The organism is Nitrospirota bacterium, assembly GCA_016214855.1.
GTDB lineage: Bacteria > Nitrospirota > Thermodesulfovibrionia > Thermodesulfovibrionales > UBA6898 > UBA6898.
In genome coordinates this window covers 1-57,671 of record JACRMT010000011.1, presented here as the reverse complement: position 1 = coordinate 57,671, position 57,671 = coordinate 1, and the positions used below count along the sequence as shown (strand labels likewise).

The 57,671-nt window shown below is 47.4% G+C and carries 54 protein-coding genes and 1 pseudogene (1 of these 55 running past the window's edge); 51 read left to right on the top strand and 4 right to left on the bottom strand.

What is annotated here, in order from left to right:
* Positions 1–403, bottom strand: the 5' end (the start) of a protein-coding gene (locus HZB62_10115; protein ID MBI5075501.1) for an aconitate hydratase. 1,541 nt of this gene lie to the left of the window's left edge; the window shows 403 of its 1,944 coding nt (coding positions 1–403); it begins with the start codon at positions 401–403; its stop codon lies beyond the left edge, outside the window.
* A 123-nt stretch (positions 404–526) separates the two neighbouring features.
* On the opposite strand from HZB62_10115, the gene lysA reads away from it, so the two are divergent.
* Genes lysA through HZB62_10100 form a run of 3 tightly spaced genes read left to right on the top strand, consistent with a single transcriptional unit; the run spans position 527 to position 3,504 of the window.
* Positions 527–1,783 carry a diaminopimelate decarboxylase gene (gene lysA, locus HZB62_10110; GenBank protein MBI5075500.1) on the top strand — a complete coding sequence of 419 codons (1,257 nt, stop codon included), beginning with the start codon at positions 527–529 and terminating at the stop codon, positions 1,781–1,783.
* The gene (locus HZB62_10105; protein MBI5075499.1) at positions 1,780–2,610 is read left to right on the top strand and encodes a diaminopimelate epimerase; all 831 of its coding nucleotides are present in this window, start codon (positions 1,780–1,782) and stop codon (positions 2,608–2,610) included. The genes lysA and HZB62_10105 overlap by 4 nt, the downstream gene beginning before the upstream one ends.
* Before the next feature lie 18 nt (positions 2,611–2,628).
* Positions 2,629–3,504 (top strand): 4-hydroxy-tetrahydrodipicolinate synthase, encoded by an 876-nt coding sequence (locus HZB62_10100; protein ID MBI5075498.1) that lies wholly within the window; start codon positions 2,629–2,631, stop codon positions 3,502–3,504.
* Positions 3,505–3,594: 90 nt separating this feature from the next.
* Here the strand turns inward: HZB62_10100 and HZB62_10095 are convergent, their stop codons facing one another.
* The 3 genes from HZB62_10095 to HZB62_10085 form a co-directional block, all read right to left on the bottom strand.
* Positions 3,595–4,023: a hypothetical protein gene (locus tag HZB62_10095; GenBank protein MBI5075497.1), complete on the bottom strand. Its 429-nt coding sequence runs from the start codon at positions 4,021–4,023 to the stop codon at positions 3,595–3,597.
* Between the two features lie 113 nt (positions 4,024–4,136).
* Positions 4,137–4,844 carry a dethiobiotin synthase gene (gene bioD / locus HZB62_10090; GenBank protein ID MBI5075496.1) on the bottom strand — a complete coding sequence of 236 codons (708 nt, stop codon included), beginning with the start codon at positions 4,842–4,844 and terminating at the stop codon, positions 4,137–4,139.
* A 43-nt stretch (positions 4,845–4,887) separates the two neighbouring features.
* Positions 4,888–5,610: an SDR family NAD(P)-dependent oxidoreductase gene (locus tag HZB62_10085; protein MBI5075495.1), complete on the bottom strand. Its 723-nt coding sequence runs from the start codon at positions 5,608–5,610 to the stop codon at positions 4,888–4,890.
* A 259-nt stretch (positions 5,611–5,869) separates the two neighbouring features.
* Between HZB62_10085 and HZB62_10080 the strand changes: the two genes are divergently transcribed.
* From HZB62_10080 to HZB62_09845, 48 genes and pseudogenes are all read left to right on the top strand, one after another.
* Complete coding sequence (locus HZB62_10080; protein ID MBI5075494.1) at positions 5,870–6,514, top strand: winged helix-turn-helix transcriptional regulator; 645 nt, start codon at positions 5,870–5,872, stop codon at positions 6,512–6,514.
* Positions 6,515–6,730: 216 nt separating this feature from the next.
* Positions 6,731–7,671, top strand: a pseudogene (locus HZB62_10075) (SDR family oxidoreductase).
* 12 nt (positions 7,672–7,683) lie between these two features.
* The gene (locus tag HZB62_10070; protein MBI5075493.1) at positions 7,684–8,550 is read left to right on the top strand and encodes an ABC transporter permease; all 867 of its coding nucleotides are present in this window, start codon (positions 7,684–7,686) and stop codon (positions 8,548–8,550) included.
* Positions 8,547–9,842, top strand: coding sequence for an ABC transporter ATP-binding protein (locus HZB62_10065; protein MBI5075492.1), 1,296 nt, complete (start codon positions 8,547–8,549; stop codon positions 9,840–9,842). The genes HZB62_10070 and HZB62_10065 overlap by 4 nt, the downstream gene beginning before the upstream one ends.
* A 17-nt stretch (positions 9,843–9,859) precedes the next feature.
* A complete protein-coding gene (locus tag HZB62_10060) occupies positions 9,860–10,945 on the top strand; it encodes an FkbM family methyltransferase (GenBank protein ID MBI5075491.1) in 1,086 nt (361 codons plus the stop codon).
* A gap of 66 nt (positions 10,946–11,011) precedes the next feature.
* Positions 11,012–12,115 carry a DegT/DnrJ/EryC1/StrS family aminotransferase gene (locus tag HZB62_10055; GenBank protein MBI5075490.1) on the top strand — a complete coding sequence of 368 codons (1,104 nt, stop codon included), beginning with the start codon at positions 11,012–11,014 and terminating at the stop codon, positions 12,113–12,115.
* A gap of 2 nt (positions 12,116–12,117) precedes the next feature.
* The gene (locus HZB62_10050; GenBank protein MBI5075489.1) at positions 12,118–12,816 is read left to right on the top strand and encodes a WbqC family protein; all 699 of its coding nucleotides are present in this window, start codon (positions 12,118–12,120) and stop codon (positions 12,814–12,816) included.
* Between the two features lie 46 nt (positions 12,817–12,862).
* A complete protein-coding gene (locus tag HZB62_10045; GenBank protein MBI5075488.1) occupies positions 12,863–13,591 on the top strand; it encodes a class I SAM-dependent methyltransferase in 729 nt (242 codons plus the stop codon).
* A gap of 5 nt (positions 13,592–13,596) precedes the next feature.
* On the top strand, positions 13,597–14,883 hold the full coding sequence (locus HZB62_10040) for an ATP-grasp domain-containing protein (protein ID MBI5075487.1): 1,287 nt from the start codon (positions 13,597–13,599) through the stop codon (positions 14,881–14,883).
* A gap of 16 nt (positions 14,884–14,899) precedes the next feature.
* A complete protein-coding gene (locus tag HZB62_10035; GenBank protein MBI5075486.1) occupies positions 14,900–15,883 on the top strand; it encodes a glycosylase in 984 nt (327 codons plus the stop codon).
* The gene (locus tag HZB62_10030) at positions 15,871–16,824 is read left to right on the top strand and encodes a hypothetical protein (GenBank protein ID MBI5075485.1); all 954 of its coding nucleotides are present in this window, start codon (positions 15,871–15,873) and stop codon (positions 16,822–16,824) included. Before HZB62_10035 ends, HZB62_10030 begins: the two co-directional genes overlap by 13 nt.
* Before the next feature lie 64 nt (positions 16,825–16,888).
* Positions 16,889–17,650, top strand: a complete 762-nt coding sequence (locus HZB62_10025) for a class I SAM-dependent methyltransferase (protein ID MBI5075484.1) — start codon at positions 16,889–16,891, stop codon at positions 17,648–17,650.
* Complete coding sequence (locus tag HZB62_10020) at positions 17,643–18,617, top strand: glycosyltransferase (GenBank protein ID MBI5075483.1); 975 nt, start codon at positions 17,643–17,645, stop codon at positions 18,615–18,617. The genes HZB62_10025 and HZB62_10020 overlap by 8 nt, the downstream gene beginning before the upstream one ends.
* 29 nt (positions 18,618–18,646) lie before the next feature.
* The gene (gene asnB, locus HZB62_10015) at positions 18,647–20,518 is read left to right on the top strand and encodes an asparagine synthase (glutamine-hydrolyzing) (GenBank protein MBI5075482.1); all 1,872 of its coding nucleotides are present in this window, start codon (positions 18,647–18,649) and stop codon (positions 20,516–20,518) included.
* Positions 20,519–20,533: 15 nt separating this feature from the next.
* Entirely contained in the window at positions 20,534–21,706 is a 1,173-nt protein-coding gene (locus HZB62_10010) for a glycosyltransferase (GenBank protein ID MBI5075481.1), read from the top strand.
* Entirely contained in the window at positions 21,703–22,968 is a 1,266-nt protein-coding gene (locus HZB62_10005; protein MBI5075480.1) for a glycosyltransferase family 4 protein, read from the top strand. The genes HZB62_10010 and HZB62_10005 overlap by 4 nt, the downstream gene beginning before the upstream one ends.
* A 1-nt stretch (position 22,969) precedes the next feature.
* The gene (locus tag HZB62_10000; protein MBI5075479.1) at positions 22,970–24,625 is read left to right on the top strand and encodes a glycosyltransferase; all 1,656 of its coding nucleotides are present in this window, start codon (positions 22,970–22,972) and stop codon (positions 24,623–24,625) included.
* Positions 24,626–24,627: 2 nt separating this feature from the next.
* Positions 24,628–25,575 carry a glycosyltransferase family 2 protein gene (locus HZB62_09995; protein ID MBI5075478.1) on the top strand — a complete coding sequence of 316 codons (948 nt, stop codon included), beginning with the start codon at positions 24,628–24,630 and terminating at the stop codon, positions 25,573–25,575.
* A 139-nt stretch (positions 25,576–25,714) separates the two neighbouring features.
* Positions 25,715–26,476, top strand: coding sequence for a class I SAM-dependent methyltransferase (locus tag HZB62_09990; protein MBI5075477.1), 762 nt, complete (start codon positions 25,715–25,717; stop codon positions 26,474–26,476).
* Between the two features lie 57 nt (positions 26,477–26,533).
* A complete protein-coding gene (locus HZB62_09985; protein ID MBI5075476.1) occupies positions 26,534–27,598 on the top strand; it encodes a radical SAM protein in 1,065 nt (354 codons plus the stop codon).
* A 16-nt stretch (positions 27,599–27,614) separates the two neighbouring features.
* Positions 27,615–28,610: a glycosyltransferase gene (locus HZB62_09980; protein MBI5075475.1), complete on the top strand. Its 996-nt coding sequence runs from the start codon at positions 27,615–27,617 to the stop codon at positions 28,608–28,610.
* Positions 28,611–28,704: 94 nt separating this feature from the next.
* A complete protein-coding gene (locus HZB62_09975) occupies positions 28,705–29,856 on the top strand; it encodes a glycosyltransferase (protein MBI5075474.1) in 1,152 nt (383 codons plus the stop codon).
* 189 nt (positions 29,857–30,045) lie between these two features.
* Positions 30,046–31,221 (top strand): glycosyltransferase family 4 protein, encoded by a 1,176-nt coding sequence (locus HZB62_09970; GenBank protein ID MBI5075473.1) that lies wholly within the window; start codon positions 30,046–30,048, stop codon positions 31,219–31,221.
* The gene (locus tag HZB62_09965; protein ID MBI5075472.1) at positions 31,211–31,768 is read left to right on the top strand and encodes a class I SAM-dependent methyltransferase; all 558 of its coding nucleotides are present in this window, start codon (positions 31,211–31,213) and stop codon (positions 31,766–31,768) included. The genes HZB62_09970 and HZB62_09965 overlap by 11 nt, the downstream gene beginning before the upstream one ends.
* A 127-nt stretch (positions 31,769–31,895) precedes the next feature.
* The gene (locus HZB62_09960) at positions 31,896–33,302 is read left to right on the top strand and encodes a radical SAM protein (GenBank protein ID MBI5075471.1); all 1,407 of its coding nucleotides are present in this window, start codon (positions 31,896–31,898) and stop codon (positions 33,300–33,302) included.
* Between the two features lie 2 nt (positions 33,303–33,304).
* The gene (locus tag HZB62_09955) at positions 33,305–34,345 is read left to right on the top strand and encodes a glycosyltransferase family 2 protein (GenBank protein MBI5075470.1); all 1,041 of its coding nucleotides are present in this window, start codon (positions 33,305–33,307) and stop codon (positions 34,343–34,345) included.
* Positions 34,346–34,398: 53 nt separating this feature from the next.
* Entirely contained in the window at positions 34,399–35,127 is a 729-nt protein-coding gene (locus tag HZB62_09950) for a glycosyltransferase family 2 protein (GenBank protein ID MBI5075469.1), read from the top strand.
* On the top strand, positions 35,124–35,465 hold the full coding sequence (locus HZB62_09945) for a DUF2304 domain-containing protein (protein MBI5075468.1): 342 nt from the start codon (positions 35,124–35,126) through the stop codon (positions 35,463–35,465). Before HZB62_09950 ends, HZB62_09945 begins: the two co-directional genes overlap by 4 nt.
* Positions 35,466–35,531: 66 nt before the next feature.
* Positions 35,532–36,665 (top strand): DegT/DnrJ/EryC1/StrS family aminotransferase, encoded by a 1,134-nt coding sequence (locus HZB62_09940; protein ID MBI5075467.1) that lies wholly within the window; start codon positions 35,532–35,534, stop codon positions 36,663–36,665.
* Positions 36,658–37,617, top strand: coding sequence for a glycosyltransferase family 2 protein (locus HZB62_09935; GenBank protein MBI5075466.1), 960 nt, complete (start codon positions 36,658–36,660; stop codon positions 37,615–37,617). Before HZB62_09940 ends, HZB62_09935 begins: the two co-directional genes overlap by 8 nt.
* Positions 37,604–38,557 (top strand): radical SAM protein, encoded by a 954-nt coding sequence (locus tag HZB62_09930; GenBank protein ID MBI5075465.1) that lies wholly within the window; start codon positions 37,604–37,606, stop codon positions 38,555–38,557. Before HZB62_09935 ends, HZB62_09930 begins: the two co-directional genes overlap by 14 nt.
* On the top strand, positions 38,536–39,366 hold the full coding sequence (locus HZB62_09925; protein MBI5075464.1) for a class I SAM-dependent methyltransferase: 831 nt from the start codon (positions 38,536–38,538) through the stop codon (positions 39,364–39,366). Before HZB62_09930 ends, HZB62_09925 begins: the two co-directional genes overlap by 22 nt.
* A 12-nt stretch (positions 39,367–39,378) precedes the next feature.
* Positions 39,379–39,918 (top strand): GNAT family N-acetyltransferase, encoded by a 540-nt coding sequence (locus tag HZB62_09920; GenBank protein ID MBI5075463.1) that lies wholly within the window; start codon positions 39,379–39,381, stop codon positions 39,916–39,918.
* A 16-nt stretch (positions 39,919–39,934) separates the two neighbouring features.
* Positions 39,935–40,711: a creatininase family protein gene (locus HZB62_09915; GenBank protein MBI5075462.1), complete on the top strand. Its 777-nt coding sequence runs from the start codon at positions 39,935–39,937 to the stop codon at positions 40,709–40,711.
* Entirely contained in the window at positions 40,671–41,486 is an 816-nt protein-coding gene (locus tag HZB62_09910) for a WbqC family protein (protein MBI5075461.1), read from the top strand. Before HZB62_09915 ends, HZB62_09910 begins: the two co-directional genes overlap by 41 nt.
* Positions 41,483–42,223: a class I SAM-dependent methyltransferase gene (locus tag HZB62_09905; protein MBI5075460.1), complete on the top strand. Its 741-nt coding sequence runs from the start codon at positions 41,483–41,485 to the stop codon at positions 42,221–42,223. The genes HZB62_09910 and HZB62_09905 overlap by 4 nt, the downstream gene beginning before the upstream one ends.
* Before the next feature lie 2 nt (positions 42,224–42,225).
* Entirely contained in the window at positions 42,226–43,251 is a 1,026-nt protein-coding gene (locus HZB62_09900; GenBank protein MBI5075459.1) for a GDP-mannose 4,6-dehydratase, read from the top strand.
* A 272-nt stretch (positions 43,252–43,523) separates the two neighbouring features.
* Positions 43,524–44,288: a hypothetical protein gene (locus HZB62_09895; protein MBI5075458.1), complete on the top strand. Its 765-nt coding sequence runs from the start codon at positions 43,524–43,526 to the stop codon at positions 44,286–44,288.
* Between the two features lie 106 nt (positions 44,289–44,394).
* Positions 44,395–45,459 carry a 6-bladed beta-propeller gene (locus tag HZB62_09890; protein ID MBI5075457.1) on the top strand — a complete coding sequence of 355 codons (1,065 nt, stop codon included), beginning with the start codon at positions 44,395–44,397 and terminating at the stop codon, positions 45,457–45,459.
* Between the two features lie 314 nt (positions 45,460–45,773).
* Complete coding sequence (locus HZB62_09885; GenBank protein MBI5075456.1) at positions 45,774–46,547, top strand: cytochrome c3 family protein; 774 nt, start codon at positions 45,774–45,776, stop codon at positions 46,545–46,547.
* A 135-nt stretch (positions 46,548–46,682) separates the two neighbouring features.
* Complete coding sequence (locus HZB62_09880; protein ID MBI5075455.1) at positions 46,683–47,744, top strand: peptidylprolyl isomerase; 1,062 nt, start codon at positions 46,683–46,685, stop codon at positions 47,742–47,744.
* Positions 47,745–47,770: 26 nt separating this feature from the next.
* A complete protein-coding gene (locus HZB62_09875; GenBank protein MBI5075454.1) occupies positions 47,771–49,642 on the top strand; it encodes a hypothetical protein in 1,872 nt (623 codons plus the stop codon).
* Positions 49,643–49,650: 8 nt separating this feature from the next.
* Positions 49,651–50,685 (top strand): SMP-30/gluconolactonase/LRE family protein, encoded by a 1,035-nt coding sequence (locus HZB62_09870; protein ID MBI5075453.1) that lies wholly within the window; start codon positions 49,651–49,653, stop codon positions 50,683–50,685.
* A 14-nt stretch (positions 50,686–50,699) separates the two neighbouring features.
* Positions 50,700–51,473 (top strand): ammonia-forming cytochrome c nitrite reductase subunit c552, encoded by a 774-nt coding sequence (locus HZB62_09865; protein ID MBI5075452.1) that lies wholly within the window; start codon positions 50,700–50,702, stop codon positions 51,471–51,473.
* 121 nt (positions 51,474–51,594) lie between these two features.
* On the top strand, positions 51,595–52,569 hold the full coding sequence (locus HZB62_09860) for a hypothetical protein (GenBank protein MBI5075451.1): 975 nt from the start codon (positions 51,595–51,597) through the stop codon (positions 52,567–52,569).
* 240 nt (positions 52,570–52,809) lie between these two features.
* Positions 52,810–53,742 (top strand): NHL repeat-containing protein, encoded by a 933-nt coding sequence (locus HZB62_09855; protein MBI5075450.1) that lies wholly within the window; start codon positions 52,810–52,812, stop codon positions 53,740–53,742.
* Complete coding sequence (locus HZB62_09850; protein ID MBI5075449.1) at positions 53,739–57,260, top strand: CxxxxCH/CxxCH domain-containing protein; 3,522 nt, start codon at positions 53,739–53,741, stop codon at positions 57,258–57,260. The genes HZB62_09855 and HZB62_09850 overlap by 4 nt, the downstream gene beginning before the upstream one ends.
* A gap of 58 nt (positions 57,261–57,318) precedes the next feature.
* The coding region (locus tag HZB62_09845; protein MBI5075448.1) for a hypothetical protein at positions 57,319–57,671 on the top strand (353 nt) is incomplete at its 3' end.

The window sequence follows — 57,671 nt, the reverse complement described above, 5'->3', positions numbered from 1 at the left end:
CACCGATCGCGATCATGCCCATACCGCCGCCGGTAGGCGTATGACTGTCTGTGCCGAGGGCGATCTTGCCGGGCGCAGCGAACTGCTCAAGGTGCACCTGGTGGCAGATGCCGTTCCCGGGCCGGGAAAAATATGCACCGTACTTTGCCGCAGCGGTCTGGAGGAAGAGATGGTCGTCAGGGTTCATGTAGTCCTGCTGGAGCATGTTGTGGTCAACGTACGAAACAGCAAGGGGGACCCTGACCCTGTCCAGTCCCATTGCTTCAAACTGGAGCCATGCCATAGTGCCTGTCGCATCCTGGGTATAGACCTGATCAACCTTCAGCCCGATCGGAGAGCCTTCCTTCAGCTCCCCTGATGCACGATGTGCTTCGAATATCTTTTCGACAATGTTCTTGCCCATGAATACCTCTTTTTTTGACGGGAATTTAGCGTGATGCGTCGAAGACGTATTTTGACTTTGCCTTTTTTATTATGTAAAAATACTAAGAAAAATCAAGCAGAAATATACGTTCGGAGAGAAAACATGCATTTTTTTCAGTACCGCGGCAATGAACTGTATGCAGAGGATGTGGCTGTCAAAGAGCTTGCGGAGAAGTATGGCACACCGCTCTATATATACAGTTACAACACACTGACCAAACATTTCAAAGCGTATGAAGACGCGTATCAGGCATTCCCTCATATTATCTGTTATGCGTTGAAGGCCAATACCAATGGCGCCATATTGAAGCTGCTGGCAAAGCAGGGCTGCGGTGCTGATATTGTTTCAGGCGGAGAGCTTTATCGGGCGCTGAAGGCAGGCATATCGCCGAATAAGATCGTGTATGCCGGAGTAGGGAAGACAGAAACAGAGATCCGTTCTGCGCTTAAGGCAAAGGTCCTGATGTTCAATGTTGAATCAGAGGATGAACTGCGGGAGATCGACCGGGTTGCGGGCCTCATGAGGACCAAGGCGCCTGTTGCTCTCAGGATCAACCCGGATATCGATGCCCGGACGCATCCCTACATATCGACCGGCATGAAGGAGCATAAGTTCGGCATATCCATTGACCATGCTGTTGAGCATTACCGCCTTGCAGCAAAGCTCAGGAATATAGAGGTCGTGGGCGTGCAGAAGCATATCGGTTCCCAGATAACGAAGATAACCCCGTTTGTTGATGCAATGAAGCGCATCCTGCTGCTGCTTGACGAACTTAAGCGGCTGAAGCTGCCGATCCGGTATCTTGATATCGGCGGAGGTCTCGGCATCACCTATCTGTGTGAAAAGCCGCCGATGCCTGATGATATCGCGAAGAGGCTCCTGCCGCTTCTGAAAGGACGGGACATTACGCTTGTAATGGAGCCGGGCAGGTCGATCGTCGGCAATGCAGGTATACTGGTGACCAAGACCCTGTACCTGAAAAAAGGCGACAACAAGACGTTTGTTATTGTCGATGCAGGCATGAATGACCTGATGAGGCCGTCTCTTTATGACGCGTACCATCATATCCTTCCGGTCAGGAAGAGCAGGCGGCCTGAGATCAAGGCAGATGTTGTCGGACCGATCTGCGAGTCAGGTGATTTTCTCGCAAAGGGCAGAAAGATCGGCAAGGTGAACAGGGGGGAATTCCTCGCTGTCATGAGTGCAGGTGCGTACGGCATGTCCATGAGCTCGAACTATAACAGCAGACCGAGGGTTGCAGAGGTGATGGTGAACGGCAAGGCGCATGCGCTTGTTGCAAGGCGCGGCACGTATGAGGACCTTGTTCGGCATGAAGTGATCCCGGGATTCATAAAATGAACTTACCGTTCGTAAAGATGCATGGCATCGGCAATGACTTTATTGTCATCGACTGCCGGGATGCAGCTATTAGCCATCAGCTATCAGCTATCAGCGAATTAAGCAGGCGGCTCTGTGACCGGCGGTTCGGCATTGGTGCTGACCAGATCCTGCTTCTGCATACTTCGGACAGGGCAGATTTTGCGATGCGCATTTTTAACGCTGACGGCAGCGAGGTCGAGATGTGCGGCAATGGCATCCGCTGTTTTGCAAAATATATCTGGGACAGAAACCTGTCGACAAAACCGGTGCTTGATATTGAGACGCCTGCAGGCATTATCAGGCCGGAGAAGGCAGGAGATATGGTCAGGGTGGACATGGGCCTGCCTGAGCTTGAGGCACGGAAGATCCCGGTCGATCTTGACGGTGTGGTCAAAGATCACCCTCTCACCATAGATGGCAGGACATTCAATATAACGTGTGTGTCAATGGGCAATCCCCATGCAGTGATCGTGGTTGATGATCTGGCAGGCTTTGATGTTCATAGATACGGGCCGCAGATCGAGACCCACAAGCTCTTTCCGAAGAAGACCAATGTCGAGTTCATTCAGGTGATTGATCGGCAGACGATCAAAATGCGTGTATGGGAACGCGGCTCTGGCGAGACCCTGGCCTGCGGCACCGGCGCATCAGCAGTTGCGGCTGCAGCCAATATGAAGGGAATTGCTGAGAAAAAGGTTACAATAAAGCTGCTCGGCGGAGACCTGTCCATTGATCTTCATGAGAACGGCCATGTGTACATGACCGGTCCTGCCGAGGAAGTATTTCAGGGAACTATTAATCTGTAGCATAACGAGGAGGGAATTATGTTTAGAGGATCAATTGTGGCGATCGTCACACCATTTCGGAACGGCAAGGTAGATGAAAAGGCCCTTGGCAATCTTATCGAATGGCATATAAAGGAAGGGACCGATGCCATCGTTCCGTGCGGTACAACGGGCGAGTCGGCCACCCTTGACTATAAGGAGCATTTCCGCGTCATCAAGTTCACGGTCGATGTTGTGAACAAGCGCGTTCCGGTCATTGCAGGCACAGGCGCAAATGCTACTGACGAGACGATTATGATCACCAAAGAGGCGAAGAAGTCAGGCGCTGACGGAGCGCTGCTTGTGAGCCCTTACTATAATAAGCCGACGCAGGAAGGCCTATACCGCCATTACAAGGCTGTGGCTGATGCGGTGAAGATCCCGATTGTGCTGTACAATGTCCCGGGCAGGACTGCTGTGAACATGCTGCCTACAACCGTAGCCCGACTGGCCGAGATAAAGAATATTGTTGCGATCAAGGAAGCGACCGGCGACATGAAGCAGGTGAGCGAGGTGATCAGGCTCTGCGGAGACAAGATAGCTGTCATCTCCGGCGATGATTTCACGACCATCCCGCTCATGGCTCTGGGCGGCAAGGGCGTTATCTCGGTCTCTGCCAATGTGGCGCCAAAACTGGTTGCGCAGATGTGCGCGCATTGGGAGCAGGGAAGATACGATGAGGCCAGAAAGATACACTTCCAGCTTGAACCGCTGAATAATGCGATGTTCATAGAGACGAACCCGATACCGGCAAAGACTGCGCTTGCGATGATGGGCAAGATCAAGGAAGAGTTCAGGCTTCCGCTCTGTGAGATGTCCAAGGCTAACCGTGACAAGCTGAAGGGCGTGTTAAAGGGAATGAAGCTGATCAAGTAAGACGAATATATAGTCAACGAAAACAAAGGCCGGAGAGCGATTCAATAAGAGTCGCCCTCCGGTTTCATTTGTCGATTCGATTGTTATCACTTACCATGTTTGCGGTTTCTCTAATGAAGGGTTAAAATCCTTAGATGCCAGTGTGTCAATTAGGCTGTCATCACTTACCAAGCACATGCCCTCATGTTCAATAGTGCACGCAATCCAATTCTTTTTGTCAGCGGGATATAATGCCAAGCTGTCACAGTTTACTTGAATGTCTCTTGAGGCTTCTCGAATATTGGTTAACAAGTCAGCGGTTAGTTTAGTTCTTCTCGTTTTGTTTGGCTTGAATCCATTTCCATAGGTGGTCACTTGTTCCCCCTCAATTAAATCTTTCGGGGCTAATCCGAGATTACAGATACTTCTACGTTTTGATTCTGGAGAAAACCATATAATCAGATCAAACTCTCCTTTAGCAAGGAAAGAACCCAATAAGTCTAATTGCCGATCAAATTGTTTCTCTTCAAGATAGATCATAATTATTCAATATTACAGAGTGCAATAAGCGCCAATCGATGGCTCCAACGGGCTAAAAATACTGGAAGGACGCCGCATTTCTCATCTGCATTTTTGAAGCTCAGCATATTCGCCTATAGGATATACTTCTTTAGCACCTCAAGGTCGAGGTTTCGCATGGCGGTCTTTTCGAGCACATCCTCACCCATGCCCTTCAGATACGGGAATGTGCCGATGACCGGCACCGGGCAGACCTCTTCCAGTATCTTTGGATTTGTTTTTTCTGCAAGGCTGTTTTCCGGCGGCCTGCTGTAATTGATGATCAGCCCGGCCACCTCAAGCCCTGCCTCAATCGCATAGTTCACGGTAAGCATGGTGTGGTTGATTGTGCCTAATCCCGGCTTGGCTACGATCAGCAGTGGAAGCGAAAACTCCTTGGCAAGGTCAAGGATGAAGTAGTCTTTTCTGATAGGCACCATGAGGCCGCCAACGCCTTCGACAACGATCGCTTCATATGACTTGTAGAGCTTGTAATATGACTTTTTGATCTCGTCAATGCTGATCTTCCGAGTTTCTATTTCTGCGGCTGCAAGGGGGGAGAGCGGACTTTCAAAACAGAAGGGTGTTACCTGTTTGATCGGTTCATCCATATGCGCTGCCTGTTTGAGGAACGTGCCGTCATAGGGGATAAGCATGTTGCCCTCTTTCCCGCATCCGCACTCAATAGGCTTCATGGCGCAGGCCTTAACCCCAAAGGACTGCATGACCTTTATCACGGCGCCGGCAATGACTGTTTTCCCAACGCCTGTGTCAGTGCCGGTTATAAAGAAGCCCTTGAACATTGTTCCTCCTGAAAAAGGCTGCAGCCTCAGTTGAAGTATTGCACTAAAGGATTCTGCTGTCAAGGCTGAGGATCTGACCTGTGATGTAGTCCATCCCGGCAATTGAGACAAGGGAGCGGGCGACCTCTGAAGGCTCTGAAAGCGTCTTGAGGATGCTCTCCTCTTTTGCCCGATCCATTGCCTCTTCTGCTGTTGCGCCCATCTCAGTACGCATATACCCAGGCACCACAGCATTTACCCTTATATTATGTTCGGCGAGCTCATGCGCTGCAGAAATGGTCAGGCCGATAAGCCCTGCCTTGGATGCGCTGTATGCTGCCTGGCCAGCCTTTCCTTTTATGCCTGAATAGGAAGAGATGTTGATGACATGACCGCCGCCTGACCTGATCATGAGCGGCGCTGCAGCACGGATAAGGTTGAAACATCCGGTAAGATTTGTCCTGATCACGGTATCCCAGTCTGCTTCGGTCTGTCTGATCAGGAGGCTGTCTTTTGTAATGCCTGCGTTATTGATCAGAAGATCGAGCCTGCCGAATCTCTGCTCAATGCGCTCTATCATCGACCTGGCCTGCACTGAGTCGCCTACATCTGCCTTTATTGCGATGGCACGGTCACCGGCCCGGGCGATGAGGTCCCATGCATTTTCTTCCGAGCTCAGATAGTTGATTGCAACTTTGTACCCCTGCTCAAGGAACGCCTGGCTGATATGTCTGCCGAGGCCGCTGGCTCCGCCTGTGATCAGGGCAACTTTTATTGAACTGTCCACAATCTAATATCCTTTCTGCATCTATCTCAAGTCAAGCATTTGTGTAACACTTCAGTGAAGAGTGGACAGATTCAAGATCCCCTCCTTACCAAGGAGGGGTATGGGGAGGTTTTTGTTCATTTCCCGATACCCCCCCCCGACCTCCCCTTGGAAAGGGGAGGAGGATTACCACTAACAACTGAAGCCTGACTAATTTACTGCATATTTTCTTGACATAAGGCCCTGCTCATGGTATGTTCAAAACATGAACGTTCAGAATATGAACGGAAAAAATGCAGATAATCAGGATAGTTACAAGTCCCTGCTCCTGCTTGACGAGATCTCAAAGGGCGAGTCGCTGTCCCAGAGAGATCTGAGCAAACGGCTCAATATTGCCCTGGGTCTCGTGAATTCTTACCTTAAGAATCTCGTTTCCAAAGGCTATGTCACGATAAGTCAGATCCCGGCAAAAAGGTATGCGTACTACCTGACGCCGACCGGCTTTGCTGAGAAGACCCGGCTCACCTATCATCTGCTTCAGGACTATACCAGCATCTATCGGAACGCCCGGCGCGACTTCAGAAAGCTTTTCGATACTCTGCAGAAGCAGGGAATCCGTGAGGTCTCCTTTGCCGGTGTGGATGAGGTGACCGAGATCGCCTATCTCTCTCTCCAGGAAGCAGATATCGAGCTCCGGAGGGTGTACGATGATGACAAAAAAGGAAAAGTTTTTTTTAAGACAGCTGTTTCCCCTTTCCACGACCTCGATCTTGCTGACACGAATGGCAATATTTTTATTCTAACAACATATTTGAAGAGAGCAACTGTTTATAAAAAGCTTCTCGATCAGGGGATCGCACAGGAGAGGATATTCTCTATCTATCCCCTTGAGACCATGATCAGGGAGAATGCGCAACGCTTTTGAATACTTGAAAGCCTGCAGTACCAACAGCAGGCTTTTTAGTTGCGGTAGGTGCTTTAGGCAAGTGAATTAAGTGCAGTGCGTAGTATCTTTCGGCTGGATATTTTGTGATCGGGATGAAGATGAATGAGCACGAAAAAGCGGGTTTTCCCAACCTGATCGGCGGTAGCCCGTCTAAATGCCGGTACGACAAGGCGATAGAGGAGGTTATGGATTGATATGAATGCATTGAGCAAAAGAATCCTCGTTTCCGGGGGAGCTGGTTTCATAGGCTCTTATCTTTGTGAAAGGCTGCTGAAGGATGGCCATGAAGTCCTTTGCGTAGACAATTTTATACTGGCCGAAGGGCTAACATCGCGCATCTGGTAAACAACCCCTATTTTGAGATATTGCGGCATGATGTCTGCTTTCCTCTGTATGTTGAGGTTGATGAAATTTATAATCTCGCCTGTCCTGCTTCTCCTGTGCATTATCAATTCGATCCCGTTCAGACTACAAAGACCTCGGTACACGGGGCCATAAACATGTTAGGACTTGCAAAGCGGATCAAGGCCAAAATTCTTCAGGCCTCTACAAGTGAGGTATATGGTGATCCAACGGTACATCCTCAGCCAGAATTCTACTGGGGGAATGTCAACCCTATCGGAATCAGGTCATGCTACGATGAAGGGAAACGGTGTGCGGAAACCCTATTTTTTGATTATCACCGTCAACACAGACTGCGGATTAAGGTGGCGCGTATTTTTAACACGTATGGCCCGCATATGCACCCCAATGACGGCAGGGTCGTGAGCAATTTTATCGTGCAGGCGCTCAAGGGAGATAATATAACGGTTTACGGCGACGGCAAGCAGACGCGGAGTTTCTGCTTTGTTGACGATCTTGTCGTTGGTCTTGTGAGTCTCATGAGTAGTCCTGACGATTTTACCGGCCCAGTTAATTTGGGCAATCCCGTTGAGTTTACGATATTGGAACTTGCACAGATGGTAATAAGCCTTACCGCTTCCCGCTCGAAAATAATCTTTAAGCCGCTGCCCATGGATGACCCGATGCAGCGGCAGCCGGACATAACCCTGGCGGAGGAAAGATTGGGCTGGGTGCCTTCAGTCGCGCTCGAAGAGGGGCTGAAAAAAACGATTGCGTATTTCAACTCCCTGTAAGAGGGAAACATTATGAAAGATACCACCGGGATTTTTCAGGAAACACAGTGGACAAAAGTGATCGGCCCGAAAAGCGGCTGGTTTGATCTTGATCTCATGAATCTCTGGAACTACAGAGATTTGATCATGCTCTTTGTGAAAAGAGATTTTGTTACGTTTTACAAACAGACCATTCTTGGGCCGCTCTGGTTCCTGCTTCAACCGCTGGTTACGGCTGTTGTTTTTACTGTCATATTCGGAAGAATTGCGAAGATCCCGACCGACGGCATGCCGCAGATACTTTTTTATATGAGCGGAATCGTGATCTGGAACTATTTTAGCGACTGCCTGAACAAGACCTCGGATACCTTTGCTGCCAACGCAGGCATCTTCGGCAAGGTCTATTTTCCGAGACTCACCGTGCCGATCTCGATCGTCATAACAAACCTCTTAACATTTGCTATCCAGTTTCTCCTTTTTCTGGCATTTTGGATCTATTTTTATGTCGGTGGTGCTGCCATTAAACCAACTCTCTGGAGCTTGCTGATCCCTTTGCTGCTGATCCAGATGGCAGCCCTCGGCCTTGGTCTCGGCATCCTTGTTTCTTCCCTGACCACCAAATACCGGGACCTTAAGTTTGTGGTCGGCTTCGGTGTCCAGCTCTGGATGTACGCAACGCCCATAGTTTATCCGATGTCGCAGATACCGGATAAATGGCAATGGCTGTATGGGCTGAATCCGATGGCTGCCATAGTTGAGACCGCGCGCTTTGCTTTCCTCGGTGCCGGATCAGTTCGACCGGGGAATCTTGGTATAAGTTTTGCCGTGACAGTGTTTATTCTGCTGGCAGGCTTAGTTTTTTTCAGCAGGATAGAGAAGACGTTTATGGATACGGTATGAGTGAGGTTGTGATCAGAGCAGAAAATCTGTTCAAGGAATATCGCCTTGGTACGATCAGTCATGGCACATTGTACCGGGATTTGCAGAGCTGGTGGGCCAGGCTGCGCAACAAAGAGGACCCAAACTCTATCATTGCGTCTCCTCAGTCTTTTACTCCTCACGCTTCACGTTTCACGAGTTCTGAAAATCCCCATATGCTTGCCCTTAATAATGTTTCTTTCGAAGTAAAGCGTGGTGAGGTACTTGGGATCATCGGCAAAAACGGAGCAGGCAAATCAACGTTGCTGAAGATACTTTCAGAGGTAACGTCCCCCACAAAGGGTCAGGTGAAAATAAAGGGCAGGGTGGCAAGTCTTTTGGAAGTAGGAACCGGGTTTCATCCTGAGCTGACCGGCCGCGAGAATATCTATCTGAACGGCGCCATATTGGGAATGACCAAAAAAGAGATTGCTGATAAGTTTGAGGAGATCGTCGCTTTTGCTGAGATCGAAAAATTCATTGATACACCGGTGAAACGTTACTCGTCCGGCATGTATGTGCGCCTTGCTTTTGCTGTAGCCGCCCACCTGGAACCGGAAATACTAATTATAGACGAAGTCCTGGCTGTCGGCGATGCAGCTTTTCAGAAGAAGTGCCTGGGGAAGATGGGGGAGGTTTCGAAAGAAGGGAGAACGGTTTTATTTGTGAGCCATAATATGACCGCGATAAAGACTCTCTGTGAACGGGTAATTTGGCTTGAGGCTGGTCAGATCGCAGACGATGGTTATGCAGCCGAAGTCGTTTCACATTATCTTCTGCGCGGATCCCAATCAGTTTACGACCAATTATGGCCCGACAGAACAACAGCCCCGGGGAATGATAAGGTCCGCCTGCGCAGGGCACGTATCATGCCGGAAACAGCGACAGGCAAGTCCGAACTTACGGTCATGACGCCTTTAACCCTGGAATTCGAATGCTGGAGTCTGATGCCTTCGGCTGAACTGAATTTTAGCATGCATCTTTATAATGAAGAAGGTTTGTGCATCCTGGCCGACGGATCGGAAAGCATGATTATCGGCAAGGAACTTTTCAAGGGCACCTGCCGTGTTCCTGGCAAGTTATTGAACGAAGGTTCATACCGAGTGATGATCATGGTCGTACGGGACGGGATGAGCATATACACGCATCATGATCTGCTGAGATTTGATGTTCATGATATTGAAAGGCAGGGGGGGTGGACCGGCAGATGGCCCGGCGTGGTCAGACCCAAGTTCGCATGGAATATTACAAGCCTGCCTGAAAAAAGAATATGACATTTACGACTGCGCTGATGACAACAATTCTGGAAAGCCTCGGTAATGACCATTCCGACAACTACGACTTCTACCGTTTTGGCGGGGAGCAGGAGAGCCGGCCCAAAGAGGTTTTTTGGAAACATCTGATAAGAAAGAAATTACAGGAAAGGAATTTCGTCGAGCTTTCCTGTTTCAATATCGCGCATCGGGTTAATGAGTATGATCCCCATATGGCAGGCTTTCAATGTTTATATGACCTGCTTGATGATCAGCAATCAAAGGATATATTGGTGAAGATCCTTGCTTATCGCATCCTTGGCCATAAAAAGGTGAAATTACCGCTTAACAGCACGACTTTCTGGGAACAGATGGTGCAGCTTGAGCAATTGGGAGATAGGAAAGATGCTGTTGACAGCCGGTTTAACAATTGGAAGCTGTATCGGTACCGCTTGGGAAGCATGGGCTTTCCGATTGAACTGTATTACACTGCGTTAGGAATATACATAGAATTTATCCTTAAACAGTACGAATACCGCATGGATCAGCAAGTGATCAGTGTGCGGGAAGGTGATGTTGTCATTGATGCCGGAGGGGGATGGGGTGATACGGCTCTCTATTTTGCGAACGCTGTTGGAAGGCTCGGAAGAGTTCACTCCTTTGAGTTTATCCCAGGCAACCTTAAGATCATGAAGAGAAACATCGCGCTGAACCATTCGCTTGAACCCCTTATTAATGTCGTTGAAAGACCGCTCTGGAGTGAGTCAGGGAAAAAGCTCTTCTGTGTCGATAAGGGCCCGGGCAGCAAAGTTATGTTAGACGATCCCGGTGATTCGGGCGGCCAGATCGCCACGCTCTCGATCGATGATTGGGCGAAGGAAAATGGGATCAGGAAGGTCGATTTTATAAAGATGGATATAGAGGGGGCTGAGCTGCATGCACTGAAAGGGGCAGAACAGACCATACGCACGTTCCGCCCCTCATTGGCAATTGCACTGTACCACCGCATAGAGGATTTCTGGGAAATTCCAGAATATCTGCAATCCCTGGCCCTTGGTTATAGATACTATCTTGGCCACTATACGATACATGCAGAAGAAACCGTCCTGTTTGCAACTGTCTGACTTCTGTCGTGAGGTCAGACAGTTAGAACAGATGTGGAAGAAACATAAACAGTACCTAAGGGAATAATGAAAAACATCTACGTAACAAGGCCATATCTTCCGCCCTTGGAGGAATTCCTGCCCTATCTCGAAAATATTTGGGAAAGCAAGTGGCTGACCAACAACGGTCCATATCATCAAGAGCTTGAAAAAAAGATGGCTGAATATCTGGGTGTTAAGCACCTTGCTCTGTTTGCAAACGGGACGCTTGCCCTGCTTACGGCACTTCAGGCACTGGAAATCACGGGAGAGGTGATTACCACACCTTTTACGTTTGTTGCAACAGCGCATGCTCTCCTCTGGAATGGCATTAAGCCGGTCTTCGTTGACATGCGTTCTAAAACGTTCAATCTCGACCCTGAGGAGATCGAGGCTGCAATCACGCCGCAGACCACGGCGATTCTTCCAGTGCATGTATATGGGCATCCGTGCGACGTGGAGCGTATTCGGGAAATAGCTGATGCCCACGGTTTCAAGATCATCTATGATGCGGCACATGCATTCGGCGTCACATATAAGGGGCAGAGCCTGTTAACGCATGGAGACCTCTCGATATTAAGTTTCCATGCCACCAAAGTGTTCAATACGTTTGAAGGCGGAGCCATTATCTGTCACGACGAAGAGACAAAAAAGAGGATTGACGACCTGAAGAATTTCGGGTACGCTGGCGAACTAAATGTGGTTGGTACCGGCATAAACGCAAAAATGAATGAACTGCAGGCAGCTTTTGGGCTTGTGCAGCTCAAACACGTTGACAAGGCGATCGCACTGCGGCGAGAGGTTGACGCACATTACAGGGAGCAGCTGTCGTCAGTCCAGGGGGTCACCTGCCCGTCATTACCTTTAGACACCTGTTATAACTATTCGTATTTTCCCATCGTTATTGAAGAGGATTATCCGCTTTCCTGTGAGGGACTTAATGATGCGCTTCGTAACCAAGGGATTTTTCCAAGGCGCTATTTCTATCCATTGATCAGCGAGTTCCCGATGTATAAGGACCTGCCTTCTGCTGCGCATACTAATCTCCCGGTCGCGAGAAAGGTGGCAGAACGCGTTCTCTGCCTGCCGATCTATCCCGGACTGGACAGTGCATCAATTGAGACAATAACCTCAATCATACGGGATGTGTGATCATGAAAATAGGCATTATGCAGCCTTATTTTCTGCCTTATATCGGTTATTATCAGTTAATTCAGGCGGTTGATGCGTTCATTGTCTACGATAATATTCAGTACACAAAAAAAGGCTGGGTCAACAGGAATCGCTTTCTGCAGCAGGGCAGGGATGTGACCTTTTCTATTCCCCTTAAGAAAGACTCTGACTTCCTGAACATAAAAGATAGGCGGTTATCCGCTGACTTCAACAAAGTGAGACTGCTGAACAAAACAAAGGAAGCATACAGGCGTGCCCCGTATTTTGAGCAGGTCTTCCCGTTGATCGAGGACATATTTCTGTATGGCGATGCGAATCTGTTCGGCTTCATCTATAACTCGATCCTCAGGATCTGCGAATACCTGCATATAGGGACTGAGACAATAATTTCGTCAGCCGTTCCGATCGACCACTCCCTGAAGAACCAGGACAAAGTCCTTGCCTTTTGCAAAGCAATGGGGGCAGACACGTATCTGAACAGTATCGGCGGCTTGGATCTGTATTCAAAAGAAACATTCCGCGAGAAGGGCATTGATCTGCAGTTCATCAGACCAAAACCTTTCGAGTATCCGCAGTTCGGCAATGAGTTCGTGGCTTGGCTGTCTATCATGGATGTGATGATGTTCAATTCCAGAGATATACTTATCGCGGCAATAGCCGGCAACTATGACCTTGTATAGAACAGTGTTCGTTGCGGCTGCCGTGAACCGAGAGGGAAACAACACTATGAAAAATGAGCTGGATGATCACATCGGAGCATATTCGGGAGAGAGCCTCTATGATTTTGATAATGAGATCCAGTTAACGTGGTATCCCGAACGGGTAATGCAGCTCTCAGAAGGTGCATCCTCTCTGCTTGAGCTGGGTCTCGGACACGGGATAGCCGCGAACGCTTTCGACCGGCAGTTCAAACGCCATGTCGTAGTGGAAGCATCTCCGTCTGTGATCAGGAATTTTCACCGACGGTTCCCTGATGTGAATGTCGAAATTGCTGAACACTACTTTGAAACATTTGATACCTCCGAGCGATTTGATGTGATCGTATTCGGTTATATTCTCGAGCACGTCGGTGATCCGATACAAATATTGAAGCGGTTCCGAAACTTCCTGACGTCGGGCGGCAGGATGTTCGTGACCGTGCCCAATGCCGAGGTATTAAACCGAAGGCTCGGCCATCTGGCAGGCCTACTGCCTGATATGAAGCAGCTTTCCGAGCATGACCTGCTCCTGGGACATAAGCGCTACTACACGATCGATTCGCTCCGGAAGGACATTGAGGATGCCGGCTGTACGATTACGCGGTTGGAGGGCATATATCTCAAGCCTTTGACCACTCGCCAACTCATCTCGCTGGATCTCGATGAGAAGATTATCCGGGCGCTCTGTATGGCCGGGATCGTTTATCCTGAGCTCTGCTGCAGTGTCCTGGCAGAAGTCGCGCCGGCGGCTGATTGATGTCCATGAGACCGAAACATCGTGTGTTGATCTTTCCGGCCGGCTCTGAAATAGGGCTGGAGATATATAACTCGCTGAAATACAGTCATCACACCGATGTTTTCGGTGCGTCAGGCAAGAGCGATCATGCTTCCTATGTCTACGAAGAGGCTCGATATATTGAAGAGCCGCTCTATATTGACCAGCCCGATTTTATCGTACGTTTCAACCGATTAATTCAGACGTTTCAAATCGGGTTCGTATATCCGACGCACGATACGGTCGCCTGCTTTCTCTCAGAGCATCAAGCTGAAATAGATGCCTGCATAGTAACATCGTGTTACGAGACAAATCGGATCGCCCGGTTCAAACAGCTGACCTATGATCGTTTCAGGTCTTTCGGTTTCTGTCCGGCGGTGTTCGATGAGCCGTATGACGATCTTCCGTTCCCGGTTTTCCTGAAACCGAATGACGGACAGGGCGGTAAAGGGACTTATGTGGCCGGGAACGCGGAGGACTTGAGATTCTATTTAGGGAAGAAAACCGATCTGCTGGTCACGGAGTTCCTTCCCGGGGAAGAGCTTAGCGTCGACTGCTTTACCGATGGTAGGGGTAAACTTCTGTTTATTGGTCCCAGAACACGCGAGAGGATCCAGATGGGAATTTCGTTCCGGTCCACTGCCGTGGAACTAACCGATGAGATAAGGCACATTGCTCAAGACATAAATGAAACGGTCTCTCTGAACGGGGCCTGGTTTTTTCAGGTTAAGAAGGACGGCAGGGGAGACCATAAGCTCATGGAGTTTGCACCCCGCCAGTCGAGCACCATGGGTCTCTATCGGCATTGTGGAGTGAATTTTGCGCTTTTGAGCCTCTTCAATGCGATGGGGACGCCGGTCGAGATATTGCAGAACAACTATGCTGTTCAGCTTGACCGTTGCCTGCATAACAGGTTCAAGGCTTCATTCGAATTCCAGCGCGTGTATATTGATTTTGATGAGACCGTGGTAGCTGGAAAGCATGTCCATGACCGTATTATGGCCTTCTTATATCAATGCCGTAATAAGGGGATAGCTGTCGTGCTGCTTACGAAACATCTGCAGAGCATCGGGGAGACGCTGCGTGCCTGCGGCATTTCTGAGTACCTGTTTGAAAAAATAGTCCATATTTCCGATCATCAGGAGAAGTGGACCTTTATTGATCCTGAAGGGGCTATATTCATCGACAATTATTGGTTCGACCGGCGCGCAGTGAAAGAAAAATGGGACATCCCGGTGTTTGATGTGGATAGTGTCGAATGTCTGCTTCGATAGGGTCAAGGGAGTCTTAATGTTTCACTGGGAAAAGCTCGGAAAAATCTTTGATCCGCGAGAACATGTAAATGAAAGCTGGCTGCAGGAGTTTGCACAATCCCCTTCAACGCTCCTATACGAAAGACATGTCCGGGTCTATTTTTGTTCGAGGCCTGCGCCTGCTTCGGCTGGCCAGTATCTTAGTTATCTGACCTACATTGACCTGGACCGCTGGGACCTGCTGAAGGTCATCAATATCTGCAGTAACCCGATCTTGAGCTTGGGCGCATATGGGACATTCGATGAGTTCGGGACGAACCCGATCTCTGTGATCCGCTATCAGGATCAGGTGCGGGTGTACTACGCAGGGTGGACCCGATGTGAGTCTGTGCCGTTCAACGGAGCTATAGGACTGGCAATAAGCCACGATAACGGCGACTCATTTGCCAGACTGGGAGATGGACCTGTCCTCTCCTACAGTCCTGATGAGCCATTCTTGCTTGGCAGTCCCAGGATCAGAAAATACGGAGAAAAATGGTATCTGTGGTATGTATCCGGTAAAGAATGGCTGAAGACAGACAGTAAACCTGAGCCGGTCTATAAGATACGCATGGCATCTTCTGATGACGGCATTAACTGGAGCAAGCTTGGAAGAGATCTGATCCCGGACAGGTTGGGTGCGCATGAGTGCCAGGCATGTCCTGATGTGACATATCGTGATGGGAAATACCATATGTTCATGTCTTACCGGCCTAGCCATAACTACAAGAGTAAAGAGGGCGGGTACCGGATCGGGTACTCATGCTCTGACGACATGATCAATTGGTGCAGACGCGATGAGCTCGTCGGATTGGACGTCTCTGAAGAAGGATGGGATTCGGAAATGGTGAGTTACCCGCATCTGTTCATGCTCGATGGAGAAACATACATGCTGTACCAGGGCAATGGCATGGGGCTGGCCGGTATCGGATTGGCGAAATTGGACGGCGCCTGGCATTGGAGTGACAATTGCACTGGGTGAAATCAGGAAAGATATTTGATCCGACGGAGCATTCGCTTCCCCACGGATGTGCCGAATTCGCACAGGCACCTCAAGCATTGGTCCTGTGCGATCGGGTAAGAGTCTATTTTTCTACAAGGCAGAGAGATTCTGCCGGAAAATTCTTAAGTCACGTGGCCTTCGTCGATTTTGATGCAGATATGCGAAACATTATTGGCATCTCAAAGCATACAGTGATCGAACTGGGCAGGCTGGGCTGTTTTGATGAGCATGGGATATTTCCGATCAATGTGCTGCAAGAGGAGGACAGGGTGCTTGCCTATACAACGGGCTGGAACAGAAAGATCTCAGTCCCCGCAGATGCTGCCATCGGGCTGGCGATCAGTCATGATAACGGTTATACGTTCCAGAAGCACGGGAACGGCCCGATCATGGCTGCGTCGCTTCATGAACCCTTTTTGATCGGTGATGCGTGTGTGGCTGTGTATGGAGGACGATATCACATGTGGTACATTCATGGCACAGCGTGGAAGAAATTTGTGGATTCAGACCAGCCCGAACGGGTATATAAGATCGCACATGCAACGTCTGAAGATGGCATGAATTGGCTGAGAGAGGGCAGGCAGATAATCGCGGACAGGCTGAATGCAGACGAGTGCCAGGCACTGCCGACGGTCTTTCACCGAAACGAGATATATCATATGTATTTTTGCTATAGGCAAGCGCACGACTTCAGAACGCAAAGCGATAATTCTTATAGGATTGGTTATGCCTATTCGGATGATTTAGTCAATTGGAAAAGAGATGATAGCAATGCTGGTATAGATGTTTCCGAGGATGGATGGGATTCTCAGATGCAATGTTATCCCCACGTTTTCAAGTCTGGAGAAATAGTTTATATGCTTTACAACGGCAATGAATTCGGCAGATCCGGGTTTGGTCTTGCCGTTTTGGATGAATAGTGAAAGCGGTTGACTGCTTGGCACGTGCTGCGGAATTATATGACGGTACCGATGAGGGGAAAGAATGATCATGGGAAGGAACTATAACGACGAGTTGGATGATTCGGATAATTCCGAAAATGAAAAATATGCCTATAACTTCGATTTCGACGTGATGCATCCCTATATGATCAAATCGTTTGAGCCTTTCTTCAATAAGGGGAGCCTGCTGGAACTGGGAAGCTATAAGGGCAACTTCACCAGAAGATTTCTCTCCTACTTCGATGATATTACCTGCGTTGAAGCATCGGATGTCGCCGTTGTGGAAGCCAAAAAGAAACTTGGTGAACAGGTGAAGTTCGTGCATTCACTTTTCGAAAATGCGACCCTGCCCATGCACTATGACAATATCGTAATGACCCATGTGTTGGAACACTTGGATGATCCTGTGATGATAATGAAACGCGTCAACGATGAGTGGCTGGCGGAGAACGGCAGGTTTTTTCTAGTTTGTCCCAATGCGAACGCTCCTTCCCGGCAGATCGCCGTCAAGATGGGATTAATCTCTCATAATGCTGCCGTTACTCGGGCAGAGGCAGAGCATGGGCATCGTCGCACCTATTCATTGGATACTTTGGAAAGGGATGCTGTAGAGGCTGGGCTGAAGGTGGTGCATCGGTCAGGTATCTTTTTTAAGGCTTTGGCGAACTTCCAGTGGGATAAATTGCTGCACACGGACATCATCTCTAAAGAATATCTTGAGGGCTGTTATCAGTTGGGACAGCAATATCCTGATTTCTGTTCAAGTATTTTCTTGATGTGTAAAAAGGGTCACAAGAATGAGTGAGCCGCTACTTTCAGTCTGTTTAATTACGTATAATCATGCCAAATACATCAGAGAAGCCATAGATGGTGTATTGATGCAAAAGGTGAATTTTACTTGGGAACTGATAGTCGCGGACGATTTTTCGACAGACGGGACAAGGGAGATAGTATTGGAGTATGCACGTAACTATCCAGCATTCATTAAGCTCATTCTCCAGGAACGGAATGTGGGGGCTGCGCAGAACTGGATGGATCTGATGGCTGCGCCGTCAGGGAAATATATCGCCTATTTTGAAGGCGATGACTTCTGGACTGATCCGAGCAAGCTTCAGAGACAGGTGGACGCACTTGAAAATAATACTGATTTAGCTGGATGCTTCTCAAATGCAATTATCGTCGACGATAATGGGCAGATCATTTCCGTTGATTATTTTGCTTTCTACAATAAAAAAGTTAAACCTGAAATCAGGACTGAAGATATTGTCCCCTTCGGCATGTCGCCAAGCAATTCATTGGTATTCAGAAGGGAGATACTCGTTAACCCTCCTGACTGGTTTGCCAGAAATAGTAGGCATAGCGGGCTCGATCTTTTGATTACATTGCACGGTATCTTGTACTGCATAAATGAGAAGCTCGGTGCTTATAGAATTCGCCCCGGTGGCAGTTGGTCATTAGCACCGCTTTCGACTCGTTTGATGAGTGATTTACTTTTTTTGAAACCCCTGTATCAAGACGAGCACATGTATCGCAATCACGGGCCTGTTATCATCGGAGTAATAAAGAATGAAATACTTTGCTTGCTCGAATTAAAACATCAGCAGGAAGCCTGCGGTACGATTGTCGGTATTATTTTGAAATTATTGTTTTCTTATCCGAGGAATATGAGTTTTTTCATTCTTCTTCCCTATTGGATATTTAAATATTTTATGGGCAAGATAGTGCAGAAAAGCATTCGTCACTTTAAAACGGTTATTAATATCTACTGGTGAGTGATCTCGTGGAAGGATCGTAGATAGGCATGTGCGGTATTGCCGGAATCATTAGACTAAAAGAATGTGTGCGAAGACAAGACATTGAGCGCATGACTCGATCTCTTGCCCACAGGGGACCCGACGGTGAGGGAATTTGGTTGAACGATAATGTAGCTCTTGGGCACCGCAGACTATCCATTATTGACCTGAAAACGGGCGGGCAGCCGATGTGTAACGAAGACGAGACTGTATGGATTACCTTTAATGGAGAGATCTATAATTACCGAGAGCTTCGCGCCTTGCTTTGTGAGAAGGGTCACAGATTCCAAAGTTCGTCCGACACGGAAGTAATCGTTCATGCTTATGAGGAATGGGGGGACGAGTGCGTTAAACGTTTTCGCGGGATGTTTGCGTTTGGGATTGTTGACATAATAAGGAAAAAGGTGTTTTTGGCCCGTGACTATTTTGGCATTAAACCGCTTGTATATTATGTAGGAGGAGATGTGGTTGCCTTTGCGTCGGAGATTCAGGCGTTAAGACAAATCGAGGGTATTCGGCTTGATTTGGATCTGCAGGGACTTGATCAGTATTTGTGGCTGCAGTACATACCCGCGCCGCACTCCATTTATAAACAGATAAAGAAACTTCCTCCGGCACACCGCATAAGCATTACATTTGATGGCCATGTTTCAGAGCCTGAGGAATACTGGAGGTTAGAGTTTCGACCTGATCACAGAAAGAGTGAAGTGCAATGGACGGAGGAACTGCAAGCAGTGCTGCGTGAATCTGTTAAGGCCCATCTGGTTTCTGATGTGTCTTTCGGAGCCTTTCTTTCCGGCGGCGTGGACTCAAGTGCAATAGTTGCCTATATGGCACAGGAACTCGGTCATCAATTTAAGACTTTCAGCATTGGCTTTAAGGAGGATGAGTTCAATGAATTGAAATATGCTGAGCTTGTGGCAAAACGCTGGGGAACGAAACATCATTTCGAGATAGTGAATCCAAATGCATTAGAGATATTACCTGAATTGGTAAAGCATTATGGTGAGCCGTTCGGCGACAGCTCAGCTATCCCTACCTACCATGTCTGTAAGATGGCTAGAAAATACGTGCCGATGGTTCTTTCGGGTGACGGTGGAGACGAGGCATTTGCAGGCTATCACTCATACTTCACCTGGATGAAATATCTGGAGCAGCCCCCGGTTGATAATAGACGGTGGTGGTGGGGGGGAATATATGCACTCATGCGGAGATTATTGCCAAATCGCCACCCTCTATCTTCGCCGTTTGGAGCAAGCTTGGAAAACTGGCTGTCATGCATTAATTATATGCCGACTCATGTGCGAAGAAGATTGTGGAGGAAAGAATTTAAATGTGTGACGGAGAATCGGCTTGATCTTTTCGAGAAGGAGTTCGAGCGGGTGAAGGATTATAGTAATTCAAATAAGGTGCAATACATGGATATGAGAACCTACTTACCCTACGACATACTTGCTAAAATTGATGCCGCCAGCATGATGAATAGCCTTGAAGTTAGGACCCCTTTTGTCGACAGAAAAGTGGTCGAGTTTGCTGCCACGATACCTGAGTCATGGAATATCGGGAAAGACGCTTGCGGAGAGTGGCGCGGAAAACTCTTGCTAAAAAAAACCCTTGAAGAATATTATCCCCATGCGCTCTTGCATCGAACAAAGATGGGATTTGGTATTCCGATAATAAAATGGTTCACGACTAATGGTGCACTGAACGCATATCTACATGAAAAACTGCTTAATCCTCATTCAATAATCTTTGAGCTCTTTGAGCCCGAAATTGTCAAACAACTTTTGGATCGGAACACGAGCCATCAAATTTGGCTGTTGTTGTTTCTGGAGGAATGGTTACAGTTACATAGATCTGAAGTGAACTGTATGGGTTAGCTAATGATGTTTAACGTGGGTGATGCGGCTAAAAATAATCTTGCGGGAAAGCGGATTGTAATTCTTCTCTGGACTCTGGAACTTGGGGGGGCTGAGCGGCAGGCAATAGCCTTGGCGCGTTATTTCAAAAACAATAAAGGCGCCGATGTCAAGGTGCTGGCCTTTAACACTCCCGGATTGGCGTCAGTATTGTGCGATGACTACGGTATACCTTGGGGTATGATTGATGATAAAAAACAGATAGTATCGCATTCTTTTTTATCAATTATCAGATCAACATTTGCAATTATAAAAATACTGAAACGGAACCGTACTGAGATTCTGTTTGGTTATACCACACCTCCTAACATAATGTGTAGTTTTGCATCACGGTTTGCTGGGGTAAGGGCATTCATCTGGAGTCAGAGAAGAAGCGGTAGTGAGAAATTGCAGCCCTTTGATTATATTGCGGCAAAATACTTCGCCAAATGGTTTATTTCAAACTCAGAGAGGGGAGCTCATTATTTGCGCAATGCCTTTGGCGTAAAAGCGGACAAAATCAGGATAATTCATAATGGTGTTGAGTTAGCTGACCCTAAAGAAGACAAGCTTAGATGGCGAAAAAACCTGAAGATTGGTGAAAATGATTTTATCGCTTGTATGGTAGCAAATTTGCATCAAGGTAAAGATCACGTTACCCTATTGAATGCGTGGAGCATTGTCGTAGGGCAGTTGAAGGCAGCGAAGATGAATGCTGTCTTAGTGCTTGCAGGTCAATTTTTCTCCACCTATCAATCCCTGATGGATTTAACTCGAAATTTAGGCATTGAATATAGTGTGATATTTCTGGGTCAGGTACAAGACATTTCCGGACTATTAGGTTCTGTTGATTTAAGCATATTAACCTCTTATAGTGAAGGGCTTCCGAATGGTGTTTTGGAATCCATGGCGTCTGGACTGCCTGTCGTCGGCACTGACGTCTCTGGCATAAGGGAAGCACTGGGAAAGGAGGGGGAAGTGTATCTCGTTCCTCCGGGCTGTGCCGACTTATTGGCGGAAAGGATCCTTTTTTTTGCCGCGCATCCAGAGGTAAGACGAGTGGTAGGTGAAGCGAACAGGAAGAGAATTGCTGATATATTTGGGCTTCAAAAAATGTGTACTCAGACAGAAGAATATGTGAATGAAATTTTGGCAGGGAAAAATTCATGAGCCGCAATGCCGCACAAAAAACAAGGGTTCTCTTTTTTGCCTGGGGTGACTCTATCCACGCCCGTCGTCGCATACAGATCTTTACTAATGATCCTACTTTTGAAGTAGGAGTTATTTCTAACTATAAATACGATTTTAATAATGCAGAAAACCTATATTTAAGCGATACCGGACTCGTTAGACAGCACTTGTCTGAAATGTCGCTTTTTCGAAAAACGGTGCGCGGTATACTGACCGGCCTGCTTTTTTTTCTGATGCGTTTCTGTGATTGGAGAACCACATTGTATGAGTGCTACCGTTGGATTGCGGACACGCAACTGACACGGGATTATACAAAGAAGTTTAATCCCGATATTATATTTCTGCAGACGCTTCTCTACCCTTCTTATCTTTCATTTATTCTCTCTCGAAAGATTCCCTTGATGATAACGTTTTGGAATGGAGATGTAATCTGGTGGGCTCGTTGGAGCGGTCTGGATCGCCTCCTGAAAAAGAAAATAGTAGAGTATGGCGTTAACCGTGCATCCGCCATGACCGTGAACTCCCGGACCGCTTTTGATGCCTGTCAGGGATACGGTGTTCCTTCGAAAAAGATACATATGATTCGATATCCTGGTGTTGATCTGGAACGTTTTAAGCCGGCGTCGCGGGAGTATGCGCGCCAGTGCCTTGGCATTGAGTCCGGAAAGGTCATTCTCTGCCCTCGTGGGCTTGGTGGATATCTCAACAGCGATGTCATCATTGAGGCAGCCGCAGCGGTGATCACCGAGATGCAGGATGCATTATTTCTGTTTATTTCCGGAACAGGGGGCGACGAAGAATGGCAGCAGCATCTGCGTCGGGGCACCGAACTTGGGATTGCAAATAACCTGCGGTATGACGGACAAGTCCCCTGGGAGGCAATGTCGATTTATTATCAGGCAGCTGATGTAGTTGTTTCTATTTCCTCTAATGATTCGCTCCCGAATTGCATGCTTGAAGCGATGGCGTGTGGTATTCCACTGGTCATGGGAGATATACCGCAGATTGGTGAATGGGTTAAAGATGGAGTAAACGGTTTTCTTGTGTCGCCACGCGATCCGAAAGCTATAGCTCAAGCATCGTTGTCATTGCTTAGTAGCGATGGCACACAGGCGTCGGCGTTTGTAAGCTATAACATTGACTTGGTAAGACGAGAGGTCGACTGCAGGAAAAATGCATGTCTGGTCAAGCAGTTGGTCCACGATATCGCGGGAAAACATAGTAAAGAGGAATGTAGCTAATATGAAATTTAATCCGAAAGTTTCCATTATCATCCCAGTCTTTAATGGCTCAAATTATCTTCGGGATGCGATAAATAGCGCTCTTGCCCAGAGCTACCTGAACACTGAAGTTATCGTTGTTAACGATGGCTCCTGTGATGATGGTAAAACAGAAGCCATCGCCGTAAGCTATGGCGAGAAAATACGCTATTTCTTTAAGGAAAATGGTGGAGTTGCCTCGGCGCTCAATATGGGAATCAGGGAGATGACCGGGGATTACTTTTCATGGTTAAGTCATGACGATATATACTATCCATTTAAAATAGAGACTCAGATACGCTTTCTTGGTATTCGTGCCCACCGGAATGACATCATCCTTTTTAGCAACTACGATCTGATAGATGCCGACGGAGAGTTAATAGGTTCGGCGCATACTCGGCATATCGAACCGGAACAGTTCAGATATTTTCTGACGATAAGCCATCCCATTAACGGCTGTACCGCCCTGATTCCAAGGCAATGCTTCTGCGCGTGTGGATTATTTAATGAATCTCTTCTCACCACTCAGGATTATGATATGTGGTTCAGGCTTGCAGCAAAATTTAGTTTCAGCCACATGGAGGAATGCCTGATCCAGTCTCGCGTTCATGCGGCTCAGGGCACACTGTCGATGAAACCGCTGCATATGAGAGAATTAAATTTACTTCTTGCGGATTTTGTTTCGTCTTTATCTCCCGCAGAAATTGTGATATCAACAGGGGAGTCACCTGAGCTGGCATGCGCACAAATAGCCTCTAATTTCAGCAAAAGAGGTTTTCATTCGGCTGCAGCGGCTGCATTGACCAAATCAGCTGATCATGTCGGCAATCTACAGCTGTCAAAGAGAATGATGCATTGGCCGATTCTGTCTGCTTTCAATATTCTTACCAAACTCAGAGTGTTGAGGTCTATAGGGTTACTTTCGATGGTGATTGAACGATCAGGGTTCTGTATCGCTATCAAACCCGGAATAAATAGCCTGGTAAGAATTGGCGAAGTAGCGTGGAGCCGACTGTTCAGAAATAAGAATCTTCAAGATCAATTCACAGAGATATATCAGAATAACGTTTGGGAGGGTGTGGAGTCGAGATCGGGGGAAGGGTCGAGCCTTGCCCAGACAGAGGCCATTCGTCGTGAAATACCGAAGTTGCTTAAAGACTTTCAGATAAAGTCTCTATTGGACGCCCCCTGTGGTGATTTCCACTGGTTTAGCAAAGTTGACTTTTGTATTGAAAAATACATTGGAATTGATATTGTAGATGCATTAATTGATTCGAACAGGCAAAAATACGCTAATATAAAACGAGATTTTCTTTGTATGAATATTGTGACGGATGCATTGCCGCAAGCTGATCTCATCCTTTCTCGCGATTGCCTTGTTCATCTTTCAAACGCGCAGGCACTCGCCGCCATCCGGAATTTCAGGATGAGCGGGGCTACCTTTGTGTTGACAACGACCTTTACCGATCGATATAGAAATAGTGATCTGTCAGGGAAGCAGACCTGGCGGCCCCTAAATCTCACGCTGCCCCCATTCAACCTTCCAGTTCCACTCAGGTTGATCAATGAGAATTGTACCGAAGGAAATGGTATCTATCGTGATAAATGCCTCGGTCTCTGGCGACTATCAGAAATTTAGCTATGACTGAATCAACGAGTAGCTCTCTCAAAGAACATGTGCCAAGGGTAAGTGTCATTATTCCTACCTATAACCGTGCGCCGCTTTTGAGGGAAGCGATTTCAAGCGTTTTATGTCAGACGTATGATGACTTTGAGTTAATTATCGTCGACGATGGTTCGACAGACAATACACACGATGTTATTGATGAATTCAGCTCACCCAAAATACGCTACTTTTACCACTGCAATCAGGGACGTTCTCGGGCGCGTAATTGGGCGTTAGGTGAGGCGCGTGGTGAATTTATAGCATTTCTGGATTCTGATGACATGTTTATGCCAAATAAACTTCAGAAACAGGTTGCATTTTTCGACAATAACAGTGAGTTTGGGATGCTTTATTCATCGGCGCGGGTGATCGATGATAATGGTAACGAAATCTTCAATCCAGGGGATTGGAATGGGACGAAACCATACTATCTTGCTACAGACTCTGGCTGGCTCTACCCGAATATAGCTTTTTGTCCGCGTACAGTTGTTCTTCCGACAGTCATGGTCAGGAAAGAGGTTATGGTTGTTGTTGGTGGTTTTGATGAAAAAATGCACCGTTTTGAAGATACTGACATGTGGCGCAGAATTTCAAAGGTGTTCAAAATCTGCGCTATTTCCGAGCCACTTTGCATCATCAGAACGCATGCAGGGAATAAAATGGAGTCTACGGATCGCGTATATGCGTCAATACATTACTATGTCACCAAAATCTTCCGGGAGGACAGAGTCTCTCCATTTTATTTCAAGCATCTTGGCGCTTCAAAATTATACCTACACTATGCCTTAGCGATTTTTGAAAATAACGGCTTAAATCGATCTGAATCCGCAAGATTTTTTTTGCAGTCTTTCAGGTATTGCCCACCATATTTTCTTGCGCATACGATTTATTCATGTATCAGGAGACTTAAGCGGATGTTGTAATACCGAAAGAAAGTGGAGTCGGAATGGCATCTGAGACTGTATAGATACTAAGAGGAGACGGTATGTCAGCGCATATACTGTCTGCTCTTCGTTCAACGGGAATAAGGCAAATGGTTCTGCAGAAGACAGGGAGGTTAAAGTGAGTCTATTTATACCTGACAATTCGGGCGATTCGGTGACCATAGAAAAATGGTGGGAGCTGAATCACCAGGGGGTAAATGACAGGTTCCTTTTTTGGCTTACGGGCAGTGCGGGACCGGAAGTCTGGGAATATCTTGAGGTCGCGGATAGAATAATCGCTGGAACAGTTGTTCTCAACATAGGCGTTGGGCTTGGCTTCTGTACCCGTGAACTTGCAAGAAGAAAGTGCATAGTCCATGCCCTTGATATTTCTGAAAGCGCTCTTCAGAAGGTTAAGGATGTTGCTGCCGAAGTATGGCTGCCCTCAAGCCTATCGTTGTTGCCGGCCGATACGTTTGATCTCGCTATTTCGAATCTTGTTGCTCAACACATGAGTGACTGTGATCTTGAAGATCAGATTAAACGCATCGTTCCGGCGTTGAAACAGAAAGGCATTTTTGCGTTGCAGTTTGCCTGCATGCTGGACCCAAAGAATAACAATCTCGATATAGTTCCCCTTTCGTCTCTGAAACACGGTAGTGTTGGACGTTCATTGGCCTGGTTCTGCCAGATTGTTGAAAGAGCAGGTGGTATGGTGATTGGTGCAAAACGGATTGGGCTTTTTCCTCTCTATAACAGTTGCTGGTACATGGTGCATATCGCGCGCTTAGACCATCAGGGATTGTGGCCGGCTGTCACCGCTCGCAAATTCATCAGAAAATTCGCAAGAAGACTGTCTGGTATCATCATGAGACTGATAGGCTTCATAAGGAGGCGGTGATCGGGAAGGGCCGGTAATTTTGACCGTATTACTATAAAGGACGGAGGCAATGCATTCATGATTAAGGAAGAATATAGCCCTTACAAGATCGTACACCATATGGAAAAACTTCAGGAGCTTGCTGCGGGGAAGCAGACTGATCCCGTGCAAGTGCACCTTATCCCATCTAACCGATGCAACCAAAATTGCAGTTTCTGTGCATACAGGATGGCTGAATCCTCCAGTAGTCAGAATTTTAATCCAAAAGACATAATGTCGAATGAAAAACTGCTTGAGATAATAGACTCTTGCTATAGCCTTGGCGTCAAGGCGATTCAATATACAGGGGGTGGTGAGCCTCTTGTCCATCCGGCCATTAAGAATGCATTTAAAAAGACAATTTCTTACGGAATGGATCTTGCGTTGGTATCCAACGGTCAGGCGCTTGATGATGAGCTTATAGAGCTGCTTTCTGACGTTGCATGGGTTCGTATCAGCATGGACGCTGCTAACAGTGGAACTTATTCTATTTTGCGGCGGACAAAGGCGACTGTCTTTGATAGAGTGATAGCAAGCATTAGTAAATTTGCACAGAAGAAATGCAGAACTATTTTGGGCATAGGATTTGTGATAAGCAGAGAAAATTACAGGGAGACATATGATGCGTGCAAACTGTTTAAAGAGCTGGGGGTTGATAATTTCCGAATATCCGCTGCTTTCACCCCGCTGGGGATAAAATACTTCGACGGACTCATTGATGAAGCAAAGACTATTGCTGAAAAGGCGAAACGGGATTTTGAAGACGAAAAATTTACTGTTTTTAACCTTTTCAATGACCGTATCGGCGATCTCTTTGACGGTGTTCAGAACTATGACTTCTGCCCCATGAAGGAGCTTGTCCCTTATATTGGTGCCGACCTTAAGGTTTATACCTGCTGTATGCTTGCATACAATAATCTTGGATATATAGGGTCATTGAAAAACCAAAGTTTCGATGAGCTGTGGCATGGCGGCGAGAAGATTCAATTTTACCGGAAACACTCTCCGCGGGTTTATTGCAAATTACCGTGTATGTTTGAGAAAAAGAATGATTTTATTAATTACTGTATCAAGAAAGATGCAAAACATACTAACTTTATATAGAAGTTATTCTCAATAAATGAAAGAAGATATTGAGAGTGGTTGCGGAGACGCCCCTCATGTCTCAATAATAATTCCTGTTTATAACGGCTCGACTTACCTCCGCGAGGCTATTGACAGCGCCTTGGCGCAGACGTATAAACATATTGAAGTTATTGTAATAAATGATGGCTCAAACGACGGGGGAAAGACAGAGGAGATTGCTGTATCGTATGGCGATAAGATCCGTTATTTGTTCAAGCAAAATGGCGGAGTTGCAACTGCCTTAAACCTTGGAATCAGGGAAATGAGAGGCGATTATTTTTCCTGGTTGAGTCATGATGATGTGTATCTTCCGAGTAAGCTCGCTGTACAAGTCTCTGCTCTGAAGCAAGAGACTGACCCTGTAGTCCTCTATGGAGATTACTACATCATTAACGCTAAGTCTGAAGTAATAGGGCTTCGGCAGCTGGGGCATCTTGCTGCGGAGCAGTTTCTTTATTTACTGATAGCATCCTATCCTGTTAACGGATGCACTACGCTTATACCGAGGTTGTGCTTTAATGATGTCGGCCTCTTCAATGAAAGACTTAAGACGACCCAGGATTACGATATGTGGGTAAGGCTCTCGAAGAAATACAGATTTGTTCATATGCGACATGCCCTCATGCAGGCGAGGTGTCACCCCGGGCAAGGGTCTCGCATTACACGTGAAATTCATGAGGCAGAGGCGAATGATTTTTATGTCAGGTGCCTGGAGTTGTTTTCTGTAGTGGCTTTGTCTTCTTCTGAAAAGGAATCAGCGCCTTCCCGTTTCTTGAGTCTTGCCAAAAGTCTTAAAGCTCGGGGCTGGATTCCTGCATCAGATCGTGCCTTTATGTTGTCCACACTGCATGCAGCCGATTCCAGCATTGCCAACCGTTATTATAACCGAGCGCTTGCTGAGATTTACAAGCTGCTGCCAAGACGCCTGATGATCGCATACTGGAAACTTATTGCAGTAGCTCTAAGGGAGCGCTTGATATCAAGATCTTAGGACGGCAGATACGACAACACAGTTCATTTGCAAATTTCGCCGGGACTATGTGCCTGTTTGTTCCGTGACTCGATCGCCTGTCTAATCGATGATAATGCATCTAAAACAGAAGAAGATTATATTTGTTGTCCCTTCACTTAAAGGTGGGGGAGCTGAGAGAGTTGCAACTACACTTCTGGAATCGTTTCGCAAATCGGAGCCTGAACTGGAATTGTTTTTGGTTCTTTTCGGGGAAGAGGTATGTGGCGAATCCGGTTTCAATATCAGGTGTCGATATCTTCATGTTCATGAGCGAGGAAGCCTGTTGTATACGGTCTTCAAGTTTTTCAAGATTATTATCCAATTGGCCAGAATATTCAAGGAGGAAAGTCCATCTGCCATATTGAGTTTTATGGATTACTCAAATATAGTGTCGATTGTTGGCAACTATCTTTCTGGTAAAAGAGCCCGTGTGGTCATATCGGTTCATACCAAACTAACAGCCCTGACACGGCAATATTCGTCCGACAAATGGGAAAGATCACTTGGAGTGCTCATAAAGAGGCTTTATAACCATGCCGACTCTGTTGTTGCAGTATCAAGAGATGTCGCTGATGATCTTGAAAAAAACTTTGGTATTGACAGAAATTTGATACAGGTTATTAGTAATCCTTTTGATTTGAAAAAGATCAGATGTCTTTCTGAAGAGCATGTGATGGAGAACATATTTAAAGGGAATATTCCGATAATATTGTCGGTCGGGAGACTGTCAAGTGAAAAAAATGTTGGTTGCCTGGTGAAGGCTTTTTCGCTTTTAAAAGCGGATCTGAAAGCTGCATTGGTCATTTTAGGCGAGGGTGAGGAGGAACAATACCTAAAGCAGTTGTGCCGCGATCTTGGGATCGAAAAGAATGTCTTTTTTTTGGGTTACAAAGACAATCCGTTTAAGTACATGAAACGCTCAACTGTATTTGCCCTGTCTTCTTTTTACGAAGGATTCGGCAATGTTATTGTTGAGGCCATGGCGTGCGGTCTTCCTGTCGTTGCTACGAGGTCTTATGAAAGCATTGAAGACATTATTGAAAACGATAGAAATGGTTTGATAGTTCCTGTAGCCGAGGAGAAAGCCCTTGCCGATGCTTTACTGAGACTTTTAAACAATCCAGAGGTAAGAGAACGTTATATCAGTGAGGCAATGAAGAAGGTCGAGTGTTATAGATCGGAGACGATAGCAGCGCAGTATGGCAAAGTGTTGAGGGATTTATGAATGAACAAGGAGAAAATAACATTTTTGTTTTGGAATAACGGCGATGATTCTGTATTTATTTCCTGTGAGTAAGGATTTTCTCCCGGGATTCGGCTCAGGGATGGAACTGGCACTTTCAAATATACAACTTGCTCTTGCTCGAACTCTGGCGCAGGAAATTTATTGATGCTCAGCCAGATTAGGGTTTGCATGGTCTCGCCTCTCTACCACCCTGCCCTCGGTGGGGTTGGAAGGCAGGCCGTGTTTCTTTCTGAGTATTTGCACAGTGTCGGGGTTAAGACCATGGTGATCTGTAGACGAATAAGTAGCATGCCTCCATGGAAGCCTGTGGCCGGGATTGAGATCATTCGGATCAAGGCTCTCAACAATACAAAACATGACCTTGAAGCAAAATCGGTTGTAAATCTGCTCATTTCTCTTAGCTTCAGCGTGAATCTATTACGTTCTTTGATTAGAGAAAGAAACTCCTATGACATCGTGCATTTTCACGGCGCAAGCCTTCCGCTAATTATCAATACGGTTCCACTTAAACTCATGGGAAAGAAGATTGTTGCAAAGGTTGCCGGCGCAAAGATGAATATTGAGGCCGGTTCGTTTAAATGGAAATATTTCGGAATAGGCAATGTATTTATACGGATTCTGAAAAAAGTTGACATGTTCATTGCCATTACTGATGAGATCAGGAGTGATCTGCTGAAGGACGGATTTGATTCGAAGAAGATATTTAAGACGACGAACTTTATTCTGCCAGCTGTTTTTTATCCTGTGAGCGACATAAATGAGAAAAAAAGAATTCAGGATCTGTTGGCCCTTCAGCCTGGCAGAAAGGTCATTACCTTTTCAGGCAGGCTTGTTCAAAGAAAGAGGGTGGATCTGCTGCTTCAGGCAATCGCGCGTATAATAAATTGCAGACAGGATATTCAGGTGCTGATCCTCGGCCAAGGCGAGCTTATGGAGAGCCTCAAGCAGCTTTCGGACAATCTCGGTCTCAGCGAATATGTCCGCTTTCAGGGGTTTGTCCGGAACATTCTTGATTATCTTCATGCAACGGACATTTTTCTTTTTACGTCGGATATAGAGGGAATGCCGAATAGCCTTCTCGAGGCCATGGCATGCAGGCTGCCGGTTATAGCGACCAGGATTGGAGGTACCGTCGACGTATTAGAAGATAATGAAAATGGGATTATTGTTCCGTCAGGTGATGATGATGAGTTGGCAAAGGCTATCCTGAGACTCCTTGAGGACGACGCATGTTGCGCGCGGCTTGCAGACAGTGCCATCCATACAATTCGTGAGCGTTTTTCCATAGACAGCGTTGCCTCACGATATGTCGCTCTTTACCGGAGGATGATCTATGGCGGATGACTATTTTGCCTATCTTTCTGAAAGGAGCTTTGTCAGGATACTGTTACGCAGGCTTTTTATGATGCCGATTGTCCGTTTTTTCAAAGGACGGGTTCTTGATATCGGATCAGGCATTGGCGAGTTTCTTTCATATTATCCGGAGGCTGTCGGCGTGGATATAAACGCTGATTGCGTGGCCCAATGCAGAAATAAAGGTCTCGCCTGTGTCCAGGCTGATGTTGCTCACCTTCCGTTCGATGCGGATCTGTTCGAAGGAGTTCTGTTGAACAATGTGCTTGAGCATCTCAATGATGCGGACAGTCTGTTTCACGAGATTCGTCGGGTGCTCAGGGATAACGGCAGACTCGTGATTGAACTTCCGGGCAGCAAGGGGTTTGCTCATGACAAAACGCATGTGAGATTCTGGGGGAAAAACGACATTGTTCCCTATCTCGCTGGTCTGGGGTTCTGCGACATCTGCATTTCCTATTTCCCCATTCCGGCTGCCTCAGCGAACGACCTGTTTATCCATAATAAACTGCGTGTATATGCTGTTTTAAGGAAATGAACGATGAGCAGTTCCTGTTGCGGCATCGATGAAATTGCTCATAAGGCTGAATTATGAGAAAATTGTGCGTGACTGAGACAGAAGAAATCGTATTTACACATGAGATCAGGAAGCGGCCGGGCCATTAATGAAAATACTTTTTGCGACCCCACCTCTCAGTATGGCTAAACGCTATGGAACCCTGGCTGGCGTCGGCAGCTCGTCTCCAACTCTTGGCATCTTGCAGTTAGCGGCGGTAACCCGACAGCATGCGCACGAGACATTTTTGCTTGATGCTGCTGCCCTTGATCTGGACCAGGTCTCTTTTCTTGAGAGACTTGTTGAGACAGCACCAGATATTCTCGGTCTTTCTGTTACCACTCTTTCAATATCTCACGCCGCCAGAATTGCCGAGGCTTCGAAGAAGATGGTGCCAGGGCTTTTAGTGATTATTGGCGGACCGCATATCTCGGCTGTGCCGGTCGAGACTATGGAGCGTTTTACGGTTTTTGATGTTGCAGTGATTGGCGAGGGGGAGGAGACGGTCCTTGAACTGCTCCTGGCACTATCCGAAGTAAAACCGCTTTCTGCTGTCTCTGGGATTGTATATCGCGACGGATCAGGTGTGCAGATGAACCCGCGTCGTCCCTTTCTGAAGACTCTCGATATTCTCCCGCGTCCCGCTTGGGATATGCTCGAAGGTTTCCCTCAGCACTTTTACCCTCCAATCTTTAAGACCCGGCGTCTGCCGGCAGCGTTGCTGGTTACCTCGCGCGGCTGCCCTAATACCTGCATCTTTTGCGATCGTTCCGTCTTCGGCTCGAGCTGCCATATGTTTTCTGCTAGCTATGTCGTGGAGATGATGGTGGAGCTGTACGACAAATTTGGGGTGCGGGAGTTCTGTTTCGAGGATGATACTTTCATCACTTTTCATACACGACTGGTGGAGATCTGTCATCATCTAATCGATCTGAAACTGGATATTTCCTGGTCTTGTCTCGGCCGGGTCAATCAGGTGTCCGAGGAAAATTTGCGCCTGATGAAACGCGCCGGCTGCTGGCAGATCAGTTTTGGGATCGAGAGCGGGTCGCAGGAGATACTCGATATAATTCACAAAAAGGTGACGCTGCAACAAATCCGTCGAGCCTTGCAGATCAGTCGCGACGCCGGCCTGCTTAATAAGGGTTTCTTTATCGTTGGCCACCCCGGCGAAACGAAAAAAACCCTGCAATTGACCTATGACTTCATCATGGGCAATCCACTTGACGACATTAGTGTCACAATGCTAACGCCTTTTCCGGGGACGGAGCTCCATGCTAGGGCAAGAGAATTCGGCACCCTGGATGCGGACTGGGAGAAGATGAATTTGCTTAATACGGTCTTTGTTCCCTTTGGATTGACTGAATGCGATCTATTACAGGCTCAGAAAAAGATGATTCGGGATTTTTACCTGAGGCCTCGTATTATCGGCAGCTACATTAGTCGAGTGTTCCATAATCCTGCGATGCTCAACAGGCTCCTGAAGGGATTTCGCTCGTTTGTCAGGAGCATTTAGGCGTGACAGGGCAGAAACCGCTCGTTTCAGTGCTCATAGTCAACTGGAACGGAAAACATCATCTGACTGAATGTCTCGATAGCCTATCAGCCCAACTCTTTAAAGAGTTCGAGGTTATTCTGGTCGACAACGGCTCGACAGATAGTTCAGCAGATTTTGTCCGTGCCGGGTACCCATGGGTGAAAGTTGTCCCGCTGCCCGAGAATACCGGCTTTGCCGAAGGGAATAATGTCGCCGCCGCCCATGCAGCAGGTGATTATCTTGTCACTCTTAATAATGATACTTGGGTAGACCCCTGTTGGTTGCAAATCCTTGTTGCCGTGGCGGCGAGTCACCCTGCCGTTGGCATGGTCGGTAGCCGCATCTGTAATTACGCCGACCCTCAACGGCTTGACTCATTTGGGATCCGAATCTGCCCGGATGGCATGACACGGGGGGCGCTGCGCGGAGCACGGTTTGCGGATCTTGGCTGTGGCGCTGTAGTGCCTATCCTCTTGCCCAGCGCCTGCGCAGCTCTGTACAAGCGGGCTATGATCGGGGAAATCGGTTTTTTTGACAGCGATTTTTTTGCCTATTGTGAGGACACGGATCTTGGTCTGCGCGGGCGTCTGGCCGGGTGGAGCGCCGTCCTTGCGGCTGATGCTATTGTCCGTCACAAGTATTCCCGGACAGGAGGCGAAATCTCTCCACTGAAACTACGGCTGGTCGAGAGAAACCACTACTGGGTAGCGCTCAAATCGTTTCCTTTCCCGCTCCTTTGTCTTGTGCCGTTTATGACGTTGGTACGTTATATACATCAAGGTCGGGCGTTCTTTCAAGCCAACTGGCGTCAAAAAGCGGGAGAACCTGATGCGGAACCGAGTTCGTGGGTGCTGGTTGTTGCTTTGTTGCAGGGGATGTGGCAGGCTTTTGCCGGCTTCCGCATGATGTTCGCACGGCGGCGCAAGGTTCAAGCAATGCGTCGTCTTTCTACAGCTGAGGTTCGAGAGCTCTTTAATCAATACCGGCTCTCTTTTCAGGAACTTTTTGACAATGCCGGTTGATAAAAATAAATTTCGAAGGGAGTCTGTTATGCTAAGGTCAGAGACTAATTTATATGAAATCAATAAGAAAAAATGATTTTGCTGTTTTGATACCGGCATACAATGAGGCGGACAGGATAGCCGATACTATTGCAGGAATCAGGGAGCATTGTTCGGCGGAGATCGTTGTCATCAGCGACGGCTCTTCAGACAGTACTGTGGAGAAAGTCAGTGAAACCGGTTCCGTAGTTATAGCACTGCCCTTTAACCTCGGATATGGTGCCGCGCTTCAGACAGGCTATCAGTATGCTTTGCTGCACGGGTACGATTTTGCGATTCAGATGGATGCTGATGGCCAGCATGACCCTGCTTTCATTCCGGGTATCATCAGAAAGGTGCAGACAGGCATGGCTGATGTTGCCATAGGATCACGGTTTCTCGGGGAAGGGGTCTATAATCTGTCCTTCACGAGAAAGACCGGCGTGCTGTTTTTCAGCAGTCTTGCATCGGTCTTAACTCGCCAGAAGGTTACTGATCCCACCTCAGGTTTTCAGGCATTAAACAGAAAAGCCATGGAATTTTATGCCAGTGAGGCCTATCCCGTCGATTTTCCGGATGCCGATGTGCTTATCATGCTGCACCGGCAGGGACTGAGATTTGTGGAGGTGCCGGTAAAGATGAACCCCAATACCAAGAAGAAGACCATGCACAGCGGCCTCGTGCCGGTTTATTATTTATTCAAGATGATGCTGTCCATTGTTGTGACCTTATTGAGGAAATATGAGTTCAGGAGAGAATCATGACAACACAACTGAAGATTCTGGCTGCTGTTATCGGCGTGACGCTTTTTCTCTACATCATAGAACTGGTGAGAAAGAAAAGGCTGAGAGAGGAGTATGCATGGTTCTGGATGCTGACCGGCCTGATGATCGTTGTCCTTTCGCTTTGGTACAGTCTGCTCGTCTTTATTGGCAGGCTTCTCGGCGGTATCCTGCCTTCAGCGCTGCTTTTTTTCTTCGGGCTGCTCTCTCTGTTACTCATCTGCCTTCATCTGTCCATTAAATTGTCAACGCTGACCGATCAGGTGAAAAGGCTTTCTCAGGAACTTGCACTTATGAGGGTAAACAGGGGGAATCCCTGATTAATACCGGTTTTCTTTTCGGGAACTTTTTGACAATGCCGTTTGATATTGAATTAAAATACAGCCATGCATAATACCATTGAGTTTTTTCGCCATAACATTGAAGAGGCTGATATTGATCGTGCCAACGCAGTGCTGCGCTCTGTTTTTCTTACCACCGGGCAGGAAGTCAAGGAATTTGAAAAAGATTTTTCTCTCTATACCGGTTTGAATCATACGGTCGGGCTTACCAGCTGCACTGCCGCGCTTCACCTGAGCCTCTTGGCGCTGGATATTGGCATGGGAGATGAAGTCATAACGACACCGATGAGTTTTTGCGCCACAGCCAATGCAATTCTTCATGCAGGTGCTAAGCCGGTATTTGTTGATGTTGAAAGGGATACGGGCAATATCAATGCGGAACTTATTGAAAAAGCCTTAACCGACAGGACAAAAGCAATAATCCCTGTGCACCTTTACGGCCAGATGTGCGACATGAAGAAGATCCGATCGATTGCTGACAAATACAAACTTGTCGTGATTGAAGATGCGGCGCATGCAATTGAGGCAGAGCGGGGCGATATAAGGGTTGGTCATCTTGCTGAGGCCTCCTGCTTCAGTTTTTATGCCACAAAGAATATCACGTCCGGAGAGGGTGGCGCTGTCTGTGTGTCTGACCAGGAGAAGGCTGAAACACTTTGCATGCTGAGGTCTCATGGCATAGACCGGTCTGCAGCAGACCGCTATACAAAGAAGTACCAGCACTGGGATATGCCCATGCTCGGATGGAAATACAATATGGATAATATCCATGCCTCGCTTTTGATCGGGCAGATCCGGCGGATAGACGAACGCTGGGAGTCAAGAGATCGCATCTGGCGCAGGTATGAAGAAGGGCTTTCCGGAACAGTCGGCATCGAGCTTCTAAGAACAGTGCCAGACTCACGCCATGCACGTCATCTATTTACCATTCTCGCAGCACCGGATAGTCGGGATGACATTCTCCTGAAACTTCAGGGCCGTGGTATTGGTGTTGCCGTCAATTATCGTCCGATACATCTGCTTTCCTATTACCGGAAGACTTTTGGGTATAGGGAAGGAGACTTTCCTGTAGCCGAAGATATCGGGGCAAGGACAATATCATTGCCGCTTTATCCGAAACTCCGCGAGGATGAAATACAGCGCGTGGTTGAATCCCTTCGGGAAATAGTCAATGGCTGATCTGAAATTTTCGATAGTCATTCCAATTTACAATGAAGAAGAGAATATCCCTGAACTGTATAGCAGGCTTACGCATGCACTGAAAGAACTCGGGAGTTATGAGATCATTTTTGTCGATGATGGAAGCACTGACCGTTCATTTCCATTATTGAAAGAAATCGCGGGAAACGACAGGAGTGTCAAATTAATGAAATTTTCCCGCAATTTTGGACAGCATCCTGCCATTAATGCCGGTTTTTTGCAGGCCTCGGGAGAATATATGGTACTTATGGATGCAGACCTTCAGGACGACCCTGCTGACATCAAGAAACTGTATGATGAGATCAAGGAAGGATATGATATCGTATTCACCCAGATTGAGAATTCTGAAACTTCTTTATTTAAGAAATTTAACTCTCTGATATTTCACTTTATTTTTGCCCGGTTGTCAGGGGCCAACACGCCGCCCAATATAGGGACGTTCAGGATGTTCACACGCAAGGTTCTCCGCAGCATTAACAGATATCATGAGAGGAGGATAGTTTTTGGTCCTCTCATGGCCTTCGTCGGGTTCTCAAGGACTTATCTGAAAGTCAGAAAGAACAAACGGACAAAAGGTGTGACTAACTATTCTTTCCTAAAACTTTTCCAGATGGCGATCGATTCGCTTTCAACCTATACGATGGTACCCCTGTCATTTATGATATATTCAGGTTTTTTTATCGCGAGCATGAGTTTTGCCATCGCGATGTATTTCATTGTCAAAAAAATAACATTGGGCATTGCAGTTTCAGGATATGCGAGCATTATTATTGCAATTTTTTTCCTGAGCGGGGTGATTTTATTATCGCTGGGAATCGTGGGGGATTATATTTTCCGCATATACCAGGAAGTGTTGAACAGACCGCGGTTTCTTATTGACGAGACCTTAAACATAGATGACCCGCAAGGAGAATTTGATGAAAAAGCCTAACTTGGAAGCAGTCAAAAAAACCCTGAAAGACAACCCGTTTCCGATAGATATCGTGGTCGAAACCATATCCTATTGCAACCTCCGCTGTATCATGTGCCCGCAGCCGACACTTGTCAGGGAGCGCGGAGAGATGCAGATAGAGGTTTTCAAAAAGATAGCTGATGAAATCGCACAGGAGAGCCCCTCCAGCAACCTCTGGCTTGCACTTATGGGGGAGGCCCTCCTTGTAGGAGACAAGCTTGTCGAGATGATAAGCTATGCAAAAGCCAAGGGGATACTGAATGTGCATCTGAACACAAATGCGCGCTTCATGGACCCTGCCATGTCCGAAAAGCTTATCTTGTCAGGGGTTGATGAGATCATCGTCGGCCTGGACGCCTTTACACCTGAAACATATGACAGGGTTCGCGTGGGGGGGGATTTCCCCGAAACTGTCAGGAACATCGAATATCTCCTTGAGGTCAAAAAGGAGAGAAAGCTTGCGAAGCCTGTTGTTATACTGCAGTTCATCGTCATGGAAGAAAATGAACATGAGGAGAAACAGTTCAGAGAGTATTGGCTTGGCAGGGGCGCTGTGGTGAAGATCAGACCGAAGTTGGGGTGGGGCGCAGGGGTAGAGGCAAAGAATTTGAACCTGCCTGACAGCGCAAGGGATTTCCCCTGCCCATGGCTGAACAGGACTGTATCTATCCATTGGTCCGGCAGGTTTGCCCAGTGCGATGCTGATTTTGAAGGGAACTACAGCCCTGGAGACATACGAACACAGACGATCAAGGAAGTCTGGCTTGGTGAGCTGGCCAAAAGGAGAAAGCGCCACTGGGAAGGTGATTTCACCCATGACCTCTGTAAAAACTGCAGGGATTGGCAGGCCGGACGTTCTGCGTTTTATTATCCTGAAGAGCACCGAAAGGCAGATGCATGTACAACAAAGAAGAAGTAAGAAGCGCCAATATATCGCTCCACTCCGCCCTCGTCGACAAGTATAAGGAAACCGAGCCGCATTACCGGCAGGAAAATATCCTGCGTGTGGGCCGTATCCTTCAGGACCTTCAGGGGAAAACCGGGGCTGAGAGCCTCCTGGATATAGGCTGCGGAATGGGGTTCATAATCGATATCGCCAAACCTTATTTCAGGGTGATCAGGGGGGTTGATATTACCCCGGCAATGCTGGAAAAAGTCGACACACGCAGTGAAACTGCAGATGTGAAGGTGCAGTTGGCGCCTTCAGACAATCTTCCATTTGCAGATGAGTCTTTCGATGTCTGTACGGCCTATGCGGTCCTGCATCATCTCGATGCGTTGTTGCCCACCTTTCAGGAGATCTGCCGTGTCCTTAAAAAAGGCGGCATGTTCTACTCGGACCTGGATCCTAATTACTATTTCTGGAAAGCGGTCTCGCAGCTCCCTGAAGATGGGGTATATTCTGATTTTGTAAGGCGTGAAATCGATGCGGTAATCCATAAGGATCAGGAGCTGGAAGACCTTTTCCATATTGACAAGGGTGTATTGCGGGCAGCGGAACATCTTAAACATGAGGAAGGCGGTTTCCGTGAAGAAGACCTCAGGGACATTCTGTACAAGGCAGGATTCAGCGAAGTTACCATTCAGTATGAGTGGTTTTTGGGAGAGGCAAATGTGATCCACGGAGAAAAGTCTGCTTCTGCAGACGCGTTGCGAGGGTATCTCAGGGATGCGCTGCCGCTGACCAGGCATCTTTTTAAATATCTGATGGTATATGCCCGGAAGTGACAGCTGGAGTGCGTGTTGAGGGTCAATAGCGGGAAAGTCATTTTACGGGGAATTGCCCGGGAAGACCTTGATACCTTATTTGAATGGATGCAAGACGCCGAGCTCCTCCGGTCGATCAACAGGACAGTAAAGACCTCTCCGGATTCCCACCGTGCGTGGTATCAGAGCGTTCTCACTGATAGCAGCCAGCTGGTCTTGTCAATTGAACGGAATGAAACTGGAGCGTTTATCGGACAATGCGGTCTGAAGCATATTGACCTTAAAAATCGCAAGGCTGAACTCTGGATCTTTATCGGTGACCGGGAAAGCCGTGGCAAGGGCTATGGCGGCGACGCTGTTCGGGGGCTTCTCTGGTATGCCTTTGAAGAAATAGGACTGAACCGTGTCTCAGTATATGTCATTTCATACAATGAGGATGCCTGTCGTTTTTATGAAAGGCTCGGGTTCCGGCTTGAGGGGAAGTTCAGGCAGGATATTTTTATGGGCGGCTGTTTCTACGATACTGTTCATCTGTCTGTTTTAAAAGAAGAATATGGAAAATCTATCGAGTAGAGAGCTGCAGGAACTAATGGAATTGTCCCGCACAAAGGATCTGCGATCGATCGCATATCTGCCGGTCGGCTGTATTGAACAGCATGGCCCTTTTCTCCCGCTGGAGACAGACTCACTGATAGCGCAGGAGATAAGCCGTGCAATTACTGCAGGGCTCAAAGACAGGTATTACGGATATGTTTTCCCCAGTCTTCATTATACCCCTTCACAGGCAAATGCAAATTATTGCGGCACGGCCTCAGTTCCTGATGGCAGTTTCCGTGCCTATGCTCAGGAGGTCTGCTCTGCGATCATGCAGTCGCCGTTTGATGCCCTTGTCCTGATTGCGGGACACGCGGGAACGGAATCTTCTCTGCGTGAAATAGCCTTCTGGCTGGTAAACGGACAGTACTGTTCAGGAGAACAAAAGGTGAGGCCGGTCTTCGTTGTCAGCATATTGGAGGCCGCGGCTCTCATAGAAGAGAAGTTCGGGCAGAAGTCAGGCCGCCATGCTGACTGGAGAGAATTTCTGCTTCTCTATCATATCCTCGGCAGGGGATATTTTACCGGGGAGAAGCTGCAGAAGATGAAGGCCTTTCATGCAGACAACACATTTAAAATCAGCACATCCCGCATCCATGGTGTTCCGATGGAATATCGTTCTACAGAGGGGGTGCTTGGTGAGCCGTTGCCGTCATTCAGCGACGAATATGAAGAAACGTCATCTGTGCTTTGGGAGTTTCTGATCGCAAATCTGACACAGAAGGTGGCAGGTGAACTTGACGGGTTTTGGACAGGCCCCTTTGCCTCCTGACAGCAAGGGTAAAAGGATTGCCATACTTCAGCCCGGCTATATCCCCTGGCTGGGGTTCTTTGAGCAGCTGTCTGTATGTGATATTTTTGTCTTTCTCGATGATGTCCAGTTTACGAAGAACGACTGGAGAAATCGCAACCGCATCAAGACCAAGGAAGGCATAGTCTGGCTTACCGTACCTGTTGTTCACAAGTTCGGCCAGAAGATCATGGAAGTCAGGATTGACAGCCGTTCATCCTGGCAGCGGAAACATCTCCAATCCTTTAGGCTGTGGTATGGGAGGAGTAGGTATTTTGAGGAGATGGCCGCAGACGTTGAGCGGATTTATTCCAAAGCGTGGCACTATCTTGTCGATCTTGACTTGGAACTCTGCCTGCTGCTGAAAGACCGGTTCGACATCCGCAGCACAGTGCTCAGGTCTTCTGATCTGCATGTCGGGAGCGAGGATAAAAACCGTCGTCTGATCGAGCTCTGCAAAGCGACCGGCTGTGATCATTTCTATGAGGGCAAGTCAGGACAGTCCTATATAGACCTCGAACTTTTCCGCTCCCATGACATAACCGTCGAATTTCAGGACTATCACCATCCCTACTATGACCAGCTCTGGATGAAGGAGCAGGGTTTTATATCTCATCTTTCCGCAATGGACCTGCTTTTTAACCACGGGTCTGATTCTGCCGGCATTCTCACCGGACGCAAGACTGTCCCGCACCCGGAAGGTGTTCAGATCAGGCATGCGGACATGCTCTTAAGAACAGAGGGGGAGAAGCGGTGAAGGAAGAGAGCTTTGACCCCTTATTTTTCAGGCAGCTGAAAGAGGCCGAGGAGACTTATTTCTGGTTCCAGGTGCGGCGGAAATGGATATATGACAGGATCAGTAAGGTTATTCCGCCGCCTGCAAAGATCCTAGAAGTTGGCTGCGGCACAGGGAATGTGAGCAGTTTTTTGGCGCATAAGGGCTATGATGTGACCGGCTGCGAATACTACGAAGAGGCTTTGGTTTTAGGGTGGCCAGGGTTCACGAAGGTGCGTGGAGACGCATCAAGTCTCCCTTTTCAGGACGGGAGCTTTGACATTGTCGGTCTTTTTGATGTGATTGAGCATATTGAAGATGATACTGCGCCATTAAAAGAGGCCTTCAGGGTATTAAGGCAGGGAGGGATAGCAGTGGTGACTGTTCCCGCACGTGATGAACTCTGGAGTTTTGTCGATAAGCGTGCATTTCACAAGAGACGTTATACCAAAGAGCGGCTGGCCGGTGCTCTTCACAATGCAGATTTTGTCCTTAACAGTAACGAATATATATTCATGATGCTCTATCTGCCGATGAAGATTCTCCGGATGAGGCCAGTGGATGTCCGTTCACCATTTGAGATTAACCCTGCGGTAAACAGGATATTGAAAGGCTGGTTTGATATGGAAAGACGTGTCTCCCAAATGATATCCTTACCCATAGGCACATCACTGCTTGCAATAGCAGAAAAGAATGACATAATGTTGAGACGAGGATGAGCATGAAAACCATGTTAGTGACAGGCGGCGCCGGTTTTATCGGCAGTAATTTCGTTGAGTTCATTTTCAGGAAATATCCTGATTATCATCTCATTGTTCTGGATATGCTTACCTATGCCGGTGACATTGAAAATATCCCTTCTGATATTCGCAATGCAGACCGGTTTGAGTTCTGGTATGGCGATATCAATAACCTTGATCTGGTCAGCGACCTGGTTGCACGGGCTGATATCGTTGTGCATTTTGCAGCAGAGACCCATGTGGCTCGCTCCCTCTATTCCCAGCGGGTCTTTTTTGTTACGGATGTACTCGGGACTCAGTCAGTGGCCAATGCTGTTCTGAAGCATGCAGAACGAATCGAGAGGTTTATCCACATATCCACTTCCGAAGTTTATGGCACAGCAGAATATGAGCCGATGGATGAGCTTCACCCTCTGAATCCGACCAGCCCCTATGCGGCCGCAAAGGCCGGCGCCGACCGGCTTGTCTATTCATATGTCCTGACTCATGATATCCCGGGGGTAATCATCCGGCCGTTCAATAATTTTGGCCCGAGGCAGCATCTGGAAAAGGTTGTGCCGCGGTTTATTACGAGCTGTATTCTCGGAGAACCGCTGACGATCCATGGGGATGGTTCTGCCTCGAGGGACTGGGTGTATGCGGAAGATACGGCCAGGGCGATAGATCTTGCTATCCATGCGCCGCTTGAAAGGGTCAAAGGTGAGGTTTTTAACGTGGGAACCGGGAGAGACATCTCGGTGCTCGAGATCGCAAGGATAATCTCCGCTGAATTCGGGTCAAAGGAACATCTTGATTATATTCAGGAGAGATATGGCCAGGTACAGAAACATATCTCTTCTACCGCAAAAGCCGAGGAGGTCCTTGGGTTCAGGACGAGCATTGTGTTTGAAGACGGGCTGGCAAAGGCGATCCGGTGGTATGCCGATAACAGGCAGCTTTGGGAAAAACACCTGACAATGCGAAAAGTCCCGGTAAAAATGAAAGATGGGTCAGTCATATGGTATTGACATGTGGCAATATCGTCAGATGACTCAGAGATTGTGTGATAGTTTGGGCAGTGTATCGATAATAATATTTCCATTGAAAAAATAGGGTCTATACTCATATAATGAAAAGCATGAAACAGTTAAGTTCAATTCGGGCAAATTTGATTCGGTCGGCAGCATGTTTTATCTTTTTATTCTGTTTTGGTGTCCAGCCAGTATTTGCTGAACCGGTTGACTGCAGTATGTGCCATCCTGATCTTGACAAAAAGAAAACGGTACATGCCGCTATAGGTATGGGCTGTGTAACGTGCCATACCAGCCTCAATGTTACGGACGTGCCGCATAAAGTTACCGGAAAGGTACCAAAGGGCCTCTCTGCTTCTCAGCCTGATATCTGTTATGGCTGTCACGATAAAGGCATCTTCTCAAAGAAAAATGTGCATGCAGCTCTTATGATGGGCTGCACGACATGCCACAACCCTCATTCCGCAGATGCTCAGAAGCTGCTTATCGCTGAAATGCCGGGGCTCTGCTTCAACTGCCATGACAAGACCAAATTTGAAAATAAGACAATCCATGCGCCGGTAATGGGCGGTATGTGTACGAGTTGTCATAACCCGCACAGCGCTGACAATGCAAAACTCCTGTTATCTGAAGCCCCTGACCTCTGTTTTAATTGCCATGATAAGGCGATCTTTTCGAAGAAAAACGTGCATGCACCGGTTGCCGGCGGCATGTGTCTCAGTTGCCATAGTCCCCATGCCACTGCTGAGATGGCATTGCTTAACGACAGGCCTGCGGCGGTCTGTGTCACCTGCCATCCTGATGTTCTGAAAAAGCGGCATGTTGTAGCAGAATTCAGGCATCCGGTTGGATCAATTGAAAAAAGAGATAGTAAAAAAACGACGAAGAAAACGGAAATTAAGGATCCTGCGCGGCCGGAAAAAGAGTTTTATTGCGGGAGTTGCCATAATCCTCACAGTTCCGAATATAGACGACTTATAGTATTCAAGGCAAACTCTTCATTTGAGCTTTGTATCAATTGTCACAAGAAGTGATGCAGTTGTTATATTTGATATCAAATGATATATTACAAGTCGAAAATTATCCGGGGAAATGCAGATGACCAATTCACGATACGATTACCTTAGAGAAAGGGGCTCAGTGAGCAGAAAAACTGAGTGGTTGACCTTTGTTCTCTTCCTCACTCTTTCCCTCATTGTTTCCTGTGCACCGACCTATCAGAAGCCGAACATAGATATGGTCTGGCCCCTTCCTCCGGACGAACCGCGGATACGATATGTTGATACAATCCGGAGCACCCTTGATGTCGGCAAGAAAACCGGTGTTGCTGACGCGCTTTTTGGAGAGGAAAAGGTCGATGCGATGGCAAAGCCTTACGGTGTTGCTGTTGACAAGCAGGGGGTGATTTATGTTTCTGATCCGGGAAAGGTTTTTCTCTTTGATCTGAAAAATAAGTCTTATGATTTTATCGGCACAGAAGCCGGTATCGGAAAGTTATCGTTTCCTGTTGGCATGAGTTTCTCGGAAGACGGCAGACTTTTCGTGACCGATATTAGTCAGGACAGGGTTTTTGTATACAGGGGCAAGAAATATGCCGGCGTTTTCGGCCAGAAGGGTGAGCTTGAGAGCCCCAGCGGAGTTGCTGTTGATGATAAAAGAGGCGTCCTGTATGTTGTTGATTCAAAAAAACATTATGTAGCTGTCTATTCCCTGAAAGACAGTAACTTGATCAGAACAATCGGCAGCCGGGGGACGGCAGAGGGGCAGTTTAATTACCCTTCAAATATAACGATTGATGCTGAAGGAAAGTTGTATGTTGTGGACACCGGCAATTTCAGGGTTCAGGTTTTTGATGCCCAAGGCAAGTTTCTCAGGAAGATTGGGCAGCTTGGAGATTTGCCTGGTACCTTGGCACGGCCGAAGGGTGTGGCTGTTGATTCAGAGGGGCACATCTATGTTGTGGATACAGCATTTTCTAATTTCCAGATATTCGATCAGGAGGGGCATATTCTCCTCTCTGTTGGCGGCCCTGGAGATCCACCGGGAAAGTTCTGGCTTCCGGCTGGCATTGCGATTGATCATGATGATAAGATCTATGTTGTTGATCAGTATCCAGGAGTTGTACAGATATTTCAGTATCTTGGCAAGAAATTTGACAAGAGTCGGGAAACGAAGGAAGCGGGTGAGAAAAAGAAGTCGCCATAGGGGCCATAGGACAGGGGCCGCCCGTCAATCATGGGTGAATAATCGCTTTCAAGTGAGTTAAATGACGCTGAAGACAGTAAGAGTATTTGAATGAATAGTGCTGCTATTACTTTTAATGTTTAATAATAAAGGATTTTTGTTTTTGCAATTTATCCGGGAAACTTGGCATATATTTTGCTGCTTAAATTAGACAATAATGTGCTGTTGATGAAAATAATCAGAATAAAGGAGGTAATAATATTAGTAGTAGTATTGAGTAGATTTTGGATGATGCTGTGGAAATTAATTTATTAACAGAAATTAAGGAGACAACGATGAAAAAAGTAATGATTTTAATGTTTGTAATTGCACTTCTTGCAGTCAGTACCGCAGCATTTGCTGTTGTTTCAACTTCGAGACATAATCTGACTTCTACTCAGATCGATCCAAATGCTCCCCAGACTGCTGATATCGCAGCATCGGTATGCGGTTTCTGCCACATACCTCATGGTGGGGATACCACAATTACGGGCGTTCCTCTCTGGGCAAGAGATTTGAGTGCGATTGCCGGCGCGTTTGTGGTATATGGCGGTACTCTTCCAGGTAACCAGGGTGCTACCCTTGCTACCACCGTAGTGGATCAGCCGGGAGCGAACTCTCTTACCTGTCTGTCATGTCATGATGGAGTCCAGGGCCTCGGTGTTACGTATAAAAATGGTATTGTTACTTCCGGTTTTGCCATGACAGCAAATCCTGGGACCTTGATCGGCGGTGCAAATAATCTTAGTTATACCGGATATGCTACTAATCCCGCATACATGGCTGGTGGAGCTCGGCCCGGATATAATCCGGCTATTGGCGGTCTTTCTGGCGTCGATCTTACGAATGACCACCCTGTTGGTATCGTGTACACGGATGCTGCGCCTAACATAGCAGGCCTGGCAGCTGTCGGAGCCGTTCCAGCAGCACTCAGGCTGTATAATTATGGTCCAGGTGCAAACAACAGAGTTGAGTGCGGCACATGCCATGATCCTCATGATCAGACAAACGGTTCGTTTCTGAGGAGACCGGCAGCTGACCTTTGCGTGGATTGTCACTCATTAAAATAAGAAGTATTAAGTATCAGTGGGCAAAGGGGGCAAGCAACTGCTTGCCCCCTTTGTTTATCCATTGCAATTATAGTTGCCTCTTTTGCTCATGGAAAAGTATAATATTAAAATTTATTGCGTGAGGGGAAAAGGCGCATGAGACAAAATTGGAAGATACGGCTGCAGAAACTCTGGTCATTCTTTTTCTCATGTTGTCTGATTTCCCTCGTCCTCCTGAATTGTTCCCCCGCGTTTTCAGATGAAATAAAAGTATTACCTCCTCAAGCCTCAGCAGCAGCCACCGGGACGGTTCCCCTAAATCCTGCAGTTATCGCCCGTGTCGGAGCTGCAGTTATTACAGATATGGACCTTCAGGAGGCTGTCAGCAAGAAGGTGCAGAATATGTATTCTCATGGTCAGGATCTTACGCAGAAGCCGGCGTACCGGCGCGAGGCCCTGGACGAATTGATTGAGGCACAGCTGATTTATTATGCCGCCTTAAAAGAGGGTCTACAAATTTCGGAAGCTGCAGTGACCGGCGTTGTTGCACAAAATGTGCAGAGTATGGGATCAGAACAGGCATTGCAGGAAGTCTTGAAACTAAGAGGGCTCTCGATGGAAGCCTTTAAGGAAAAAATCAAGACCTACCTGTCTGCTAATGAATTCCTGATAAAACTTTTAAAAAAGAGCGCGTATCTGGAAGAGGAATTAGTAACGTATTATGAGAAACATAGGGAAAGTTTTCGGCGGCCGGCATCTGTTCGTATGCAGAGCATTCTTTTAAAGGTTGACCCATCAGCCATGGAAGATGCCTGGCAGAAAAAGAGGGAAAAGGCTGAGGAACTGCTGAAGAAAATTCAGTCCGGCGAGGACTTCTTTATGATAGCCTATAACAACTCTGATGATCCTTACCGGGTTAAGGGCGGAGATCTTGGCTTTATCCATAAGGGAATGCTTACCCCTGAGGAGTTGGAAACCGCTGCCTTTGCGCTGGAGCCGGGGCAGCTGAGCGGAGTGATCAGGACTATCCACGGCCTGCATATTCTAAAGGCCGGCGAAAAGAGGCCGGGCGAGCTGCCCGAATTTGAAAAGGTGAAGGATGACCTGGCACAAAAACTTCAGAAGCAGCGATTTGATGAAAAAAAGGCGGAGATACTAAAGAGGATGAAAGACGAGCATCCGGTCACTATTATGATAACTATTGACGATAAACCCTGACATGCTATGTCTGATAATGAAACTGCATGATTAAGTATAGAAAAAGCAGTGAGATCAAGATTCTCTTTATTTTTTTTATTTTTTTATTTTTTCCTGTAAAGAATGCCGATGCATTATCCGACAGTTCCCGGCTTCACTCACGGTATTTTCTTTTAACCGGTGATATTTCTGTTGACTATGAGAGGGAATGGGGTGACCGTCGCGAACAGGATAAGCTGAGGCATGAATATCACATTAAACTCAGCGGGTATGTATCTGACCCTCGCCTGGTTATGTTTGAACTTTCAGGCTCCTTTATGCAGGATATACGTAATCCCGGCGTTACAGAAAATACGTATGGTTTTGGCACAAGAATCTTTCTCCTGAATAGCCGGGTATTGCGGGGTCCTCTGGCCTATTTCCCCCAGCCGATACAACTGCGCTTTGACTATAGCACCTCCGGACGTTACACAAGCTACAATTATGGATTGAGTCTTTATTACAATATGCCCGGCAGGTCTCTGGCATTTTTCCGAAACGGTAAGGTCATCTCCCTTGTGAGGCAGTTGCCTGTGGGCTCTTCTGCTTTAGGCAATGAAAATAATGGCAACGCAGGCAATGATGGTACAAGCAGCAACGACAGCAATAATAGCAGCAACATGGCGAACCGAAAGGAAAGAGGTGGGCTTGTGATACCCTTTCCGTCTTTTACGCTCGATTATGACAGGTATATATATGATAACGGCAGTTCAGGATTCAGGTCAGAGAATACCAATCTTGATTTCAGGGCAGTCACCTTTATGAAAAACAGCGATTATTTCTTTGAATATCGCTATATTAATAACACCAATAATTCAGATAATAACGCCTATTCTTTTAAGGAGCATCTTTTCGAACTGCGCGCAGACTATCATTTCCCGGATACAAAGGCTGCCACCACGTTAGATGTCTTTAACCGTATATTTTACCGCTCCGGAGACAGCGGCAGTCTGTTTGACATTTCCAGCCGGGGCATTTGGCTGAAGAGGTTCGGTAAGGATCAAAAAGACAGTCTTTCAATTTTGGGCGGTCTTCGCTACTTTACGGCTGATCTGAGCAGTGGGTACTCAGGTAATGTTGGAAGCCAATATACCCGAAACCTTTCCGAACGTCTCAGTAATACTGTCTCTGTCAGCCTTGGGTATGGCAACACCGAGCGTGATGTTGTGAACAGCCTGTCGGACACGAATGTTGTGGGCAGCGCAGGGGATTACTTTGTGTCAGTTTCTGATTCAATCCGGTATCAGCTGTCAAACAGGCTTACCCTTTCCGGAGTCTTGAGTGCAGGCGGCAGTGATAAGCAGCGGGACTATGGCGCACGCGTTGGTCTTGCCACGAGAACACGGATCGGTACGCTTACGGAATATGCATACAGCCATTCCGGTATAGCCGGCGAAGAGCGGGATATCCAAAGAGTTGGATTTAGTTTCAGTACGCTTCTGCCGGGCAGCATCTATTTGGCATCGCGGAATTTTTATCAGACCGACAGTTTGCAGACAGGGGAAAAAGAAAAGCTGCTCAGTCTCCGCGGCGACATGTACTGGAACGTGCTGGCAGTCAGGTTTAATCTTGGCGCGAATTATCTTTCTATACAAAAGACGGGCGGGCTTGCTGCTGACACGAACACTACGTTGATTTATTTAGGGGTGTCAAGACAGCTTGGCAGAAGGCTTTTTGTGAACGCCCGAATATCGTATGCGAAGGCCAACACAGGTTTGTCAACCCTCGAGTTTGACCCGTCTCTGTCCTGGTCTTTCAGAAAGACCTATTTGACCGCGCGTTACACGCTCAGAAAAACGGAAGGCAGTGGTCAGATGGACCACCGCTTTTCTTTTGCCCTGAGAAGGACTTTTGATCAGGTACTGAGGCCGTTTTTTTAGGGACATGTGTGTTTTCTGAAAAGAAGAGCATCCTCCTGTTTTTTCTGCTGAGCTGCATGATGATGGCTTCCTGTGCTTCACAAAAAGCAGCTATCGACCGCACCGCAGCAGAAACGATCTTTTGGCCGGGACAGCCGGAAAGACCGCGGATTGTCTATCAATGGACAGTATCTTCGTGGGCTTCAGAAGCAGGCCGTTTTTTCGATTTTTTTGCCGGAGGCGTGGGAGGCGACATTACTGATCCGCAGTCTGCTACGCAGTTGATACGACCCTATGGGATATATGCTGATGATCAGGATTCCCTGATTATTGCTGATACGGGTGCTTTCCGTGTCACGATTATCAATACGCGGACAGGTGAGTTGAGCCATATCCTGAAGGCAGGAAATGAGGATCTTCTATCTCCTATCGGCGTGGTCTCATATCAGGGGCGGATATTCATAAGTGATTCTTTATTAAAAAAAGTGTTTATCTTTGATTCGGGAATGAGGCTTGCCGGAACATTTGAGGGTGCGTTTGAGCGGCCGACAGCGCTTGCCCTTGACGCTGAAAGAAAGTATATGTATGTTGCTGATACGGTTGCACATACGATTTATAAATACAATCTTGAAGGCAAACGACTCGGCAGTTTTGGTAAGCAGGGCTCAGAAAAGGGGGAGTTCAATTTTCCTGCCCATCTCTGGGTGGGCGCTCAGGGAGAGCTTTTTGTTACGGACTCGATGAATTTCAGGGTGCAGATATTTTCTCCCCGTGAAGAGTTTCTCGATATGTTCGGTTCGTTGGGCGATGCCTACGGGAATCTTGAAAAACCGAAGGGCATAGCAACGGACAGCGCAGGGAATATTTATGTTGTCGATGCAATAAAAGATATGGTAAAAATGTTTAATAGAGAGGGTAAGCTGCTCCTTTTTTTTGGTGGACAGGGTCAGGATTATGGACAATTGTACCTGCCATCTGGTATTTTTATCAGGAATGATTTTATCTATGTTGCAGATACCTATAACAGCAGGGTGCAGGTTTTTAGATATCTTGGGGCGAAATAAGCATTGAAAAAAACATGATCGGTAGAATTTATTTTATTATATTAATGGTGTTGCACAGCACATCGATCGCTATTGCCGGCATCGCTGCCACGAAGCATAATCTTTCAATGACTGGTCCCGGTGTTGTTAAGTCCGGGGTTGAAGATCGTATCTGTGTTTTCTGCCACACGCCGCATAGTGCCACCGTCAACATTGATGGACTTCATGTCCCGCTCTGGAATCATACCCTTTCGAATGCTGTCTATACATTGTCAGCATCACCGACCATGAAATCAGTGCCCCAGAATCCTCCCGATGGAGACTCAAGACTCTGTCTGAGTTGTCACGACGGGACAGTCGCTATAGGATCAGTTGCCCGTTCCGGGTACTCTCCAAGCATAATTAATGTAGAGGGGACCGGCACTGGCGGAGTCATGCCGGGAGTGGCCGGAGACCCTGGTTCATCAAATCTCGGCACTGACCTGAGCGGTCATCACCCTGTTTCTCTTGAGGTTAATACTGCGCTGATAAACGCCAAGAATACCCAATGCAATGACCCGGTCTCGCCGATCAGCTGGAGGGTATGTTTTCCTTCTGCCGGTAATGCGGTGAAGATGAGGCCGACCAATAATTTGTATGGAGCCGGTTCCCACACAAAGACCGGCGTGCAGTGCTCATCCTGCCACGATCCGCATGAGGACTCGCCCTCTGGCAACAAATTTCTCAGAGTTGACATTAGTGATCCGGTTCTGGGCATAGATCCGCTCTGCCTTGCCTGTCATCGGGACTGTGATCTGGCATGTCCATGAAAGAGCGCGCTTTGTGAGAAAACTTTCGATATTGCTATTTCTGACATCTGTTTTTTTCCTAATGTTCTTTGCTGGAGATATCGGGTATGCTGGTAAAGGAACCCATCTGGATAGAGCTAAGGTGCCAGGAGGGTGCGGTGCCTGCCACAGGGGGCATGGCAAGCGGGGAACTTCCATGCTTAAGCAGCCGAAAGATGAAATCTGCTTTTCCTGCCACGGGTTTGACTCGCGGAATAACGGCGAAAAATCGGGCCTGGACATCTATTCAGTTGTCATGAAGAATTCAAACCATCCTGTTATCCAGACCTCGTATAAACATGTGCCGGGTGAGCGCATGCCGGATAGCTCTATGGGAGCTTTGCGGCATGTTTCCTGCTATGACTGCCACAATATGCATAAAACGGAAAAGGGAAACACCATCAAGGGGCTGAAAGGGTATTCCGGCAGAGGAGCGGCGGTCAGGCAGGTCAGAAATGAATATGAGGTCTGTTATAACTGCCACGCTGACCAGGGAAATCCCTCCATCGAACAGGGTAATATTGCCCTTGCATTTGCCCCGACGAATGCGTCGTTTCATCCTGTTGAGACTTTTGGGAAAAATTCTTTTGTTCCAAGTCTGCGGAAAGGATATACGCGCTCAAGCACCATATCCTGCTCTGACTGTCATGGCAATGATGATCCATCAGGGCCAAAGGGCCCTCACGGCTCGATCTATGAGCCTATTTTAAAATATCGCTATTTACGCACTACCGGATCTGAAAGCTCTAAGGCTTATGAGCTTTGTTATTCCTGTCATGAGAGATCCAGCATCCTCGGCGATGAGAGCTTTAAGGCCCACAAGATTCATGTAATCTATAATCAGATCTCCTGTGGTCAATGCCACGATGCGCATGGCAGCAGGTATAATCCTGCGCTGATTAAGTTCGACGCAACAATGGTTTTTCCGAACTCTGCCGGTGAGCTGACCTATCTGTCTGCCTTGCGCGGGAGCCCGCGGTGTTATCTTTCGTGTCATGTCAATGGCCAAAAGTATGAGCATAAACTAAATCAGACACTGACGTATTGTGTTAATAACCGTTGCCTGTCTCAGTGGTAGCTGGTAGATATGTCTCAATGTGCGTGAAATAACTCACATGATACAGGATTATCCGTGTCAACGCTCTTGCGTGAGTTTTGTATCTCATTGGTTTAGAAGGCATTTTTTTAGCTATTCGTTGGGTAAATAAGGCATGTTTTTTGCTTATTTTATTTGTAAATAATATTCGGAGAGCTGAAACAGAGAAAAACTATGGCAATTATATTGGATAAAACAGTTACAATAAGGGGGCGAGAGATTATGGAAAGCAGCTTTAAGAGACAGACAAAGATAGGAGCGCTACTGCTCTTCTGTGCGCTGGCAATGATACTGCCGGCCGTAGGCCAGGCAACTGGGTTGCCGGCGGTTGAGCAGGTGGCGGGCATAACAATGAGCAAGTCTGCTTTATGGTCTCCCGGCAGGCTTTCTGTTGGAACTGACGGAACGCTGTATGTTGTTGATTCTTATAAGAATCATATCCTGAAGCTTGACAGAAACGGCTCCTATATCGGCGATATTTCGTTCCCCCGTGTATCAGCTATAGCCGCTGCCCCTAATGGCACCCTTTATATAGGATCCCATCAGGATTATGCCGTCTCAATAGTCAAGAATGGGCAGGTTGTTGGGTACCTTGGTGCAGGCAAGAATGAATTCCGCTCGATCCGTGACATCTCGCATGACGCTTCGACAGGGCTTATTTTTGTTGTGGACAATGTCGGCAATGCGGTGAGGATATATGATGAGTCCGGTCGTTATATAAATATGATCGAGGGTGTAAATCTGCCGATCGCAATAGAGGTGACTGCTGATGCTGTTTATATTATCGATGCCCCGGTTGTTAAGGATCAGAATTCATTTACAACCGCGTCAAGGATATCAATTTTTGATAAGAATTACAGCCTGATTGGATCAATTCATGACTATGGAAAATCACAGATGTTCCGCCCGACTGATATAGCCTTTGCTGATGGTATACTGTATATAACGGATGCTGCCACGAATGCTGTTGTCCTTTTTGACGAGGCAGGAACCTTGCTGGGAGATATTCAGAGCAATTCCGGTGAACTGCGCACTGCAGTGTCTCTTGCAATGTCTTCAGATGGCATCCTGTATGTAGCGGCAAGTGAAACTCGTAGTATCCTGATGTTTGAGGTAACGCAAATTGCAGCGGTGCAGCAGGGGGGTCAGCAATGAAAAAGATACTGATACTGATCGGAATTCTCCTTGTCGGACTGGCGGTGAGTGTGCATGCTCAAGTTCTCGATGCACCGCACAATGTATCGAGCACTATGATCTGTGCTGATTGCCATAATATAATGCCGAACCCCTACAATGATAGTGTTTGTCTATCATGTCATAACAATGATACGGGCTCCGGGTACAGTAAAAATAGCGCTCCAAAGGTTCTTACCCATTCAAGTACAAATACGAGCAATAAATATGGCATTTGGGAAAGAGACTGTATTGCCTGCCATTTTCGACAGGCTGCAGGTTCGCACGGTCAGCTGCAGCGAATTTCTTATGGTACGCAGACGTATCTGGTTACGGGCACAGTCACTTCTGTTGCGACAAATCCAGACGGCTCAACAACCTATGGCTATAATAATAAAGTTGTAAACAATGCTGCCTGGACTGACGCAGCGACATGGGGCAAGAAATCGGCTAATGCCGCGGGAGGAACTGAGCGCGGGCTGATATTTTATAAAACTCCAATATCAGGGACCCCTGTTGCGGGAAAAATTGTCTCTGCAACGGATACGTCGATCACTGTAACCGGCAACCCTGGTGCAGTCTCTGTTGGCAATACCTTTGCCCTTATTTATGGTCAGTTTGTTCGTACGTCAGTGCTGGGTGCCGACAATGTTAATAAGGTTGTAAAATTTTTCTCTAATACGGGACAAAATTCATTTGCTTACGATGAGAGCTTAACTGGTACAGACCCGACACCAAACGGCATATGTCAGGTCTGTCATACTCTGACTGAGCACTGGCGCGCAGATGGCTCGCGATCTGCTCAGGGGGTGCATGCATCTCAGAACGGCGCAAATTGTGTGACTTGCCATAAGCACGAAGAAGGATTTCAGGCAGCCGGTTGTAATACCTGCCACGGTTTCCCGCCCATTAACGCCACTGCTGGCGGACCTGATGGGCTGGTAAGCAGTCCTGCAGCGACCGGGTCGATTACGGCCGGAGCTCATAATCGTCATTTCAATGGGTTAGGTATAGATTGCGCTGACTGCCACTATAACAGCAGGGGCTCAGGTCCAACACATAATGATGGCACTATTCAGGCTGTTACAATCGGATTTTCTCTCTTTAGTGGTGCAATTCAGGGCGGCAGTTATGATGGCCAGTCTGGCGTTGATTATAATTATACTGGAACCTCCACAGTCTCCAATACAGGCACCATGCAATGCGGCAACCTATACTGCCATAGCACAGGTCAAGGTAGTAACGGAGGCGCTCTTACGTCAGGAGATTATAAGACTCCGACCTGGACCGGAAGCGTTGTCTGCGGCGATTGTCATAAAGCAGTCATGGATTCAGGTAGTCATACGGCGCATATTGGCGCACCGCTTTCAAAGACCTGTTCCGAATGTCATAAGAACGCAGGGGAAGGCACCGCCAGCCACGCGAATGCTGTTATCGAAGTAGCATTTAACGCTGATCCTTTCAGTAATTCCGCATCATATAGCCAGACGCCAAATACGCCTGGAAACGGATATGGAACTTGTGCAACGGTGTACTGTCACAGTATAGGGCAGAGAAGTGGTGGAGCGCCGATGCTTGCGGGAACTTCAGATTATAAAACGCCTTCATGGGGTGGAGCAGCAACTACCTGTGGAAGTTGTCATGCGTCACCAATGACATCAGGCAGCCATACCCAACATCTGAGTGTGGCAGGCTATAACTGTGCGACCTGTCATACGAATGCAGGGTCTGGCACTATTAAACATGCTGACGGCAGCATTGATACTGAATTCAATGCAGCGCAGGCCGGCGGTGCCGGCTCATACTCACAGGCCGGCGCACCCGGTAATGGATACGGCACATGTTCGACAGTATTCTGTCATGGGACAATATCTCCGCAGTGGGGTACAGATTTGACGGGAATCGATACATGCACAAAATGTCACGGAACACCGACGATAGGTGTTGCTCCTGATTATGCTAAGGCTCCTCCTGCTGATACTGCTGGTAATACCCTTGCAACAGGCAGCGTAGTAGGCGCGCATCAGACGCATCTCCGGGCGCTGAGTAATATAGCTAACCCTGTTGCCTGTAATGAGTGTCATAAGGTTCCGGCAACAGTGACTGAGGCCGGCCATATAGATTCAGCACTTCCGGCTGAACTTACCTTTGGCAGTCTTGCAAAGACAGGGAGTATTTCTCCTGTATATTCGGCTGGTCAGTGTTCAACGACCTACTGTCATGGCGGTGCCATGCCAAAGGGAACATCCGATGGCGCAAACAGGACGCCGTCCTGGAATGATACAAGCTACCTGACCGGCGATCCATTACATGACTGTGCGCAATGTCATGGCTATCCGCCGGCAGCAATTGCAGCTCATAATGGTGCGGGACCGACATCCTGTATTATCTGCCACGACCATGTGAATAGCGCTGGAACCGGATTTGTCGATGTGACAAAACATATCAATGGAACAATGGATGGTGGGGCAGATAACTGTTCAGACTGCCATACGAATGCGAACCTCAGCTTAACGCATCAAAAGCATGTTGATGTCACGACTATACTTGCAGGCAAGAAGCTGTCCCTGAATAATTACGGTGAGGTCTGGTTCTACGGGGTGAGCTATGTGAGCGGTAATCCCAAGTTTGGCTGCGGGTATTGCCACCCCAGTACAGTTGCTACGCATATGAATGGAATTAAGAATCTGAATTTTGATGCGTATGATGTTGCTGCATCTGGGACAGTAAAGGCGAAAAATGCAGCGCCAGAGGCTTATACTCAGAATACAGGGGTCAGTGTAATCTGCTCAAGCATATACTGCCATAGCAACGGCTATGACGACGGCACAGGATATGGATATCAGACAACACCTGATTGGTATGGCGGAGCCTTTAGCGGAGACAAGTGTGCCAACTGTCACGGAAACTCACCGAACAGCGGCGGAAAGCCCGGGTCTCTTTCGCACTATAATCCAAATTACATGGGCATGGGCGTTGTCGGCGGCCACTTTGTCGGTATCCATTATAAGAATGTTTTTACCGGAACAACCGGTTTGAGCAAAGATGCTAGCCTGAGGCAGAATGCCCATGGAACTGATGCCACATCAACCACAATTAACTGCCAGACCTGTCATAACTCAACGGTGTCGACTGTCGGTAACGATCTGAATACTGTATGCTCCTCTTGCCATACCTCACCTTCAAAGGGGACTATGAGCATTGATGCCTTATCAACGACCCATATCAATGGAACTCCTGATGTTGGGTTTGCTGCGGGAACCATTAATTCAAAGGCACAGATCAGAGATGACATAACAAGCGTTACTGAATTGAACAACAGTTGGCTCCGAAATAATGGTTATAAGGGAGGCATTACTTCCTCCGACGGATCCAAGACTGCAGCATCGTACAATCCGGGAAGCAAGTCATGCAGTTCAGTGGCATGTCATAACGGAAACTCGGTGACATGGGGCGCCATAAATATAACCTGTAACTCGTGCCATACGAGTTTGCCATAAGGTGGGGGGAACTATGAACGCGCGCAGATACAGGATACATGGCGGGATGAAATCTGAAATGAGACAAAATACTTCGATGATCGGAAGAGAGGTGAGGGCTGACATGAGAGGACTTTATGAAAATGAAGGTCAGAAGAGAAAAGGCGCTGATAATCAGCGTCAGCTTAGGCAGTCTTCTCATCTCGGGATAATGCTCATGGCAGCAATTGCCCTTATCCTTGTCTTTGCTCTTGCCGTTCCAGCCACTGTAAATGCTGCGACCTCAGGACCGAACAGCCCTACCTTGGCAGCAAATAATACTTCTATTGGTACGAATGCATGGGCGACGCCTGCCAATGCTCTGACGTCGGATAATGCATATGCAACAGCTGCTGCGTTGTCAAATCTCAAGGTAACGAACTATCTTCTTGC

Excerpts from the sequence above, each read along its gene's own strand:
- HZB62_10035 (MBI5075486.1), top strand. The coding sequence starts at position 14,900 with ATGTTTCACTGGGAAAAGCTCGGAAAAATCTTTGATCCGCGAGAACAT.
- HZB62_10080 (MBI5075494.1), top strand. The coding sequence starts at position 5,870 with ATGAACGGAAAAAATGCAGATAATCAGGATAGTTACAAGTCCCTGCTC.
- HZB62_10060 (MBI5075491.1), top strand. The coding sequence starts at position 9,860 with ATGACAACAATTCTGGAAAGCCTCGGTAATGACCATTCCGACAACTAC.
- lysA (MBI5075500.1), top strand. The coding sequence starts at position 527 with ATGCATTTTTTTCAGTACCGCGGCAATGAACTGTATGCAGAGGATGTG.
- HZB62_09935 (MBI5075466.1), top strand. The coding sequence starts at position 36,658 with ATGGCTGATCTGAAATTTTCGATAGTCATTCCAATTTACAATGAAGAA.
- HZB62_10095 (MBI5075497.1), bottom strand. The coding sequence starts at position 4,023 with ATGATCTATCTTGAAGAGAAACAATTTGATCGGCAATTAGACTTATTG.
- HZB62_09900 (MBI5075459.1), top strand. The coding sequence starts at position 42,226 with ATGAAAACCATGTTAGTGACAGGCGGCGCCGGTTTTATCGGCAGTAAT.
- HZB62_09895 (MBI5075458.1), top strand. The coding sequence starts at position 43,524 with ATGGGCTGTGTAACGTGCCATACCAGCCTCAATGTTACGGACGTGCCG.
- HZB62_09925 (MBI5075464.1), top strand. The coding sequence starts at position 38,536 with ATGTACAACAAAGAAGAAGTAAGAAGCGCCAATATATCGCTCCACTCC.
- HZB62_09950 (MBI5075469.1), top strand. The coding sequence starts at position 34,399 with ATGAAATCAATAAGAAAAAATGATTTTGCTGTTTTGATACCGGCATAC.
- HZB62_09965 (MBI5075472.1), top strand. The coding sequence starts at position 31,211 with ATGGCGGATGACTATTTTGCCTATCTTTCTGAAAGGAGCTTTGTCAGG.
- HZB62_10070 (MBI5075493.1), top strand. The coding sequence starts at position 7,684 with ATGAAAGATACCACCGGGATTTTTCAGGAAACACAGTGGACAAAAGTG.
- HZB62_09885 (MBI5075456.1), top strand. The coding sequence starts at position 45,774 with ATGAAAAAAGTAATGATTTTAATGTTTGTAATTGCACTTCTTGCAGTC.
- HZB62_10065 (MBI5075492.1), top strand. The coding sequence starts at position 8,547 with ATGAGTGAGGTTGTGATCAGAGCAGAAAATCTGTTCAAGGAATATCGC.
- HZB62_09930 (MBI5075465.1), top strand. The coding sequence starts at position 37,604 with ATGAAAAAGCCTAACTTGGAAGCAGTCAAAAAAACCCTGAAAGACAAC.
- HZB62_10020 (MBI5075483.1), top strand. The coding sequence starts at position 17,643 with ATGAGTGAGCCGCTACTTTCAGTCTGTTTAATTACGTATAATCATGCC.
- HZB62_09980 (MBI5075475.1), top strand. The coding sequence starts at position 27,615 with ATGAAAGAAGATATTGAGAGTGGTTGCGGAGACGCCCCTCATGTCTCA.
- HZB62_09880 (MBI5075455.1), top strand. The coding sequence starts at position 46,683 with ATGAGACAAAATTGGAAGATACGGCTGCAGAAACTCTGGTCATTCTTT.
- HZB62_10005 (MBI5075480.1), top strand. The coding sequence starts at position 21,703 with ATGAGCCGCAATGCCGCACAAAAAACAAGGGTTCTCTTTTTTGCCTGG.
- HZB62_10055 (MBI5075490.1), top strand. The coding sequence starts at position 11,012 with ATGAAAAACATCTACGTAACAAGGCCATATCTTCCGCCCTTGGAGGAA.
- HZB62_10040 (MBI5075487.1), top strand. The coding sequence starts at position 13,597 with ATGAGACCGAAACATCGTGTGTTGATCTTTCCGGCCGGCTCTGAAATA.
- HZB62_09915 (MBI5075462.1), top strand. The coding sequence starts at position 39,935 with ATGGAATTGTCCCGCACAAAGGATCTGCGATCGATCGCATATCTGCCG.
- HZB62_09995 (MBI5075478.1), top strand. The coding sequence starts at position 24,628 with ATGACTGAATCAACGAGTAGCTCTCTCAAAGAACATGTGCCAAGGGTA.
- HZB62_10025 (MBI5075484.1), top strand. The coding sequence starts at position 16,889 with ATGATCATGGGAAGGAACTATAACGACGAGTTGGATGATTCGGATAAT.
- HZB62_09855 (MBI5075450.1), top strand. The coding sequence starts at position 52,810 with ATGGAAAGCAGCTTTAAGAGACAGACAAAGATAGGAGCGCTACTGCTC.
- bioD (MBI5075496.1), bottom strand. The coding sequence starts at position 4,844 with ATGTTCAAGGGCTTCTTTATAACCGGCACTGACACAGGCGTTGGGAAA.
- HZB62_09975 (MBI5075474.1), top strand. The coding sequence starts at position 28,705 with ATGCATCTAAAACAGAAGAAGATTATATTTGTTGTCCCTTCACTTAAA.
- HZB62_10105 (MBI5075499.1), top strand. The coding sequence starts at position 1,780 with ATGAACTTACCGTTCGTAAAGATGCATGGCATCGGCAATGACTTTATT.
- HZB62_09960 (MBI5075471.1), top strand. The coding sequence starts at position 31,896 with ATGAAAATACTTTTTGCGACCCCACCTCTCAGTATGGCTAAACGCTAT.
- HZB62_10045 (MBI5075488.1), top strand. The coding sequence starts at position 12,863 with ATGAAAAATGAGCTGGATGATCACATCGGAGCATATTCGGGAGAGAGC.
- HZB62_09970 (MBI5075473.1), top strand. The coding sequence starts at position 30,046 with ATGGTCTCGCCTCTCTACCACCCTGCCCTCGGTGGGGTTGGAAGGCAG.
- HZB62_10050 (MBI5075489.1), top strand. The coding sequence starts at position 12,118 with ATGAAAATAGGCATTATGCAGCCTTATTTTCTGCCTTATATCGGTTAT.
- HZB62_09940 (MBI5075467.1), top strand. The coding sequence starts at position 35,532 with ATGCATAATACCATTGAGTTTTTTCGCCATAACATTGAAGAGGCTGAT.
- HZB62_10100 (MBI5075498.1), top strand. The coding sequence starts at position 2,629 with ATGTTTAGAGGATCAATTGTGGCGATCGTCACACCATTTCGGAACGGC.
- HZB62_09875 (MBI5075454.1), top strand. The coding sequence starts at position 47,771 with ATGATTAAGTATAGAAAAAGCAGTGAGATCAAGATTCTCTTTATTTTT.
- HZB62_09945 (MBI5075468.1), top strand. The coding sequence starts at position 35,124 with ATGACAACACAACTGAAGATTCTGGCTGCTGTTATCGGCGTGACGCTT.
- HZB62_09850 (MBI5075449.1), top strand. The coding sequence starts at position 53,739 with ATGAAAAAGATACTGATACTGATCGGAATTCTCCTTGTCGGACTGGCG.
- HZB62_09865 (MBI5075452.1), top strand. The coding sequence starts at position 50,700 with ATGATCGGTAGAATTTATTTTATTATATTAATGGTGTTGCACAGCACA.
- HZB62_10000 (MBI5075479.1), top strand. The coding sequence starts at position 22,970 with ATGAAATTTAATCCGAAAGTTTCCATTATCATCCCAGTCTTTAATGGC.
- HZB62_09985 (MBI5075476.1), top strand. The coding sequence starts at position 26,534 with ATGATTAAGGAAGAATATAGCCCTTACAAGATCGTACACCATATGGAA.
- asnB (MBI5075482.1), top strand. The coding sequence starts at position 18,647 with ATGTGCGGTATTGCCGGAATCATTAGACTAAAAGAATGTGTGCGAAGA.